The organism is Cutibacterium sp. LaCa_89, assembly GCF_058177555.1.
The window spans coordinates 459335-516133 of sequence record NZ_CP190889.1; the positions used below are offsets into that span (position 1 = coordinate 459335).

The following is a 56799-nucleotide window of genomic DNA, read 5'->3' on the forward strand; positions in this document are numbered from 1 at the left end:
CCGAAGCCACGCTCGGTGAAGTTGAGCCCGGTGTGCACCGTGCGACCGACTCCGTCGGAAGGCACCCAAGTGATGAACTGGTCGTCGACTCCGCCGGCGGTGATGCGGTCGCCAACGAGGTGGCCGACCGGGTCGTCGACGAGACCGGTGATGACGGCGGCACGCTTGCCGAAGACCCGGGACAGGCCACGGCCGACGTTGTACTCGCCGCCGCCCTCCCAGACATCGAAGGACGTGGCGGTGCGGATGCGACGCTCACCCGGATCGAGGCGGAGCATCACCTCGCCGAGAGAGACGATGTCGTAACGGCACTGGTCTGCGGAACGAAGTGTGATGCTCATGACTGCTCCTCGAGGATGCTGTGGGCACTGCGGGCGGCCTCGCGTGCCAAGTTGGCGATGGTTTGACTGTCCCTGGCGGCGACGGCGTCGGCCGGGGTGAGCCAGGTGCCACCGACCGCAGGGATGTTGGGGCGGGAGAGGAAGTCCGCCAGGTTGTGCGGCTTGACTCCGCCAGTGGGGACAAAACGTAGGTTCGGGAAGGGGCCGCCCAGGGAAGAAATCGTGGCGGCACCGCCGTAGTTTCCGGCCGGGAAGAACTTGAAGGTGTCCAGCCCCATGTCGACACCGGCCATGATCTCAGTGGGGGGTGATGACTCCCGGCAGGATCGGGATGTCATGGTGTCGGCAGCGGTCGACGACCTCACGGGACAGGCCGGGAGAGACGGCGAAGGTCGCTCCCGCGCTCACCGCCTCGTCGACCTGACGGGCATTGATAACGGTTCCGGCTCCGACCATGACGCGCCCGTCCTCGGCCATCGACTCGATGGAGGCGGGTGCGGCGTCGGTGCGGAAGGTCACCTCGGCGACGGGGAGCCCGCCGTCGACGAGACCGTCGGTGACGGCCGGGGTGGTGGCGGCGTCATGGATGACGACCACCGGGATGACGAGATTCGCCAGGACTTTGTCGAGTGCTTCGTTGCTCACTTGTGATCTCCGACGTTGGGGGTTTGTCAGTTAGCTATCCCTGAAGCATCGATGTCTCGAGGACTTGCCACGGTTTCCCGTGGAATGGCGTCTGGCTCCTTCAGCTCTCTGACGCACTCCCGCGTACCCTTGACGCCTCGTACAGCGCGATCGATGCTGCCACCGAGGCGTTGAGGGACTCGACGTCACTACTGATCGGGATCGACGCCAGCACGTCACAGGACTGCCGGGTGAGACGGGCCAAGCCCTCACCTTCGGAACCGACAACGAGCACCAGTGGACCATCCAGACCGGGAGCGGCAGCGATGTCGGAGTCGGCCTCGCCAGCCAGCCCGACGATCATCCAGCCGGCCTCGGCGAACTTGCCGAGGGCCTGGTTGAGGTTCGACGCCATCGCCACCGGGATGCGTGCGGCAGCCCCGGCGGAGGTCTTCCACGCCGCAGCGGTCATCGAGGCCGAGCGGCGAGACGGGATGAGCACGCCCTGGGCGCCGAAAGCGGCAGCCGAGCGGATGATCGCTCCCAGGTTGCGTGGATCGGTGATCTTGTCCAGTGCCACGACGAGACCGCCGCGATAGGCCTGGGCGCCGGCATCGATGATGTCGTCGACCGTGGCGTACTCGTACTCGGGAAGGCGCAGGGCCACACCCTGGTGATTGGACCCACCCGTCATGCGGTCGAGCTCACCACGAGTGGCCTGCATCAACACGATGCCGTTGTCAGCGGCGAAGGAGAGGATCTCTCGCAGCCGGGAGTCGTGCTCGGCTCCTTCCGCGACGTAGGCGGTGCGCACCGGAAGACCGGCGTGCAGGGCCTCCAGCACCGGGTTACGACCGATCACCCACTCCGGGCCGGCACCCTTGGCCTGCTTCTCTGCTGGCTTGCGGTTGCCGCCGCGAGCCAGCTTCTCCTGCTTGGCCTTGTACGCCTTGTGGTAAGTGCGATCCTCGGCCTTGGGGGTGGGTCCGCGGCCCTTGAGGCCCCTGCGACCCCGGCCACCGGATCCGGAAGCGGAACTTTTGCCCTTGTGTCCTGCGCCGCGGCGCTTGGAATTTCCTGCCATGTCGGTCTCCTCGTCAGCTCAGCGACCAGTGGGCGCCGGTGGGGGTGTCCTCGATCGTCAGTCCGAGGTTGGTCAAGGTGTCACGAATCGCGTCGGCAGTCGCCCAGTCCTTGCGGGAACGGGCCTCGGCACGCTGATCAAGCATGGCCTGGACCAAGCCGTCGACGACTGGTTCGAGACGGGCCTCGTTTCCGGCGGTATCCGCCCATTCCGGGGCCTGCGGATCGAGCCCGAAGACCGCGAGCATGGCACGTACCCGAGCCATGTGCTCGCGGGTGGCGTCGACGTCGTGGGCAGAGACGGACTTGTTGCCCTCGGTGATCTCGCTGAACAGGGCCGCAACCGCTTGCGGGGTTCCCAAGTCATCGTCCATCGCCGTGACGAAGGCCGCCGGCAGATCCTTCGACGGCGCGGCCTCCTCGCCGACGAGGTCGCGGGCGCGATCCAGGAAGGAATCAATGCGCTCGATGGCCTTGGTGGCCTCGTCGAGGGATCCCTTAGTGTCCTCGTCGGATGGGCTGAACTCGATCATGGAGCGGTAGTGGGGGGCGAGCAGGAAGTACCTGACGGCTCGTGGGCTGTAGGCCTTGGTGACCTCGGTTACCTGGGCGGTATTGCCCAGGGACTTGCTCATCTTCTCCCCGGACATCGTCACCCAGGCGTTGTGCATCCAGTAATGGGCAAACGCACGTCCGGCGGCCGCCGACTGCGCCAACTCGTTCTCGTGGTGGGGGAATCGCAGATCGATGCCGCCGCCATGGATGTCGAAGGCATCACCCAGGTACTTCCCGGACATGGCCGAGCACTCCAGGTGCCAACCGGGGCGACCACGTCCCCAGGGGGAGGCCCAGGATGCCGTCTCCGGTTCATCATCCTTGTGCCCCTTCCACAGCGCGAAGTCGCGTGGGTCACGCTTGCCACGCGGGTCGGAGTCCTCGGCCGGGGCCATCTCGTCGACGCGCATCCCGGACAGCTCCCCGTATCGCGGCCAGGACCGGACGTCGAAGTAGACGTCACCGGAGCCGTCCGGGGCGGGGTAGGCGTGGCCCTTCTCGATGAGGTTTCTGATGAGCTCGATCATCTCCGGGATGTGGCCGGTGGCGCGCGGCTCGTAGGATGGTGGACGACATCCCAGAGCCTTGTAGGCCGCGTGCAGCTCGTTCTCGTAGTGGTAGGCGTGGGCCCACCAGGGCACGCCGGCAGCAGCGGACTTGGCGAGGATCTTGTCGTCAATATCGGTGACGTTGGCGACGACTGTCACCTGGTAGCCAGAACACTCCAACCAGCGCCGCAGGACGTCGAAGACGACCTCCTTGCGGATGTGGCCCAGGTGCGGACTGGACTGCACCGTCATGCCACAGTGGTAGATCGACACCTGACCCTCGTGCAGGGGTTCGAAGGTCTCGATGCCATGGGTAGCGGTGTTGTAGAGCTTGAACGTCACGCCTCAAGGCTACCGGGGGACCCCGACACATCGCCTACCATGGCCGCATGGCCGAGATTCGCAAGCACAAGCCGTCGTCCAGCCCCATCTCCCGGGCCCTGGAGGCCGCGATGGGTGAATCCATCAAGCCGGTCGTCCCCGGATCGCGTCCTAACAAGGACGCTGAGGAGCCCAGGACCCAGCCTGAGGCCGGCCCTTCGGTGGCAGCAGCTCCCACACAGTGGGGATCGTTCAGCGGTGGATCTTCCAAGGGTGGGTCGTTCACGGTGCCGATACCGCCGAAGTCCTCGGAGTGACGAGGTTTTCCTAGCCCTTCCCGCGGGCGCGCAAGGCGTCGATGTCGAGACGAGATGCCGATTCCACGTCTACGGATTCGGCATCGGCCTCCCACGGGTCATAGGGGGCGTCATCCTCCTCGTCCTCGACATATCCCAGGGACGGGTCGTACACATTGATCAGCTCGTGACCGCCGCGTGGTTGCGATTCGTCGACGGAGACAACCGATTCCGCACTTATGGCCTCGTCAGGAAGCTGGGCCAGGATGTCGCGAACATATCCCTGGGCCGCCTCGATGTGCGGAACCTCGCGCTGCTGGCGCTGGGACTCGTACCAGCGGTAGTCGAGCACCTCGTGGTAGAACTGCGCGAGCTCGCGCTTGCGGGACAGTTCCGGGGGAATCTGCTGGACGACGGGCTCGAAGCACTCGGTGAGCCAGCGATGGGCAGCCACCGCCTCGTCAACTCCCTGCAGGCCATTGCGGGCCCGGAAGGTGTCGAGGTCGTTGAGGAGACGTCGCGCCTGGAACTCCTCGGTGTCCAGACCAGTCAGACGCAGCAGACGACGCTGGTGGTGCCCGGCGTCGACGACCTTGGGCTGGATGCGCAGCCGCTGACCGTCCGACGAGGTCTGGATGTCTAGCTCGGCGACGTCGAAACCCAGGGCATTGAGACGACGCACCCGCGACTCCACCTGGGAGTAGTCACTGCCGGCGTACTCCTCGGCAGCGGTGAGCTCGTTCCACAGCTCGTGGTACCGGTCCTCAATCGTCGTCACCAGGCCCAGCGGATCGAGGGCGGCGTCGAGCATGTCGCCCTCCTCCAGGTCGAGGAACTCGCCGTAGAGGTTGGTGCGGGCGATCTGCAGATCGTGTTCCCGCTGTCCGGTGGTGAGGCGGTCATGGAGCTCGCCGGTCTCGGCGTCGACCAGATAGGCCGCGAAGGCCTCGGCGTCGCGTCGGAACAACACGTTCGACAGCGAGATGTCTCCCCAGAGGAACCCCACCAGGTGCAGCCGTACCAACAGGACGACGAGGGCGTCGAGCAGCCGCATGACGGTCTCCTGACGCACACCGGAATGGAACAGGGACCGGTACGGCAGTGAGAACCGCAGGTGGCGGGTGAGGATGATCGGTTCGAGTGGTTCCCCATCGGTGGAGTAACGGTCGGTGATGACTCCGATGGGCTCGACGGACGGGGTGTCCAGACGCATGAGGTCGTGCAGCAGCCGGTACTCGTGGATCGCCAGGTGCTCGACGACCTCCTTTGCGGCGTAGACGTCGTCGCCAACGGTGATGAATCGCACCACGTGGCGGGAGATGCCTCGGGGAAGCGCGACCAGGAGCTCCTGCGGCCACTGTGCCAGCGGTGTGCTCCACGGCAACGGAAGCAGGCGGGAGTCGGGCTTCGCGCTGAGGAAACGGGTCACGGGGGACAGTCTGCCACCCCAATGACCTGTTCATGGGCGTGGGTCCTAGTCAGCAGGTCATTGGGTACGCGAGGACTCAGACGGCAGCGGCTCGGTCGAGAGCCTCGTTCAGGCAGGTGGCGAGGTCATCGACGGGGTCGATTCCTGGACTCATCCGGATCATGGAGTCATTGACCCCAGCGGCGTCCCGGGCCTCCTGGCTCATGGCTGCATGGGTCATCGTCGCAGGATGGCAGACCAGGGATTCCACACCTCCCAGGGACTCGGCGAGGATGAACCCTTCCACTCCGGTCATGAATGCCTCGACAGCGGGTAGCCCGCCGGCCAGTTCAAAGCTGAGCAGGGATCCGAAGTCCTTCTGCTGACGAGCGGCCAGGTCGTGACCGGGGTGATCGGGCAGTCCAGGCCAGTGCACCGTCGCGACGGCAGCGTGGGAGGAGAGGATTTCGACCATCCGGGCAGCGTTGGTGCAGTGGGCCTTCATCCTCACCCTGAGGGTGCGCAGGCCACGCAGCGTCAGCCAGGAATCCAGCGGAGATGCCGTCACCCCTAGCATGTTGGCGTGGAAGGCCATCAGGTCGACATCCTCCGGGACAGCGGCGACGACGGAGCCGCCGATGACATCGGAGTGGCCGTTGAGGAACTTGGTATCGGAAGCGATGACGAGGTCTGCGCCGAGATTCAGCGGCTGTTGCAGGATCGGCGAGCAGAAGGTGTTGTCGACGGCCACGACAGTGCGCTCACCCTTCGAGGAATGAGCCAGCTCAGCCGCGGCAGCGATGTCGGTGATGCGGAGCAGTGGGTTGGACGGGGTCTCCACCAGGAGTAGGTCGGTGGGGGATTCCAGGGCGGTGCGCAGGGCGTCAAGGTCGGTCTCGTCGACCCAGTCGACCGTCAGACGTCCGGCGGTGGCCCAGGTGTCGAGGATGCGCCAGGTACCGCCGTAACAATCGTGCGGCGCGATGACGTGGCCGCCAATCGGCACGAAGGCTTGCAGCACGACCATGATGGCCGACATTCCCGACGAGGTGACGACCGCCCCCGTGCCAGCCTCGAGGGTCGTGAGGGCGTCGGCAAGCAGGGCTCGGGTGGGGTTGCCTCCGCGGCCGTAGTCGAAGGTTGGGCGCTCCCCGAAGGTGTCGTAGAAGTAGTTCGAGGAGAGGAAGGCGGGAGGAGTGACGCTGGAGTGGGCGTGATCCGAACACAGCCCGGTCGTCAATCCCTGCATGGTGGTGGACGTCGGCATGGTCCCTCCTGTCATCGGGTGGTTTCGAGGGTAGCCGAGGACGCGCAGGATATTTTTTTCGCCCAATTCTCGGATTCGGCGTGACGATTCGGTTCGCTGAACATCTGAACATGTGAAAGTCGCCACAGATCGAATGGAGATGAGCCGACATGGCTGACAACAAGACTGCTTCCGCCAAGACTGACGAGACCAAGGCCGAGAATCTTCCGGACACCACCAAGGAGGCCGTGGCCCCGTCGCCGCTTCACACCGACCACGGCTCGACCCTTATTGCCGAGCAGGTCGTCCAGAAGATCGCCGGTATTGCGTGCCGCGAGGTTCCTGGCGTTCACGCCATGGGCTCCACCGGACGTCGCATGCTGAGCTCCATCACTGACCGCATCCCGGGCTCCACCACCAACGTCTCTAATGGCGTTCAGGTTGAGAAGGGTGAGCGTCAGTGCGCCATCGATCTCTCCGTCGTCATCGATTACGGCTACTCGGTCGTCGAGGTCGCCAACAAGCTTCGCGAGACCATCATTGACGCTGTTGAGTATGGCACCGGCCTCGAGGTCGTCGAGGTCAACGTCCAGGTCACCGATGTGTACATCCAGGGTGAGGACGAGGGCGAGGACGACGACCAGCCGACCCAGGGTGCCCCTCAGCGTAAGAACACCGAGCTCTCCTGAAAGGCCGCAGTATGAATGCATCGCGCATCGGAGCACTCGTCGGTCTGTTGCTGGGCGTCATCGCGGTCTGCGTTGGCGTGTGGCAGGCCATCGTCGTGCTGGTACTGGGCCTGCTCGGCCTGATCGTGGGGCGGATCATTGACGGTCAGCTCGACGTGCACGACATCTTCGGCAAGCCAAGTCAGCGGAACCGTTGATGTCTGTCGGCACCACCCGCGTACGTTCTGTGCCGTCGCTGGCGGTCCACAACCGTGAGAAGGCCAGCCGTGGAGCCTTGACGGTGTCCACGGCGGTTGTCGAGAAGGTGGCTGCCCGCGTGGCGGCCCAGAGTGAGGGTTTTGGGGCTCCCACCTCGTCGTTGTTCGGATCGGGGTCGCGTGCCGACTTCGACCGAGGCCCGAAGGTGGGTGCGGTTCTCACCGGTCGTACTGCTGATCTCGAGGTGGAAGTTGCCATCAGCTATCCCGCCCCCATCCAGGCTCAGTGCGACGACCTGAGAGCCCGTTTGACCGAACAGGTTCCGAAACTGTCCGGGGTTGAGATCGGCACCATCGACATTCTGGTGAGCCGAGTTGTCAACAAGGCATCGACGACGAAGGAGCTGAACTGAGATGAGTCATCAATACATGTCTCCGCCACTCGTTCGTCGTCCCTCTCGGACGACCCCAGTGACGATCCTCGGTCTCCTGCTGGTGGCAGCCGGAGTGGTGGCCATCATCGCTGCCATTCACCGTCTCCAGCACGGATCCTTGCCACAGTGGTTGGGCTGGGGCCGTGGTCACATGACCACCGCCTCATGGCTCAACGACACCGCGCTGACGGTTGCCATCGTCATCGGCGTCATCGCCCTGATGCTGGTGATCTGGGCTTTCAAGCCGGGACGCACTTCTGGTGTTTTCCTCAAGCCGGCTGAAGGTGCCCCGGACGACCGCGAGATCGTCATGGACAACTCCGACCTGACGGGCTGGCTTTCTCGTTGGCTTGACGAGGAGGACGGTGTCGCATCTTCGTCAGTGAAGCGTCGCGGCAACGCGCTCAAGATCGACGTCGAGACCGACGTCAATGATCCTGAGGTGATGCGGGAACAACTCACCAGGAGGATTGCTGATCGCGTCGACTCGCTTGGCCTGGAACAGTCCCCGAACGTGAAAGTGAGGTTGCGATGAGGGGCCGCGCAAACAGAACACGACTTGCCGTCGTCGGGATCATCTTGTTGCTGGTGGTCGCGTGGTTCATGCTGGTGCGGTTCAACGTCGCCTCGTCGTGGGGATGGTGGCAACCGCAACCTGACGCGCCCATTGCCGACGTGCCGAAGGCATGGCGCACGGACCACGCCTCCTGGGCCCTGCTCATCGTGGGCGTCCTGGCTGCCGTGATTGGGCTGATCTGGCTGCTTCGGCAGTTCTCGTCGAGCAATCGCGCTCACAGCTACAGCATCAGCCACGAGACGAACCATGGATCCACGGTTCTGTCCACCGATGCTCTGGGACGAGCCATCGAGGAGCAGATCGAGGAATTCCCCGGGGTGAGCAGTGCCAATGTCAGATTCTTCGGAGCCCGTGTTGCTCCCGAGATGATGGTTCAGATCGACCTTGACGACCGTGCTGACGTGCGAAAGCTCGTCAATTGGCTGGAGTCCGAGGTGGCTCGTGACGTCGAGACCGCTCTGGATGCCAAGCTGGTGCGGTTCGCAACGAAATTGCGGACGGGGGCACACGTCACCGGAATGGGTGTGAGTCACGTCGGCGTGACCGAAGTGTCCAATGTCGACGAGTCCGGAGACAACCTCCCCGCCAATCCGATGCCCAAGCCCACCTTCCTCAACGAGAAGTCCGAACGGGCCAAGCCGCGTACACGTGACGGAAAGGTGCTCGCCTGAGCTGCGCGCTAGCGGTCGAGGACTCAGTAGTTGTCCTCGACCGCTGCTAGCGTCGAATCCATGGTCAGCGGGGTCGAAGGTGACGACGGCGACGAGATCGTTTTTGCGGACATAAGTGCTGCTCAGGACGGAGATGCTGCGGCATACGCTCGCGTTGTTGAGTCATGGGGCGGGCCGCTCCTGAGGTTCTGTCACAACCACTTGCCGGCCACGATTGACGCGGAGGACGTCGTCCAGGACGTTTTGCTGACCGCCTGGCAGAAGCTGCCCGATCTCGACGATGGGTCCCGGTTCAGGGCGTGGATGTACACCATTGCTCGGAATCGTTGCCGGGAAGTCATCCGGACCGCCGGGCGACGCGCAACCGATCCGGTGGCACCGGAAGAAGTTCCGGTGAGGATCGACACCCTTCAGGACCCAGCAAGGGCACACACCAGGGATGCCGCGATGAAGGCGTTGAGGAAGAGTGTTGTCCGGCTGCCGGACAACCAGAGGCGTATCTGGGCCATGGCTCAGATCGACGGTCTCGGATACGCCGAGATTGCTGAGATTGAAGAATTACCGGTGTCCACCGTCCGTGGCCGTTTGGCCCGGGCGAGGGCCACCATTGCGGAGGAGATGGAACCATGGAGGTGAATCTCGCGTGTGGCGCGGACATGAACCACGTCTGGGACAACGCGACACAGCCTCCCACCGAGCACGAGGTCGAGTGCCCAGCCTGCCAGGCGGTGCGCACCGTGGCCGTTCGTGCCGGTCAACTGCGTGACGACACGGTTGCCCAGGACGCCCAGACCAGGGTTGTCGTCGATTCACCGAAACTGTCGTCGGTGTGGAGGTCCTACAGCGCTGATCTCTCGCCGCGTCATTGCATCGTCAGTGACGACGATGGCGACATCGAGGTCAGAGAGACCGTGCTGACCACCATCGTGCGCGAGACCCTGGCTGATTGCGAGGATGGCAGGTTGAGCCGAGTTCGTTTCTCGGTGCCTCATGCCCCGTTGAGATTGCGCATTGATCTGTCGGTTGCGCACGGTGTTCGTATCCCAGAGTGTGCCGACCGGGTGCGTCAGAGGGTGTCGTCGGAAATGTATCGGCAGCTGGGCGGACGTCCGGAAGCCATTGACATCAGTGTGGGGGATATCCATGCCTGATCTTGAAAATGACGTTGTCGTCTCCGGGACTGTCCTGACGGGCGACGACACCAGTGATGATCTGGAAGGGGTCATCGTCACCACTGTTCTCAACACCCCCGGCGTGACTCGACTCGTCCGGCCGTGGTGGCGTCGGGTCGGCACATCCGACGATCGCTGCGCAATCCGAGTGAGTGAGGAGGATGGGCATACCGACGTGGGAATTGAGGTCACTGTCGATCTGACGGTGCCTATCGTGCGGCTCACCCAAGATCTTCGTCACCGGGTTGCCACGGCCATAACCGCTTCCGGACGCATCCCGGGGAAGATCGACGTCACCGTCTCCAAGGTTGAGCGCAAGGACGGGTGACGGCGGGCTGAACCGGCCCTACGCCCTGGATTATGAAGCGTCGCTTTGGCTCCTAAGAGAGACGCGGTAGCCATGGTTTCAAACTGGTGGCGAAGAGCAAATACCCATGAGCCAGGACTACCACCTGCTCACGGACCCGCTGCGCCTGGCGCTGCCGACCAGACACGACGTTGCGTGACTACGGCGACCAGCTGGTGAGGGGGCGCGTGAAACTTCCGCTGAAGCGCATCCTGGCCGTCGAACTGCAGTGAATTCGTTGCGATTATCCGAGCGGATGATGAGAGACTCGGCCGGTAAGGTTCACTGGTACGAAAACAAGCAGGAAGCTTTCATTTACTGTGTGTGATGCGATGAAGGTAAGATATCTCTTAGTTCGGGTGGGATGTACTGGATTGACTCCCTGAGGCGGGGCAAGTAGTCGCGCAAATGACTCGAATATAAGATTTCCGACACGGAAAGTTTGCGCTTGACTTTTGCGTCCTCGCGTCGGGACTGCAGACTACAGTTCATGCAGTAGAAGAGTGGAAATGGTTTGGCTTCGCTGCGGTTGGGCTCGGGGGAATCCTTGCCGCAACGAGGACACCGATAAAAAGCTATCCAGTATTCCACCCCTTCGTTCTCTCTGATGTTGGGAATGTTTGACCGGGAAGTTTCGCGAACTACGATCCCTATCGCCTCGAAGAGGCGTTTCTGGGCTTGGCGCAGTTTCTTGAGGGTCTCCGGGATCTCCTCGGCAGCTGGTTTTGAGAAGGTGATCCCGTTGACGGGGAGGGCCTCTCCCAAGCCTGTTCGGTAGGAGCTGCCAAGGGGCCGGTGGTGGATAATCTGATCCCGGATCTTCGTGACTTCGCGGACAGGGTAGTCGCGAACGAGGCGCTTGACGTCATCCAACCATGTTCCTCGCGCAAACTTCTTGTCGGTCTTGCTGAAGAACCTGTCTGCTCGAGCTCCAACCTGTACGTAGTCGAGCTCCTGGCGACGGCGTCGAATATCACGGACTGCCTGTTGTATCTCGCGTGGTGTGTATTGGACCTTGGTCCCGGTGGGGCCTGGAATGAATTCCACGTCGTAGGAAGAGAGGCCGAGTATGGCGTTGTAGTCCGCCTTGGTTGCTGCGACTTCTTCCTGGAGCGACAGGATATAGGTGAGCATCTGGAAGAGATATTCCCACGCACAACAATGGCGCGTGATGGCAGATTCAAGGAGGTAATACTGTTGATCTATAGGGGCATTTTTTGAGCGGCACCACTCCAGCTCTGCCATGCTGATGGCAAGCTGATGATTCGCATATTTGCAGACGAGGTCGTGCAGTGAATGATATGTGACGGCGAGCGCGAAATCCAGCTGCATGCCATCGTCGGTGCAGTCATAACGTTTCATGTTCTTTCCGAGAAACTTCTGGAATCTCCCGTCGCGCTCCACGGTAAGCCATTCCATGGATTCAGTATCGGTTCGCGGCTGTGTCGGGCTGAGATATTTTCCGAGTCTCATGCTTGGAAATCCGGTGCGATTGCCTCCATCTGTTCGAGCACCAGTTTTACCGCTTCGGGCTGTTTGCTGGGCGGATACTTGTGCCGGCGCAAAAGGCGTTTCACCGAGCTGCGGAGCTTGGCCTGTACGTCGTCGCGCCTGGTCCAGTCGGTGCGGGAGTCCTTGCGCACGATGGCGAGCAGATCGCGGGCCATGGCTGCCAGCACATCGTCGCCCATGGTCTCCAACGCTCCTGGGTCATTGGCGAGCGCGTCGTAGAAGGCGATCTCCTCGTGGTTGAGCGGCGGGTCGAACTTCGCGCCGCGAGCGTTCTCCTCGCTGATGCTCTTGGCTAGCTCGGCAAGTTCGCTGATCACCTGGGCCGAGGTGAGTTGCTGGTTGGTGTAGCGCAGCATCAGTTCGTTGATGCGCTCGCTGAAGTCGCGGTTGCGCACTAGGTTCTTGCGGGTGGCCTTGTCGGCTTCCTCGACGAGCAGATCGCGCAGGGCCTCGATAGCCAGGTGCGGGTTGGTGGCATCCTTGAACTGCTGCACCATTGCCGGCGTGAGGTTCTGCAGGCTGGGCTTGGGGATGCCTGCGGCCTCATAGATGTCGGTGATGCCGCTGCTGACAGTGGCGTCGGCGACCAGACCGCGCAGCAGTCGCAGGACTTCGTCGGGGACGGGCTGGCCGTTGGCCTCGCGTTCCTTGGCGTCATACTTGGCCATCCAGACCCGCACCTCCTCGTAGAAATTGACGTCGATGCGCTTGTCGTCGAGGGTCTGGCTGCCCGTGGACAGCGCCCACATGCGGGCGAGCCTGGCCGACAGTTTGCGGTAACGATCGGCCAGGGTCTCCTCGCCGTCGTCGACGCGGTTACCCGGTGTGCTGGGCGAGCGGAGGTACTCCACTGCGCCGGCTACGGCGTCGCGTCGGGCGCTTTTGGTTCCGGAGCGGAGCACGCCCATCCAGTCGTAGCCGGACAGTAGCCGGTCAAGGGCATTGAGGAGGTCGCGGGTGGCCCCGGCGGCCTCGTCGACGTCACGACCGACGGGGCGGGTGGTCTTGTCGGTCTCGGTGTACTCGTCGAGTGCCTCGCGCAGGTTCTCGGCCAGGGGTGCGTAACCGACGAGCAGGCCGTCTTGTTTGCCGCGGAAGGTGCGGTTGACCCGGGCGAGGGTCTGCATGAGCAGGGCACCCTTGAGCGGCCGGTCGAGGTAAAGGGTGTGCAGGGGCGGGGCGTCGAAGCCGGTAAGCATCATGTCCTTGACGATCACCAGCTCGATCTCATCATTGACGTCGGTGAGGCGTTTCTTAATTACCTGGTTTTCGGAGTCGCGGCGCACGTGGTTGCGGATCGGCTCCGTGTCGGTGGCATTGCCGGAATAGACGACCTTGATGCGCCCCTTGGTGATGTCGTCGTTGTGCCACTCGGGTCGCAGCCGAGTGATCTCGGTGTAGAGGTTTGCGCAAATCTCGCGGGTTGCGCCGACGATCATCGCCTTGCCGTGCGGGGTGGTCGCGGAGTCGCCGTCGCGTAGGGCGGGCTCGACGGTGGCGCGTCGGGCCTCCCAGTGTGCGACGATGTCGGCGGCCAAGGCGTGCAGGCGCTCGGGGGCGCCGTAGATGGCGTTGATGACCAGCACGGATTTCTCGATGCGGCTGCGTTCGGCGTCGTCGAGGCCTTCGGTGGTCTCGTCAGCGATGCGGTCGAGGTCCTCGGAGGTCATGTCGGGGGTGAGTCCGACGTTGATTAACCGTTGCTCGAAGTAGACGGGCACGGTGGCACCGTCGTCGACGGCTCGGCTGAGGTCGTAGACGTCAATGTATTCGCCGAAGACCGCGCGGGTGTCATGGTCGGCGGTGCTGATGGGGGTGCCGGTGAAGGCAATCAGGGTGGCGTTGGGTAGGGCGTCCTTGAGGTGTCGGGCGTAGCCGTCGAGGTCGTCGTAGTGGCTACGGTGGGCCTCGTCGACCATGACGATGACATTGCGCCGGTCGGTGAGCATGGGGTGGTCGAGGCCGGAGTCACGTTCGGCTGCGGAGCGGCCGAACTTTTGCAGGGTGGTGAAGTAGATGCCGCCAGAAGCGGTGTTGGCGAGCCGTTCGCGCAGCTCGGACCGGCGGGTGACCTGCACGGGCGTCTCGGGTAACAGGGTGGAGCGACGGAAGCCGGCGAACAGCTGTCCGTCGAGCTCAGTGCGATCGGTGATGACGACGATCGTGGGGTTGAGTAGCTCGGGGTGGGTCATCACCAGGTTGGCGTAGAGCTCCATTTCCATGCTCTTGCCGGACCCCTGGGTGTGCCAGACGACGCCGGCCTTGCCGGTGGAGTCGATGGCCTTGAGGGTGGAGTCGACGGCCTTGCGCACGGCGAAGTACTGGTGGGGTTTGGCAATGCGCTTCGTGATGTGGCCGGAGTCCTCGTCGAATGCGGTGAAGTTGAGGACCATGTCGAGGAATCGGCGCAGGTCGAACAAGCCGTAGGTGAGGGTCTCCAGCTCGGGGGTGTTAGGGCCGGTCTCAACGGGGGTGCCGAAGTCGTCCACCTTCCACGGCGAGTAGTGGTTCAGCGGGGTGAACGGCGTGCCGTACTGAGCGCTGATCCCGTCGCTGATGACGGTGGTGACCACGCTGCGGAAGGCGGTGCCGAATTCTGCCAGGTAGGTTCCGATCTGGGCGTGGGCCTTGGCGATGGTGGCATTGGCTGCGCCGGCCTGCTTGAGCTCGACGACGGCCAGCGGCAGACCGTTGACGTAGAGGACGACGTCGAAGCGACGGCTGTTTTGGCCGTGCACGATGCGGACTTGTTGTACCGCATGGAAGGTGTTCTCGTCGGGGTTGGGGCTGACCAGGCGCAGGGTGGGGGTCTGCTCGGCACCTGAGGAGTCGACATAGGCGAGCCCGTGGAAGCCGTGCGCGAGCAGGGCGTGGAAGGCCTTGTTCTCGGCCAGTGCATCCTGGCTCTTCGGGGTGAGCATCTCGGCCTGCGCCTGGGCGAGGAAGGTGTCAGGTACCCTCGGGTTGAGGCGGCGCAGGGCGTGCAGGAAGACGTCGCCCAGCACCAGGTCGTCGAGGCCCTTACGCTGGGACTCGACGGCGGAACCGGTGGTCGGCTCCCAGCCGAGCTCACCGAGCCAGTCAAGCATGGTGGTCTCCCACTCGGATTCCAGGATCATGGGTTGTGCCTTTCATGTGCGGGGGTGGTGCGGGAATGACGCCGGCGTGTAGCCAGATCGATGATGTCGGCTCCGGAATCGGCGGGATTGGTGGGCGGGTCCAAACGGGCCCAGTGACGGACTAGGTGTGGAGGCAGGCCTGTGTAGGTGCCCAGTGCCGGGCCGCCGGTGAGGGTGGCGCGTTTCAGGGCCTGTTTGAGTAGTAGGGGGCGTTCGTCGGCTACGGGGACGGGTTCGATGTCTGGATCCCGCCATCCCAGGGAGGAGAGCTGGATCTGGAGGCTTCGCGCGCGGTTACTGCTGATGATCCCGAGGTTTCGGCAGCGCATGATGATTGCACCGACGCTGACTCCGTAATCGGCCTTGACCGGGAGGTATCCGCGCAGCGTGGTCTGCTCTGTGATGCGGGCAATAACCTGCTGTTTGGGGAGTAGGAACGCTCCGGCGAAGTGGTGGGCGCGTAGTTCGCGGTGGTCTTTGGTACTGGTGATCGGACTGGGCAGGTCCTGGTCCCAGATGTGGTGGGCAGCCTCGTGGGCGAGCGTGAAGCGGGCGACGGCGCCGGGCAGGTTGCTGACCAGGGCGACGAGCGGCCGCTGGTCGTGGCGGGTTGGCAGGCTGATGCCGGACAGGTCGAGGGTTCGTTCGGTGTTTGGGTCGAGGCCGTTGATGACGGCGATGCCCTGGCGTTCGAGGGCTCGTGTGACATTGGGAACAGGGGCGTCGTCGGCAATACCAGCGGCACGTCGTACTTCGAGGGCGACTTGTTCGACGTCGTCGAGGAGATCTTTGTCGTCGGTGAAGACAAAGGGCTTGTAGCCGGTCTGTGTTGAAGCCTGGGTGAAGACCCGGGCTGCTTCGCGGGCAAGGCGGGTGATGCGCTTCTGGTCGAGTGCGGAGGCGCGGGCTTTTTTGCGGAAAGTGGGCACGGCCGCCTCGTGTGCGGGGTCGTTCTGGGTGAAGAAGGCGAGTGGGACGCCGTGCTTCTCGGCCATGGCGGCAGCGAGGTCGAGCGGGAAGCGTTGAATGCCGCTCTCGATCTTGGACAGCTGTGCCGGGGTGGCGCCGACGCTCTCGGCGAGCCGCGTGCGCGACATGCCGAGTAGCTCGGCGAGCGCCCGGATGCGCTGGCCGACGAGATCTTGGTCGGTCACTGTCCTGCGAGCCCTTCGGTGTCGTTTTCGTCGGGGATGTCGAAAATGAAAAGGTCGCTGTCCTCGTCCGAGCCAACGAAGCGAAGACCGTCCTCATTGACGAGGCCACCGCGGGGGATGACAAGGTCGAGGTCACACGGGGTGGCCTTGCCGAATGCGCCGGGGGCGCGGGTGTGGACGATTCGCAGGTCGTATCCGCTCTCCCGGTCTGACGGGTCCTTCCAGGCCCAGATCAGCAGGAAGGTCTCGCCGTGCAGGCCGTCGGTGCGCTTGGCGAGCGTGCCGGCATCGCCGAGCGAGGGTAGGGCGGTTTGCAGGCTGGTGTCGAGCGGTTCATTGCTCCACGCCTCGCGACGGGCAGGGTTGTATCCGGCATGAGGTACGTGGTCAGGCTGGGTGTAGGGCGCCTTGAGGAAGCGCACGGTCATGCCGGTCTCGCTGTCAACGAGCAGCAGCTGGCCCATCTTTCGTGGGTTGCCCTCGACCCGCCAGCCGCCGGGAAGAGGCTCTGCTTCGAGAGAGAGGCGGACGTCTTGGCGGATGTTGAGCGGCCGGATGTGCGGAAAGCGATCCTGGTCGAAACCCTGGGCGCGGGTCTCGGCCTGGATGATGGCACTGGCCATGGCCTCGTCGATCCGCGGGGCGATGAGTTGGACGCGGTTCAGTACGAGGTTGGCTACGGGGCTCATGGGCAACTCCAATCAGAGGATACGAAGAAATTTTTGCATACAAATGAAAGGAGGGCTAGAGAGCCTCGCTGACTGTCTTCTCAGCATCCTTAACGCGCAGCGTTCCGTCCATGAGAGCGGGTAGCAGGGTGTCGCGTAGAGCGGCGAGGGTGGCGGACTCCGACAACGCGCTCGCGACCTGCGCTTCCAGTGGTGCGGTCTTCGCCTCAAGCTCGGTTAGTCCCGCCGATGGAATTCTGACGGGCAGTGCGTGAAGCTGTCGCTTATTGATGGATCCGAAGATGGTTCCGTCACCATTGAAGGGCGCGAAGAGAGTCTGCTGCCCCAACAGCAAGTGAAACAGGGCATTGGGTTGATGCGCTGTGAGGCTGGCCAGCCCACGGCCAATGCAGCATTCCTCTGTTGCCCGATTCAAGGTACCAACGGGTGCGCGAACGCTCATCAGGATGTCGCCCGCGTGCGCCAATCGGCCAGGCTCGGTGGTCCAGACACGCGGTAGTGGGGAACGGATCCCAAAATCCTTCATTCCTTGGTAAAGAACGACGCCTTCGCCGGATTCGTTGTAACTCGTTCCCTTGGGTGAAGACCCCATCGTGATCGTGGCCAGGTCACACAGCTGGGTGGTGGTCGAGTCCGCGAGACACTCATTTGTGAATGCTCGTGCCAAGGCATCGGCTGTGGCGACAAGGGCGCGGTTGGCGGCGATCTTGTCGTCCAGGGCGCCCAGGACCTCCGCGATTGCCTGTTGCTTTGGAAGCGGCGGAAGAACCAGTGGAACTTCACGAAGAATCTGGGTATTCAGGTTCAGCATCGTCGCGCCCACAGCATGACCGCGGACCCACTTGCGAACTTCGTCGGTCTGCAAAAGATAAGCGAGGAACGTGGAGTCTGCGAAGTGTGACTTTGGCACGCGAACTAGCAGGGAACCAGTTCCGCACATGGCTGGTAGATCGGTTTCCAAGACCAAGGCGCACTTCTCCACGTCGCCGCGCCGCGAATACACGATGTCTCCAGCTTGGAGCGTGTGGCGACTGAGGCCTGATGCTCTGCCCGTAGTCACATGGGCGATTGAGGAGTGATCGAGTCTGCCGTTGCGGATATTTTGAGGCATAACGACGGCGACACCGGAATTTGAATAATCGTGCGCGTGAAGTTGGCTACCAAACGGGCCCGTTTGAACAATTCCGCCCGCTTCATCGACCAATTCGCCTAGCGTGGTGGTTCGCATCACAGCCTCCCCAGTTGCTCACGCACAACCGCTTGCAAGCGGTCGGACTCGGCGAACTGTTCCCGGAGTTGCGTAGTGAGGCGGGCGATCTTCTCGTCGAGCGGCTCGTCGTCAGCCTCGGCCTCGGCCATGCCGACATAACGACCCGGGGTCAGCGCGTAGCCGGCCTCCTTGATCTCGGCGAGGCTCACCGAGCGGCAGAAGCCCGGGATGTCGCGGTAGGCTCCGTCCGGGAAAGTGGTCTCGACAGGCTCAGTACCTGTTCCCGTCCCCTCGGCGGACTCAGGAGCCGGGGAGGAAGACTCGGTCGCCGTGGCGTCCTTGGTGCCCAGATCGAGGATCTCCATGCCGCGCCACAGGTGGTAGGCGTCGGCGATCTGCTTGATGTCGGCGTCGCTGAAGGCGCGCTCGGCACGGCTCACCATGTGGCCCAGGCTGCGGGCATCGATAAACAGCACCTCGCCACGGCGGTCCACGGAACCTCCCCGACCGGCCGACTTGTCCTTGGCAAAGAACCAGATGCACACCGGAATCCCGGTGGAGCGAAACAGCTTCTCGGGCAACGCCACCATGCAGCTCACCAGGTCGTTTTCCACCAGCTGGGCGCGGATCTCACCCTCACCGCCCGACTTCGATGTCATCGACCCATTGGCCATCACCACGCCCGCCGTGCCAGTGGGCTTCAACTTCGAGATGATGTGCTGAAGCCAGGCGTAGTTCGCGTTCTTAGCCGGTGGTACGCCGTAGGTCCAGCGGCTGTCCGACTCCACCCGGTTCCAGTCCTTGATGTTGAACGGCGGGTTGGCCATGACGTAGTCCATCTGTACGCCCTGGTGCAGGTCCAGCGAGAAGGTATCGCCCCAGCGCGGCCCCAAGTTGCCGTTCAGGCCGTGAATGGCGAGGTTCATCTTCGCCATCCGCCAGGTGCTCTCCACGTTCTCCTGCCCGTAGACCGACAGCTTCATCGGGTCGTCATCGTGCGCGGCCAGGAACTTCTCCGCCTGCACGAACATGCCGCCCGAACCACAGCACGGGTCGTAGACCCGGCCTTCGCGGGGCTGCAACACCTCGACGATGGTGCGCACAACGCTGGCCGGTGTGTAGAACTCGCCACCCCGGCGTCCCTCCGACAAGGCGAACTTCGCCAGAAAATACTCGTACACCTCCCCCAGCAGATCCCGCGCCCGGCTAGCACCCTGCCCGCTGAACCGCAGCGAGTTCAGCAGGTCCAGCAGTTCTGCCAGCCGACGCTGGTCGACGCTGGAGTTGTTGAAGACCCGCGGCAGCGTGCCCGCCAACGACGGATTGTCTGACATCAACAGGTCCATCGCCTCGTTGAGACGCTGGCCGATCGTCTTGACATCGTTCACCTTCGCCATCTGCACCAGATGGGGCCAGCGGGCATCCTCGTCCACCCAGAAGACGTTCGAGGCGGTGTACTCGTCACGGTCTTCCAGAGTCTCGGCGATTGCCTCGGCGTCATAGCCTTCCTCGGTCAGCTCGGCGGTCAGCGCGCTAGCCCGCGCCGTGAACGCATCCGAGACGTACTTGAGGAAGACCAGCCCCAGCACCACGTCCTTGTACTGAGAAGCATCCATCGAGCCGCGCAGCTTGTCGGCAGCCTTCCACAGGGTGTCCTTCAGCTCCTTGTCGGTGCTGGGTAACAGTGCGTCCTGTTTCTTCCTGGGTGCCATCACTGGCCCTCCTTCTTCTCGGTCGTGGTGAGCGTCACTGCACCACAGGGCACGCAACGCATCACCACGCGGCGGAGCTCGTCCACCACATTCTGTCGGTCCTGCAACTGGCGCTCGCACCGCTCCAGCAAAGCCAGCGTGTCGTCGGTAGCCCTGCGGTCCCGGGCTATGGGGACCTGCCAAGTACGCCACGCACCGCACCCGGCAGGAAGCTCATTGATGACGGCCGCGACGGACCGCGGTGAGATGGGCGCACGGGAATCGAGACGGAGTACCCGCGCTGGATAAGCGACGACTGCGCTACCTTCGTCGTCCACCTGGGCGACCGGCTTCCCGGTCGAGCAGAAGACCACGTCGCCAGGCTGGGTCACCTTCGCCTCGGGGGCCTGCCGGGTCAGCTGCAGCATGTCGACGGGTTGCGGTGCGCGGCGGGCTAACCCGGCAGCGGTCCACAGCCTGGACGACCCTACGGGGAGCGCCTCGACGTTGAGGCGCGTACCGGACACCACCTTCGCCAGCCGCTGCTGGGCCAGCTCACCCAGCACCACCAACGATGGTGTGCGGCCGGTGGCCACCCGCGCCGTGATGCCCTCCATCGGACTCGGCTCGGAAACCGTGAGCCTGGTGAGCAGTTGCTGGATTTTGGCCGCGTCATCACCGGGGGCACTGGGCAGCCCCACCGGCACGGTCTGGCCCAGCGTTACCAGCGACCTGGAGCGCGTTAGGAGGGAGGGGAGTGCCACCGGGTGCAGCAACTCGATGCAGCGGCGACTGTCTTGCTGGGCCACAGCCACCAAATCATCCAATAGCCGCTGGCGTAAGGCGCTGTTCAACGGGGTGCCACTGAGGTCACCGACGAAGGGGCGGGCATCCGCCGTCCCATCCATCAGCCACAACGCCAGATGCCCCCGCGCCCCATCGGCCAAGAGACCCTGGGGGAGTCGCACCACAGCGCGCACCAAGTGGTCACGCAGGACAGCGTCGCGACGGCTCGTGGAGCTGCCCAGCGGGTCGACGAGGATCTGGGCTGGACCAATCACGAGGGCCCGTGTGCCCGGCGCGAGTTGGAGCGAGAGCTGGTCGAGGTCATCTAGTGCTGCGTGCACGTCGGACTCCAAGCGGGCGAGGATGACGCTGCCTTCGGCTAGCTGCCAGTCGTCGTCGAACGAGGGTGTGCGCGCGACGAGGTGGCGCACCGCCAGACGCTGTCGCGCCATCCGATGACCGGCACCCTCGCCGGGCAGGACTAGCCCGACATCCTGGAGGTCCTCGTCGCGCATCAGGTTCACCAGCACGTCGTTGGCGGTCCCGTTAACGTCCACGAGCTCCCCGCCCGGGGACAGCAAGGCCTTGGCGGCTGTGCTAACCAGGGCGACGAAGTCTTCGGCGAGGCGGGGTGTGTTCGCGGTCCGACGCGTCACCTCCTGCACCAGCCGGTCGTGGGCGTCGGAGGTTGTCCAGGCTGCCTCGACTAGCGCGTCAGCCTCATGAGAGAGCCTCTCGACGTCGAGCGCCTCGACCTCCGACCAGAGCCAGTCATCGTCGGGGTCGGCCTCCTCGACGGCATCGAGGAGATCCTCGGTGTCCATGCTCGCCAGCGGGCAGTCGACGATGCTCCGGGCAGCCACCATCGCGGTCAGGGCTTGCATTTCCTTCGTGCCACGGCCCGCGTTGAAGGTGGTTTCGAGGGCGAGGTCGAGTCGGGGCTGGGGATTGTTGCCCCGGCCGGTCCGCTCCAGCCAGTCGAGCACCTCGTCGGCTGCATAGCGGCCCGTGGGGGACGGGGAGGGAAACGGGGCGCCGGCGACAGGGCGCTTGAGCCACATCGTCGCCACGGCGCGCTTGACGTGGCACAGCCGGGCGATCTGCCCCAGAGACAGCGTCTGCTGAGTTGTCATGGTTCCTCCTTCCGCTGCAAGCAGCTTACTGGAGTAGACGCCTTTGATATATGAAGTAGCTGATAAGGAGACTTATCAAAGTGATGTAAATTGAAATAAGCACAGGCTGCATCGACGTTCGGACATAGCCGCAGCAGCTCGCTGAGGGGCCGTGTCACACAAGCAGAGATGAAAGAGTTCGCTGCGTTCGACGGCGAGAATCAGGGCACGCCCCCCATGGCCACACAGAACACGACGAGGCCCTCGGAAGAACCGGGGGCCTCGTCGTGTCTGCGGAAACCGAGGATCAGGAGATGCGCTCAGTGGTCTCCTGGCTGAAGACGTGCACGGCGGCCGGGTCGACACCCAGGCGCACCTGCTCGCCACGCTGCGGAGGACGACGAGACGAGATACGAGCGACGACCTGGTGGGCCTCACCATCCTCGATCGAGGCTTCCTTGCCGGAACCGACGAGGGAGCCGTAGAGGTAGGCGTCAGCGCCGAGTTCCTCGACGACGGCAACGTCGAGTCCGACGCCTTCGCTGGCGAGGGTGAAGGACTCCGGGCGGATACCGAGGGTGAGCTTGGTCTCGTTCGGGGCCTTGGCTAGGACCTCGCGGGAAACCGGAACGACGTAGTCACCGAGCTTGACGCCACCATCAACGACGTCGCCCTCCATGAGGTTCATGGCAGGGGAGCCGATGAAGCCGGCGACGAAGAGGTTCTTAGGAGTGTCGTAGAGGGCCAGCGGGGAGTCGACCTGCTGCAGGATGCCGTCCTTCATGACGGCAACGCGGTCGCCCATCGTCATGGCCTCGACCTGGTCGTGGGTCACGTAGACGGTGGTGACACCGAGGCGCTGCTGCAGGGCAGCGATCTGGGTGCGGGTCTGGACACGGAGCTTGGCGTCGAGGTTCGACAGCGGCTCGTCCATGAGGAAGACCTGAGGGTTACGAACGATGGCGCGACCCATGGCGACACGCTGACGCTGACCACCGGAGAGAGCCTTCGGCTTGCGGTTGAGGAAGTCCTCGAGACCGAGGAGCTTGGCAGCCTCGAGAACGCGCTGCTGACGCTCAGCCTTCGGCACGTTCTGCATCTTGAGGGCGAAGCCCATGTTGTCGGCCACGGTCATGTGGGGGTACAGGGCGTAGTTCTGGAAGACCATGGCGATGTCACGGTCCTTCGGGGGCAGATCGGTGACGTCGCGGTCTCCGATCCAGATGGAACCGGCGTTGACCTCTTCAAGGCCGGCCAGCATTCGCAGGGAGGTGGACTTACCACAGCCAGACGGCCCGACGAGGACCATGAACTCACCATCGCCGATCTCCAGGTTGAGCTTGCTGACGGCTGCGCGATCGGTGCCCGGGTAAACCCGAGTCGCCTCCTTGTACTGCACGGTTGCCATAACCGTTAGTCCTTTCCACGGGCAGGTACGTGCCCGACGATCCGTTGTGGAAAACCGACGACCAAGGGTGCCGCCGGGATCCCCGCGGGTATTGCGAGGACCTGGTGTCGATCATAAGGGACATTGCCCGCGATGGTGGCAAGAGGCTGGCTGAAAGGAGTGTTTTGCCTTGTCGGCTGGTGCGCCTTGTGGCTGAGCCGTGAGCCGCCCTTCGTGTGGGTGCGGCCCACGGACCGGTGGGCGTCATCGCACCGGCCTACAAGCTGGGGTTCAGGGCTGCTCCCACGGGGGACCCTGTAATTGAGTCCCGTAATGATCGTGGCTTTGTATCATCAGCACATCACCACTAGAACGATGACTTCGACGATCAAAACGATAATACGAACAAGATCATGATGGCATTTTCGATATTCATGCGAGGATGGGCAAAGTTTACGTTTTTCTTCATCCGAGCATAAACGTGGCTTGACATAATGATCTTATGGAACGCCAGTCCATTGCAAACGGTCATATGGCCATACAATGTGTTGTCTTTGCGGCCGTGAATGATTCCCTTCATCTTGAAGGTGTTACTGAAATTTGAAAATACCGTTCCGTCAGAGTCTCTGAGAGTGAGGTGCGTTCTCTGGTGAGGGCGATGACGTTTCTGGCGCATGTGCCGCCCCGTGATGCCTCAATCACGGGTATGGGCACTGTGTGCATGGATCTGGTTCCCATGTTTCTCATCGCTGGTGATATCGACAAAGCAGATACGGTTGCCTATGTCAGCAGGTGAAAATACTCTCTCGCGCCGGCTTGATTTTGTTGAATTATTTCCTCGTTCTTTGGATAGTCAAGCCATCCTTCTTAGAGGGGGGATCCTCGGGGGATGATCCGTCGAGCTGCTAGCACTCGACGATGTTCACCGCGAGTCCGCCCCGTGCCGTCTCCTTGTATTTCACCTTCATGTCGCGTCCGGTTTCCATCATGGTTTTCATGACCTGATCAAGGCTGACGATTTGGGAGCCGTCGCCTGCCATGGCCAGACGGGCAGCCGTCACGGCCTTAATGGCACCCAGGGCATTGCGCTCGATGCACGGAATCTGAACCAGACCACCGACGGGATCGCAGGTGAGCCCGAGGTGGTGCTCGAGGCCGATCTCGGCCGCGTTGCAGACCTGGGCAGGTGTCCCGCCCATGACCTGGGCCAGGCCGGCTGCGGCCATCGAACATGCCACGCCGACCTCGCCCTGGCAGCCGACCTCAGCCCCAGAGATGGACGCTGACTGCTGGTAGATCTCGCCGACGGCGCCGGCGGCCAGCAGGAAGTCGACGATGAGGTCGTCGTCACCGGTGTTGACTCCGGGAGTACCCGAGTCGATGTCGGAGCCAGGGGAGAGGAACTTCACCGCGAAGTGCAGGCAGGACGGGATGATGCCGGCCGCACCGTTGGTGGGGGCGGTGACGATACGTCCACCTGCTGCGTTCTCCTCATTGACCGCCAGGGCCCACACCGTCAGCCAGTCGACCGATCCGAAGGGTTCTGGCTTGCCTGGGGTGATGCGCTCCCGGGTGGCGAGATCGCGGTGCATCTTCATGGCACGGCGACGCACGTGCAGTCCACCTGGGAGAACGCCGGAGCGGGAACAACCACGCTCGACGCAGGCGTGCATGACGGCCCAGATGTCCAGGAGTTCGCCGCGCACATGTTCCTCGTCGCGGACGGTCATCTCATTGGCCATGGTGACCTCGGGGATGTTCATCCGGTAATCAGAGCACTGTTCCAGCAGTTCCTTGCCTGTCTTGAAGGGGTAGGGGACCGGAGCCGAGTCACGGACGATGGCGGGATGCTCGTCCTCACCGTGTTCGACGACGAAGCCACCGCCGATGGAGTAGAAGGTGCGCTCGGCGACGACCTCCTGACCCGACCAGGCCGTGAATGTCATGCCGTTGGGATGGAAGGGCAAGGACCGGTTGCGATGCAGGATGAGGTCCGTCGTGACGTCGAAGGAAATCTCCCGACCACCATGGACGGCATCGAGGGTGATGCGTCCTCTGTTGGCGATGGTGGCGGCTCGAGCTGGGGTCTGGTCGGTGTCGACGGTGGCGGGATCCTCTCCCTCCAGGCCCAACAGGACGGCGGCTTCAGAGCCATGTCCGTGTCCGGTCGCCCCCAGTGAGCCGAAGAGTTCGGCGCGCACCCGGGTGACGTCGGGCCACGCCGGTGATTGAGCCAGATCAGTCACGAAGATCTGTGCGGCTCGCATGGGGCCGACGGTATGGGAACTGGATGGGCCGATGCCTACCTTGAAGATATCGAAAACACTGACTGCCACGGCATCGATTTTGCCAAAGATCGAGGCGCAATGTCAGTGAAGCGCAATGACGGCCGGCACTGGGTTGTCCGCCGCTGAAGGGGCCACCGCAAGGCATCGTGATGACGAGTTCCGACAAACCCCTTGACCAACTCGCCGTGGTGGTCCATTCTCTTTCCAACAAGAATCGAAACCGCGTTTTGAAATATGCCTTTACAAGGATCGTGAGGGCATGGACCCACGGTGACCTTGGTCGCGGAGAAGGAGTGGTGACGGTGGCGAAGCGTGATCGACGCAGTGAGAGAGCCGACGACATCCTGCTCGAACTGCGTGCCGGAGAGGCCATGAGCGCGGCCGATCTCGTCGAGGGCACCGGGTTGTCACGTCCGACCGTCATCTCAATCCTCAATGACCTCGAGTCGTCCGGATGGGTGGTCCGTGGCACCTCCGATGGTGGCGGTCTGGGGCGCCCTGCCTCGGTGTGGTCGTTGGGTGAGGACGTCGGAATCGTCATCGGGGCCGACATCCTCGTCGACTCGATGCTCCTGGTGGCGGCCACTTTCGGCGGGACGATCCTCGACGCCCGTAGTTCTCGGCTCGACCAGCACCGACCCGAAGCCCGTCTCGACACCGTCGTGAGCGCGATCGAGTCATTGCGAGATGCGTGCGGGGACAAGGGGCCGTTGCTGCACCTGGCGGTCTCGACGACGGGCGTCATCGACGGCGATGGTCGCATCGTGCGAAGCGACCTCGTGCCGCAGTGGACCGGGTTGGACTTGGGCCGAACGCTCTCCCGGCGCCTTGATGTCCCGGTCACCGTCGACAACGACATCAACATGGCTGCTTATGGCGAGTTCTGCCAGCGTCGTCAGCGCGGTCGCCTCGACACCGATGCTGACATGCTCCTGGTGCGGATGACCCGCGGACTGCACACCGGACTGGTCCTCGACGGACAACTGCATCGCGGACGTACCTGGAACGCCGGTGAGATCAGCGACGTGCTCGATCTTCGCCTGGACGGCGACGAGATGCCCGACGACGACTGGATCGATCGAGCAGCCCTGACGACCGGTTCGGTCGCGGCCGTCATCGACCCGGACGTCATCGTCATGTCTGGACCCACGAATGCGTCGGTCACGGTGATTCGCCGCATCATCGCTCGGCTCATGGCTCGGCGTCCTCTCGACTCGGAGGCGATGACCGCCGAGGTCGAGGAATTGGGGCAGGCTGCATCGGTCGTCGGGGCCCTCAACACCGCACTGGAACTGGTGACGAGGAAGGCCCTCGGTACCGGACACCCGCATCCCGTGGCCTTGCGTGGCATGGCCAAAGTCGTTTCCGAAGTCGAGAAAGGACAGCACAGCGTCATGACGACAACCCATCGAGAAGGACACACTGGCGATCGCATGAGGGTGGGCGTCGTCGGCGTCGGCGCGCGCTCGCGCCTGGCCCTCAACGCCGAGCTGGAGGGCAACGACGGCCTCGTGACCGCTGTCTGCGAGCCCCATCACCTGGCCCGCGAGCGGGTGGCCGACCGGCTCGGGAAGGACCCCGACTCCATCACGATCACCTCTGACGTTGCCGGGCTCATCGCATCGGGAATCGACGTCGCTTTCGTCACCTCCCCTGACGACACCCACGCCGAGGTCACCTGTCAGCTGTTGGAGGCGGGGATCCCGGTGTACCTGGAGAAGCCCCTGGCCATCACGATGGATTCGGCGACCAAGGTTCTCACCACCGCCTACGAGACCGGGACGAGGCTCTACGTCGGTCACAACATGCGCCACATGAACGTCGTGCGGTCGATGCGCGATCTCATCCGCTCTGGCCGGATCGGCGAGGTCAAGGCCATCTGGTGTCGTCACTTCGTCGGGTCGGGCGGTGACTTCTACTTCAAGGACTGGCATGCCACTCGCGAGCATGGCACGGGTTTGCTGCTGCAGAAGGCTGCCCACGACATCGACGTCATGCACTGGTTCGCCGATTCCCACACCACTGACGTCGTCGGGATGGGCGGGCTCACCCTCTACGACCGGATCACTGATCGTCGCGACAATTCTGACCAGCTCATGGGCGACTGGTACTCCCTCGACAACTGGCCTCCGCTGACCCAGAAGGGACTCAACCCGGTCATCGACGTCGAGGACATCTCGATGATGCTCATGCGGATGGAGTCCGGCGTCTTCGCGTCCTACCAGCAGTGCCACTACACCCCGGACTACTGGCGCAACTACACCGTCATCGGCACGGAGGGGCGCATCGAGAACTTCGGTGACGGTGAGGGAGGTGTCATTCGACTGTGGAACAAGCGAACCCACTACAACGCCGACGGTGATGAGACCGTCCCGATCATCGGGGACGCCAATGGACACGGTGACGCCGACGTGTTGACCGTCACCGAGTTCCTCAACTTCGTGAGGAACGGAACCCGTACGGATACCTCGCCGTTGGGCGCCTGGTATGCGGTCGCAGCGGGGATCGAGGCCACTGAGTCGTTGCGTCAAGGGTCGACGCCGCGCCAGGTGCCGACGCTGGACGAGGGGATCGTCCAATACTTCAACAACAACCAGGTCAAGTGATCACAACGAGACAGAGAGGTCAATCATGGATCGCAGAGGTTTCATCATGGGAGGGGCGGCCCTCGCCACCCTGACCATCGCCGGATGCTCGTCGTCGAGCAAGAACGACAAGACGGACGTCTCGCCAAGCGTCGACTCGAACACGTCCGCTGAGCTGACCCTGGCCTACTGGGACAAGAACCAGACGAAGACGATCGAGGAGAACCTCAAGTCCTTCGCCAGAAAGTACCCGAACATCAAGGTCAAGACGAACCTGGCCGGGTTCAAGGATTACTGGAACAAGCTGCGCACCCAGGCCCAGGGCAACGAGCTTCCCGACGTGTTCTGGATGAACGGTCCCAACATCCAGCTGTACGCCGCCAACGGTATGCTCGCCCCGATCGACAAGATCACGGATGCCGGCGTGAAGTGGTCGGACTACCCGAAAGCCCTTGTCGACCTCTACACCTACGAGGGCAAGCATTACGGAGTGCCGAAGGACTTCGACACCATTGGCGTCTTCTACAACAAGAAGATCTTCAAGGAGGCCGGAGTCGACTTCCCGACCGCTGACTGGACCTGGGACGACTTCCACAACAAGGCCAAGAAGATCTCCGACTGGGGCAAACCCAGGGGCATCTACGGATGTGCGACCACCATCAACGGCGACGGACAGGGCACTTATTACAACACGATCGCCCAGGCCGGTGGTTACGTCATCAAGGACAACAAGTCCGGATTCGACGACCCCAAGAGCATCGAAGGACTGCAGTGCTGGGCTGACTGGGTCAAGGATGGATCGGTCGCTTCCCCGAAGGTCGTCACTGACACCAAGCCGTCCCAGATGTTCAAGAGCGGCAAGTCCGCCATGTTCTGGACTGGTGACTGGACGGCCTCCGAGCTAGCCGAGGAGTTCAAGGGCAAGGAGGACGACTACGACGTCATCGACCTGCCTAAGAAGGAAAAGAAAGGCACCATCATCCACGGTCTCGGATGGGTTGCCTCCGCCAAGAGCGAGAACAAGGCAGCAGCCCTAGCCCTCATTGCTCACATGTCGGGCAAAGAGAGCCAGGAGGTCGAGGCGAAGAACGGCACCGCCATCCCAGCCTTTAACGGAACTCAGGACGCGTGGATCAAGAGCTACCCGAAGTGGAACTGCAAGATGTTTGTCGCCGCCGCGACGAGCTACGCCGTGACTTACCCGGTTAGCCGTAACACCGACGCCTGGGCCAACCGTGAGGCTGATTTCCTCAACCCGGCCTTTGCCGGCGAGACCCCGGTGCCTCAGGCTGCCAAGAAGCTGGCAGCCTTCATGAACGACGCTCTGAGCAAGGAGAAGTGATGCCACGGCCCGGTGTGCGAGGCAGTCAGGCGGCTGCCTCGCCCTCCGAGTCGGGATCCCACCGGCCCGGACGACCAAATCCGACGAGCGTCGGAGCATGGCCCATCCTCTTCATCGGTCCGCTCATGCTCGGCATCGCGGTGTTCTACTACTGGCCCATCGTCAAGAACATCGTCGCCTCGGTGCAGCAGACCAATGCGTTCGGAGGAAATCCCGAGTTCGTCGGACTGCAGAACTACAACGACCTGTTCTCGAGTCCTGATCTGGGCTCGGCGATGCTCAACACTTTGCTGTATACGCTCATCGTCCTGCTGGGGATCCCACTGTCGGTCATCATCGCGTCGATGATTGAACTGCCAGGCCTGAAGTTCAAGGGGTTGTATCGAGCGCTGTACTTCATGCCTTACCTGGCCATGCCGATGGCTGTCGCCCAGGTCTGGAAGATCGTGTACAACGGCCAGTTCGGTCTCCTCAACCAGATACTTTGTGGACTTGGTGCAAGCAATCCTCCCTTTTGGCTCGTCACCCCGGGATGGGCGCTGTTCGCGGTTGCCCTGTTCGGGCTGTGGGCATCCATTGGTTTCAACGTCATCATCTTGTCGGCAGGTCTGAAATCGATTCCTCGAGAGTTGTACGAGGCCGCATCCATTGACGGTGCCTCGAGATGGCGCCAGTTCCGGTCGATCACGGTTCCGCTGTTGTCACCGTCGATCTTCTTCCTGGTGATCATGACGACGATCAGCGGATTCCAGCTCTTCGATGCCTTATACGCCATGATCGGTACCGGCAATCCGGCTGAGCCCAGAACGAGGTCCTTGGTGTCCCTGTTCTACCGGGAGGCCTTTGTCAACAACGACCAAGGGGTAGGCGCTGCGATCGCCATTGTCATCTTCCTCTTGGTCGCCATCGTCACCTTCATTCAGTTCCTGGGTCAGAAGAAGTGGGTCAACTATGTCTGAGATCACGCAGGCTGGCGAGGGCTTGAGTGGGCAGGAGATCGACCAGCTCGTCAAGAAGGGCGACCGAAACTCCCAGAAAGGCCTGGTTGGCGTCCACATATTACTGATCATTGGCGGCATCTTCATGGTGTTCCCGTTCGTCTACCAGGTGCTCATGTCCTTGTCGACGAACGCTGAGATTCAGGCCGTTCCGCCCAAGTTCATCCCGGACGAGTGGCAGTTCAAGAACTATGCCGACGTTTTCACGAGGTTGCCATTCCTCAAGCAGTTCGGTGTCTCGGTGACGATCACCGTCCTGCGAACCGTCGCGCAGTTGATCCTGTGCGCCATGGGTGGATACGCCTTCGCCCGGATGAAATTCGGAGGCAAGTCCATCCTTTTCGGGTTCGTGCTGGCCATCCTTATGGTGCCCGGACAGTCCTATCTCATTGGCCAGTACCAGATCATTCGTGACCTTGGCCTGCTGGAGACCCCGTGGGGCATCGTGTTGCCAGGTTTCTTCTCGGCCTTCGGCGTCTTCCTGATGCGGCAGTCGTTCATGAGCCTGCCCGTCGAGTTGGAGGAAGCAGCCCGCCTTGACGGGTGCAATCCGTGGCAGACCTTCTGGCGAGTCATGGTCCCCGTCGTCAAGCCAGGCTTGTTCGCCGTCATGATCACGACCGTGTTGTGGTCCTGGAATGACCTGTTGTGGCCACTCATCGTGACCACGCGGGAGGAATCCATGCCGTTGAGCGTGGGTATAGCCACCTTGGCCGGACAGCACTCCAGCGAGTTCGCCCTCATGATGGCCGCCTCCGTGATGGCCATGGCACCGATCTTCCTGCTGTTCTTCTCGATGCAGAAGAGGGTCATCGAAGGGCTGGCCAGCTCGGGTTTGAAGGGCTGAGCCCCGGAGTTCACCACCCGACGTGCAGCACTGTTCGGGTAGTGGCACAGTTGTGTCGTCACAAAGATGTGGTTGAGGGGGTCACGCCCCGGAAAGGTGAGGGGCCATGAAGGCTTTGGCGAAGACCCGGCCGGAACCGGGGCTTGAACTCATTGACATTCCCGACCCGACCCCGGGCCCGAACGATGTCGTCGTCAAGGTGCTGCGCAGTGGGATCTGCGGCACCGACGTCCACATCGACACGTGGGACGGATGGGCTTCCAAGACGGTGCACACCCCGCTGGTCCTCGGACACGAGTTCTGCGGTGAGATCATCGAGCTCGGCTCCGAGGTCAATGATCTGGAGGTCGGCCAGCTCGTCTCTGGTGAGGGCCACTACGTCTGCGGCCGCTGCCGGGCCTGCCTGGCCGGTAAGCGACACCTGTGCCGCAATACCCAAGGCATCGGATATGCGGTCGACGGGGCCTACTGCCAGTACTTCGTCATGCCGGCCAGCAACATCTGGGTCCACCACATCCCGAACCTCGACCCCGACGTCGCGGCGATCTTCGACCCGTTCGGCAATGCCGTTCACACGGCGCTGCAGTTCCCCTGCCTGGCCGAGGACGTCCTCGTGTCGGGAGCCGGACCCATCGGGATCATGGCGGCCCTCGTCGCCCAGTTCCAGGGGGCGCGCAACGTCGTCGTCACCGACCTGTCCGACGAGAGGCTCGAACTGGCCCAGAGGCTCGGCCTGGACAACACCGTCAATGTCTCCCGGGAGGGCCTGGAGACGGTGTGGAACCGCTTCGACATGAAGGAGGGCTTCGACATCGGCCTGGAGATGTCCGGGTCGGGTGCCGCCCTGACCTCCATGATCGACAACATGACCCATGGCGGTCGTATCGCCCTGCTGGGAACCCCGAGCAAGGCCATCACCCTCGACATGTCCAAGATCATCTTCAACATGATCACGATCCAGGGAGTCACTGGCCGTCAGATCTTCGAGACTTGGTACACCATGGCCTCCCTCATCCGCTCCGGTCTGGACATCTCCGGGATCATCACCGACAGGTTCCCCATCACGGAATTCCGTGAGGCATTCGACGTCGCCGGCTCGGGCCATGGCGGCAAGGTCGTCATGGACTGGGAATGCCTCGACTGACCGACGAAGGAAGGACAATCACCATGTACGGATCCATGAAGGACGAACTCAGCGCCAAGATCGCAGCCCTCAAGGAGGAAGGGCTGTACAAGGCTGAGGCCCCGTTGACCAGCCCCCAGTCAGGCGAGATCACCGTCGACGACGGACGCGAGGTCATCAACCTGTGCGCCAACAACTACCTTGGTCTGGCTGACTCACCGGTGCTCGTTGACGCCGCCAAGAAGGCTCTCGACGAGTGGGGCTTCGGCATGGCCTCGGTGCGATTCATCTGCGGCACCCAGACCCTGCACCAGAAGCTGGAGCGGGCCATCACCGAGTTCCTGCACCCCGACGACCCCGACAACTGGGACACCATCCTGTACTCGTCCTGCTTCGACGCCAACGGTGGTCTCTTCGAGGTGCTGTTGGGGCCCGACGATGCCATCATCTCCGACGAGCTCAACCATGCCTCGATCATCGACGGCGTCCGGCTGTGCAAGGCACAGCGTTTCCGCTACCACAACCAGGACATGGCCGACCTGGAGGCCCAGCTCAAGGACGCCCAGGGCAAGGGGTGCAAGCACATCATGGTCGCCACCGATGGCGTCTTCTCCATGGACGGTTTCGTCGCACCGCTGCCGCAGATCTGTGATCTTGCCGAAAGGTACGGTGCGATGGTCATGGTCGACGACTCCCATGCCGTCGGATTCGTGGGCAAGACTGGTGCCGGCACGCCCGAGCACTGGGGAGTACGTGGCCGTGTCGACGTCCTGACCGGCACCCTCGGCAAGGCCCTGGGCGGAGCCTCTGGCGGCTACACCTGCTCCCACCGCGAAGTCGTCGAGATGTTGCGTCAGAACTCACGCCCCTACCTGTTCTCGAACTCGCTCGCCCCGTCCATCGCCGGTGCTGCCCTGGCGACCCTAGAACTGCTCAAGTCGAGCTCGGATCTGCTGGATCGTCTGCGCGACAACACCGCGTACTTCCGTGCCGAGATGACCGCACGCGGATTCGACATCCCGGAGTCGGATCATCCGATCTGCCCCGTCATGATCGGCGACGCCGTCAAGGCTGCGAAGATGGCCGACGCCATGCTCGCCAAGGGCATCTACGTGCGCGCCTTCAGCTACCCAGTTGTGCCCCGAGGCAAGGCCCGCATCCGTACCCAAATGTCTGCCGGACTGACCCGTGAACAGCTCGACAAGGCCATCAAGGCCTTCGAGGAGGCTCGCGAGGAGATCGGCTGAGATTTCTGGTGAGGGGGCTGGTGATCAGGCCAGCCCCTTCCTTCCCAACCACTCCTTGGCAATGGTTGACGCCGAAGCCTTCTCGTCCCCCTGGGCTCGTTGGTTCATGGCGATGAGGTCGTCGGTGGTCATGGCTCTCGAGACCTTGGCCAGTTGGTCGCGGGTCTTGTCGTCAACCTTTGTGTTCATCAGCGGGACGACGTTCTGAGGCACGATGAGGTGCTTGGGGTCCTCCAGGACGACGAGATTCTGCTCCTTGATCGCGGGAGTCGTCGTGTAGAGATCGACGAGGTCGACCGTCCCTGATGTTAACGCCTTGACGGTGAGCGGGCCGGAGGAGTCCGACAGTGCGGTGAACTTGATCTTGGATGCCGGGACCCCGTACACCTTCGTCAATCCCCTGGGCCCGTAGGGACGTTCCTTGAGCTCAGGATTTCCGCCCACCTTGACGGCGTCCAGCTTGGCCAGATCTGCCAGGGAAGTGACCTTGTGGGCCTTGGAGAACTCGGAGGTGACGCACCAGGAGTCGGCGTCCTGGGCTCCTGACGGTTCACCCACGGACATGCCGGACGGCACCGCCTTGCGCAGAGCGTCCATGACCGATTTCTCGTCAGAGGCCGTCGAGGATCCCTGGAAGAACTGCAGCAGGTTCCCGGAATATTCCGGGACGAGGTCGATCGAGCCGTCCTTGAGCGCCTTGACGTAGACATCGCGGGCGCCGATCTGCATCCGACGCTTGACGCTGACGCCAGCCTTCTCGAGAGCCTGGGCGTAGACCTCGGCGATGATCTCGGACTCAGTGAAATTCGCCGATCCGACGGTCACACCTGCGCCACCGGAGCCGGAGTCGTTCGAGTCGAGGGGATTATGGGAGGAACACGCCGCCAGGCCGGTCAGCAATGCGGCTCCGAGCAGTGTTCGGCGAGTCGTCGTGGTCATTCTTGCTCCATTCGATGGGTGATCACTGTGGGGTGAGGGCCAGGGCGTGTCGCACACCCGGACCGGTGAGTAGGCGCGTTGCCAGGGCGAGTAGGCCATCGGTGGCGAGGGCCAACACGATGATGACGATGGACCCGGCGAGCATCTGCGGGTAATCGGAGACCGCCAGACCGTCAAGGATGAAACGTCCCAGGCCACCCATGCCCAGGTAGGAGCAGATGGTCGTCGTCGCGATGACCTGCAGGGTGGCTGACCTCAACCCGCCCAGCAGCAGGGGAGCAGCCAGCGGCAACTCGACGCGGCGCAGGACCTGCATCCCGGTCATGCCGCAGGCTCGAGCTCCGTCAGTCACCTCGTCGTCGACGGCTTCAATCCCGGAGTAGCTGCCGGCCAGCAGGGGCGGGATCGCCAAGATCGCCAGCACGATGGTGGCCGGGACGATGGGACGCTCGATTCCCATCGTCGTCGAGATGGCCAGCAAGGTGAGCAGCCCGAGGGACGGCAGTGCGCGCAGAGCCCCTGAACAGGTCACCGCGACGGTCCTTCCGCGGCCGGTGTGGCCAATCGCCAGACCAGCGGGGATCGCGATGACCGAGGCGAGGAGGATGGCCAACAGGGTGTACCAGAGATGCTCGCCGATGCGCACCCCGATGGCTCCGGGACCGCTCCAGTGCGATGAGGTCGCCAACCAGGTGAAAGCAGATGCAATCTGGGTCATGCCGACTCCCCCTTGCGACGCTGCCAGGGCGTGAGGAGACGGCCGACCGCGACGATGACGAGGTCGAAGACGATTGCCAGGACGAGAGTCCCGATGATCCCGACCCAGATCTCGGTCGGGAAGGAACGCTGGTAACCGTCCGTGAAGAAGTAGCCCAGGGAGGGGACGCCAATGAGGGCACCGACGCTGACTAATGACAACGTGGATGCCGAGACCACCCGCATTCCCGCAGTGAGTGCAGGGACAGCCAGCGGCAGGGCCACTCGCCAGAACACCTGGGAATTGGAGTAACCCATGGCGACGGCGTCACGACGTACCGATCGTCCCACCGAGTCGAAGGCGTCGGTGGCCGTCCTCACCAACAGGGCGATGCCGTAGAGGGTGAGGGCGGCGATGACATTGATCGGATCGAGGATCTTCGTGCCGAGGATGAGCGGTAACAGGACGAACAGTGGCAAGGAGGGAAGGGCGTACAGGATGGAGGCGCCGGGTACCAGGAGGCGGCGTGCGGTCCGAGAGCGGTGCGCCCACCACCCCAGCGGGACTGACAGCACGAGGCTCACGACCACCGGAATGATGCCGAGCACGGCATGGTGGCTCGTCAATTGCCAGATTTGGTCCCGGTTCTCGTCGATCCACCGGGTGTTCATGAGTTCTCCTCGGGAGTTCCCGTGAGACGACCGACGAGTCGGCCACCGGCGTCGACGACGGTGGGAGGCTCGTCGCGCAGTTCGACGTGGAGACTGCGACGATCTCCACCGATGAAGGAGGAGACGAAGTCGTCGACGGGGTGGAGCAGGATCTCATCGGGGCGGCTCCGCTGGGCGACCTGGGCACCGCGTCTCAGCACGAGGACCTCGTCGCCGAGCAAGAAGGCCTCGTCGACGTCATGGGTGACGAATACGATCGTCTTGGCGAGATCCTCCTGGATACGTAGAAGACCCTGCTGCAACTCGGCACGCACCACCGGATCGACGGCGCCGAAGGGCTCGTCCATGAGGAGGATGTCAGGGTTGGCGGCAAGGGCCCGGGCCACTCCGACCCGCTGGCGCTGACCGCCGGACAGCTGGGTGGGGTAGCGGCGGGCCAACGAGGAGTCCAAGCCGACCCTCTCCAACAGATCCATGGCTCGGGAGCGGGCAGCGCTCCGGGAAGTCCCGGAGAGAAGCGGCACTGTGGCGATGTTGTCGACCACGGTTCGGTGGGGGAGCAACCCACCCGATTGCATGACGTATCCGATCTGACGACGCAGCTTGACCGGATCAACCATGGCGACGTCGGTGTCGTCGATGAGTATTCGGCCCTCGGACGGATCGACCATTCGGTTGACCATCCTCAGCAGGGTGGTCTTTCCGCATCCGGAGGACCCTAGCAAGACGACCAGGTGGTGGGATTCCACCTCCAGGTCAAAATTCTCGACGGCGACAGTGCCCTCGTCGAAACGCTTGCTGACGTGGTCGAAACGGATCATGCGGTCCTTCCCCGCCCGGCCAGTTCGCGTGTGCTGTGGGTGACGCCGGTTGAGGGATCACGCTACCGTCCGTACGAGGTCAGGAGAAGTGTGTTCCCCTCTCGGCAGACATCGCAGCTGCAGGACTGTCACCTGCACTGGGTATCCTCGACGGCGTGCAGGACGAGATGAGTACTGCGGCTGCGGGGGAGAAGGATTCCTTCGCCGTGGCCGCCACCGCCCTTGCCGCGGCCGAGAATGAACTGGAGAGGTCCGCCGCCGGTAACGACTCCGCCGAGGACGAGGAGTGGTGGAAGGCCGAGGGCATGCCCTGGAACCACAAGCCAGGCCGTTCCGATTACTGGTGCATGGGGTGGATCGGCTTCCTTGGCATCTTCTCGTTGGCCATGCTCCCGCTGCGTGGTTGGCTGCTCGGCCTTGATCCGCCGATCCTCGTGGGGCTCACGGGATCCCGTACCGGTGCAGCGGCGACCGGAGCTCTGGCATCGGTCAATCAGGCCCCGCACTGGCTGTGGTGGTTGCTGTTGGGCTCGATCATGTCGATCAAACTTGACTGGGTCTACTGGTGGGCCGGAAAGCTGTGGGGCCGAGGGATGATCGAGGTCTGGGCCGGACGATCTGAGCGGTCCCGACGCCGTTACGACCAGGCGGAGAGGTGGGCTCGCAAGCTCGGCTGGCTGGGTGTTCTCGTCGCCTATGTGCCGATTCCGTTGCCGATCATGCCGGTGGTCTTCGTCCTGACGGGTGCCTCCGGGATGAAGGTGAAGTGGTTCGTCGCGCTGGACTTCGTCGCCGCCACAGTCTGGAACCTGGGCTACCTCACTCTGGGGTGGGGAGTCGGTGATCCCATCGTTGACGCACTGAAATACTATGCGAAGATTGCGAACTGGGTGGCCATCATCCTGCTCGTCGTCATCCTCGCCCCCCTCTTCTTCAAGTCCAAGAAGAAGGCTTGATCCCGGCGTGACACAGTGGAAGGCATGACAACCTTCCGCGCAGTGAATATCCGTGACGACCTCAAGGCGGGCCCGGCCAAGGGATATCGGGTCCTCGTTGATCGCATGTGGCCGCGAGGGGTCAAGAAGGACGATGCTGAGCTCGATGAGCGTCGCACCGATCTGGCCCCTTCCTCGGAACTGCGCACCTGGTGGAACCACGACGCTGACCGGTTCGACGAGTTTGCAGGCCGTTACGAGGCTGATCTCGACGAGTCGGGAGCAGCGAAGAAGTTCGTTGACGAGTGCGCCGACCACGACGAGGTGATCCTGCTCTTCGGTGCCGGCGACCGCGAGGTCAACCACGCCGTCGTGTTGGAGCGAATCCTCAACGATCTGGCTGGATGAGAATTCCGATCATCCGTTTCCAAGGGCGCAGCGGTATCCCGCTTCGGCCTCGGCGTTGAAGGCGACGAGGTAGATCGTCTCCACCGAGGTGTCGGTCTCCTTGCATGTTTCGACGGCGATGCGGGTGGCCTCGTCCATGGGATAGCCGTACACCCCTGCCGAAATCGTCGGGAAGGCGACGGTTTTCGCACCGATCTTGTCAGCCACCTGCAGGGACGTGCGGTAGCAGGAGGCGAGCTGGTCAGACTTGTCGATGGTCTTCGCCCAGACCGGACCGACGGTGTGGATGATCCACTTGGCAGTCATCTTTCCCGCGGTGGTGGCCACCGACTGCCCCGTGGGTAGGCCGTCGGGCAGGGTGGTCTCGCGGAGCTTGCGACAAGCCGCCGACAACTCAGACCCTGCAGCCCGGTGGATGGCGCCATCGACCCCTCCGCCGCCAGCCAGCCGACGGTTCGCCGCATTGACGACGGCGTCGACATCGAGAGTGGTGATGTCAGTGCGAAGGATCCTGATCTCGGCCATGACCCCATTGTGCATGACCGGCGATCACCCTCCGCGGAATCTGCTGGTCTGGTGGCATGAGGCGTGCGATGGTCGAGATGTTGACCGGCGTCGAGAGAGGAACACTCCCATGAGCACCACCCATCTGACTTCCACCCGCGCTGTCCATCTCGCATCCCGACCACACGGTGCACCGACCGAGGACAATTTTCGCATCGAGGAGATCCCCCTTCCCGAACTGGCCGACGGGCAGATCCTCGTCGCCAATGAGGTGATGTCGGTCGACCCGTACATGCGCGGCCGGATGAACGACGTCAAGTCCTACGTGCCACCATTCCAAGTCGACCAGCCCCTCGACGGCGGAGCGGTCGGCACCGTCATCGCGTCGCGCAGCGAAGGCATTCTGGAAGGCATGCGCGTCGTCCACCAGCTCGGATGGCGTGAACACGCGGTTCTTGACGCCTCCGATGCGAGGGCCATCGACGTCGACATCGCACCCGCCTCGGCCTACCTTGGTGTTCTGGGCATGACCGGGCTCACCGCTTACGCGGGTCTGACCCGCGCCGCGGAGATGAAGGCCGGAGATGCCGTCTTCGTCTCCGGCGCCGCCGGGGCCGTCGGCTCGATGGTCGGCCAGTTGGCAGGCCTGCTCGGGGCGACTCGGGTCATCGGCTCTGCCGGCACCGATGCCAAGGTTGCCCGACTGCGTGACCTTGGTTTCGACGCTGCTTTCAACTACCACGACGGCCCGGTGACCGACCTGCTCGGGCAGGCCGCTCCCGACGGCATCGACGTCTACTACGACAACGTCGGGGGAGACCACCTGGAGGCCGCCATCAACCACCTCAACACCGATGGTCGCGTGGCCATGTGTGGGGCGATCTCCCAGTACAACTCCGTCGAGCCGCCGTGTGCCCCGCGCAATCTGGGGCTGGCCATCGGCAAGCGGCTGACGCTGCGGGGTTTCGTCATCGCCAAGTACGCCGAGGAAGTCCGTCCGGAGTTCCAGCAGAAGATGGCCCAGTGGTTGGCGAACGACGAGATCCACTGGGACGAGACCTACCGGGATGGCCTCGACGCGGCACCCAAGGCCTTCATCGACATGCTCGAGGGTGCCAACACCGGGAAGATGCTCGTGAGACTGTGAGATTCCCCGGCACGGAATCTCACAGGTCCGGAAGGCTCTCCACCAGCTCGTGCAGGTCGATATCCCGGTACATGACGATCCCATTCGTCAGCGCGAGGGAGTAGTCGCAGTCATGGTGGGTGCCTCCGGACAGGGCCGACAGCATGACGCGCAGGGTGTCCCCGTGACTGACCATGACGACGGCCTCGGGGGGATTCTGGGCAAGCTCGTCCAACAGATCGCGACAGCGTCGCCAGACGTCGAGAAGTGACTCCCCGCCACCCCAGCCGACCTCGGCAATGTCGGCATCCTCGGGGATCGGCATCTCGTGCAGTTCACTGGACAGCTTGCCCTCCATGTCACCCAAGTACTGCTCCCGCAGCCGGGCGTCAGCCTGAGGTGTCGACCCGATCGCGCAACCCACACGTTGAGCGGTCTGCAGGGCACGTTTCTGGTCCGAACTCAGCAGTGCGGTGTGACGAGGCACCAATACGGCGACCTTCCGTCCGGCCTCACCGGCCTGACGATGGCCTCTCCTGGTCAGGGGGACCTCCATCGTCTGTCCCTGGACGCGGTGCTCCAGGTTCCAGGTGGACTGGCCGTGGCGTACCAGGACGATTCGAGTCATTGCCGTAGCCTAACCCCCCCATGACGAATGTCATGGCGAAGTCGTGACGCCGGACCATGGGCGGAACCACGCCTGGTGGGGTGTCATGGAGGCATGAACGAAACAGCGGTGGTCGTCGAGGATCTCGTCAAGGCCTTCCCTGCCAAGGGAGGACACCTGACGGCCGTCGACCACATCAATTTCACCATCAAGCAAGGGGAGGTTGTCGCCTTCCTCGGCCCCAACGGCGCCGGCAAGACGACAACCATCGACATGTTGTTGGGGATCACCGACCCGACCTCCGGCCGAGTCGAGTTGATGGGCCGGAACGCCGAGGAGGGGGCTCGATCCGGCCGGGTCTCGGCGGTACAACAGACCCGTGGCCTGCTCGACAACTTCACTGTCCACGAGACCCTGCGAGTCATCGGATCGACCTTCAAGCTCCCGCGCTCCCGGATCGATGAGCAGATGCGGGTCTGGGAGCTGGAGGATTTCGCCTCCCGGAAGGTCGGAAAGTGTTCAGGCGGTCAGCAACAGCGGTTGCGCTTCGCCCTGGCGATGCTGCCCGATCCGGATCTCCTGGTTCTGGACGAGCCGACGATGGGTCTCGACGTCGATGGACGGCGTCACTTCTGGGCCCAGATGCACAAGGCCGCTGACGACGGCCGCACCATCATCTTCGCCACCCACTACATTGCCGAGGCGGACGAGTTCGCCGACCGGGTCATCCTCATCAACCACGGCCGCATCATCGCAGACGGACCGATCGCCGAGATCCGTGCGTCGGTCTCCGGTTCGACGGTGACCGTCGTCTGGCCCGACGTGGATCCCGCGACCCTCGATCGCCTGCCCTACGTCAACCACTACGACATCAAGTCCGACACCGTCACCTTCACCACCGACGACTCCGACGAGTTGGTGCGCCATTTGCTCAACCACACCGAGGCCCACGACGTGCTGGTCGCCCGCACCACTCTGGAGGACGCATTCCTCTCACTCACCAGCGAGAGCATCGACCGGGCGGAGAGTGCCTCATGAACATCACCTACTCCCTTCTCGACATCCGGCGGATGGTTCGCACCCCGTCGATCATCATCTTCGCCTTCGTCATGCCGGTCGCGATGTACGTGCTCTTCGGTGCAATCCAGGACTACGGCACCATCCTGGTGGCACATGGAAACGTCAATGCCGCGGTGATGGCGTCGATGGCCCTCTATGGCACTGCCACCGCCGCCTCAGGTCTGGGGTCGTCGTCGGCTCTGGAGCAACAGGCGGGATGGGGACGGCAGCTGGCGACCACCCCGATGACCCAGTGGAACTACCTCGTCACCAAGATCGTCTCGATCCAGGTCGTCGCGGCCGTGCCGGTGGCCCTCGTGCTGCTCGCCGGCGCCCTCTCGGGTGCGCGTATCGACGGCATCGGATGGCTGTGGACCTTCCTCCTGGCATGGGTGTGCTGCGTTCCCTACACCATCTTCGGTCTTGGAATGGCGATACTCATCCGCAACGAGAACGCTGCCTCCCTGGTGTCCTTCTTCGTGCTGGCCTTCGCTTTTCTCGGCAATGTCTTCATGCCCTTGGGCGGGTTCATGCTCAAGCTCTCCCGCTTCACCCCGCTGTGGGGTGTCAACCTGCTGCCGCGGTGGCCGATCATGGGAGGATACGAGATGACGACCCAGGGGCCGGTCGAGGTCGACCTCTTCCGTGCCATCATCAGCGCAGTGGCGTGGGCTGTTGTCTTCGTCGTGTTGGCATGGCTGGTCTCCCGCCGTCACAGGGACTGCTGAGAGGCCAGTTGGGAGGAGAACAGGCCGATGCGCAAACGCTCCAGACGCTCGCTGTCGATATGGGGCGCGCGCGGGACGCAGACCTTGTACGCCGGGATTTGGACGATCTTCCTTGCTTACCCCATCGAGCACATAGCTGCCAACCCCGAGCTCGTGAGGTCCCAGCGGGTCACCGGGTTCGTCCTCATCGGCCTCTTCGTGCTGGTCTACCTGTTGGGATTCTGGCTGGGGGTCGACACGCTGGAGACCTGGCTCTCGCGACGTTGGATGCCTCGCTGGCCCTGGGCATTTCTGGCCGTGATATGCCTGCTCAACGGCGGGGTGGCCCTCGTCGATCCGCCGGCGGCCGTCGAGATGTTCGCCTTTCCGCTGGCCTTCACCCTCTTCCTAATGTCGACATCCGCAGTCCTGATGATCCTCGTGCTCGAGGTCGCCGCGCTGTTGGTGGCCCGGATCATCGACGACCAGCGACAGTGGTGGCTCATCGGACTGCCGTCAATGGCCATGATTCTGCTGGCCGGATGCATCAGTCGGGTGTGGAGCAACAACCGACTCGAGCAGAACAAGCAGCACAAGATCGAGGCCACCTATGCCGAGCGGGAGAGGATCGCCTCCGACGTCCATGACCTTCTCGGCCAGAGCCTGACGGTGATCTCCATGAAAGCCGAACTCATCGGCAAACTCATCGACATCAACCCGGAGGCTGCCAAGGAACAGGCAGCGGACACGCACAACCTGACTCGCGAGGCCCTGGCGCAGGTTCGAGGCCTGGTCAGTGACCTCAACGAGGCTGACCTGGACTCCCAACTCGCCACCGCGGCGACAGCCCTGACGACAGCTGGCATCTCCCTTCGGGTCCGCGACGAGCGGACCGGTGAGTCCGACCATGACGCCGTGTGGGGATGGGTGGTGCGTGAGGCCGTCACCAACATCATCCGCCACTCTCAGGCCAGGTGCTGTTGGATCGATCTGTCCGACGACCGGATGTGCATCATCGATGACGGCATCGGTGTCGGCGACGCCGAGGAAGGTTCCGGTCGGGCGGGGATGAGGCGTCGGGTCGAGGGCGTCGGTGGGCAGCTGGACATCGGTTCGGGGGACAATGGTCGGGGAACCAAGGTGGTGGTGTTATGACCGACGAGTCGATCAAACTCGTTCTCGCCGATGATCAGGCCTTGGTACGCGGTGCCCTTGTCGCTCTGCTCTCCCTGGAACCCGACATCGAGGTGGTCGGCCAGTGCAGTCGTGGCGACGAGGTCGTCCTGACGGTTGAGAAGACCCGTCCCGATGTGCTGCTGCTCGACATCGAGATGCCCGGAATGGACGGCATCGAGGTGGCGGACCGCTTGGCTGGGGCTGACGTCAAGATTCTCATCGTTACCACCTTCGGACGCCCCGGGTACCTGCGCCGGGCGATGGATGCCGGGGCGGCGGGATTCGTCGTCAAGGACACCCCGGCCTCCGAACTGGCCCAGGCAGTGCGCAAGGTTCATCAGGGAGGCCGCGTCATCGACCCATCCTTGGCCGCAGAGTCCCTGCTGGAGGGGTACAACCCGTTGACGGAGAGGGAGCGAGGTGTGTTGCGGGAGGCGGAGTCGGGGGAGCCGATCGCCGTCATCGCGAGGAAGCTCTCCCTGTCGACCGGAACGGTCCGTAACCACGTGTCCTCAGCGATCGCGAAGACCAACAGCGTCAATCGGGCCCAGGCAGTTGCCGAGGCCAGGAGACGCGGCTGGTTGTGAAGGCGGAAGTGCTCCCAGCTTTTGGAACCACCGATTGTCCAGGTTTGTGTCAGGCAGTTCAAGGAGGCACCGTGAAAGCGCCCGACACCCACTCCCCGCGTCGAACCAACACCAAACCTCTGACTCGTGGCTGCTCGTGTGGTGCGGTCCCGGTGCCCGTCACCACATGCCGTCAACCCAGAGCCCGCATGAGGTGTCGGTCGGCTCCTGCTGGATTAGGCCGCACTGGTCAGTCCTTTCGTGGGGCGGGGTACCAATCCCTCTGGACCCTTCATCAGCGACTCCTCTCCTCATCAGTCCGGGCCGCTGCTCTAGGGTGTGGGCATGCTGTGTCATCGTGACCGTCGTCGTGGGCTCGGGTTGGCCGCCCGGGCAGTGGGGCTGGGAGTAGGTGTCGTCGCCGATCGGTTGTTCGGTGATCCGCAGGAACACCACCCGGTGGCGGTCTTTGGCAATGCCGCCGCTGCCCTCGAGAAGCGTGACTGGGCCGACTCCGTCGCGCGTGGCGGTGCTCATGTGGCTGCATGTCTCGTCCCTCTGGCCCTGTTGGGGGCAGGGGTCGAGAAGGTCACCGCGAAACACCCGATGCTGCGCGTGATCACGACGGCTGCGACGACCTGGGCGGTCATCGGGGCGACCTCGCTGGCCGACGAAGGTCAGCGAATGTACGTCCGGCTCGACGAGGACGACCTGGCCGGGGCCCGCGAGCAGCTGTCCCACCTGTGCTCCCGTGACGCCGACCAGCTCGACGAGCCGGAACTGGCTCGGGCGACCGTGGAGTCCATGGCCGAGAACACCGCCGACGCCGCCGTGGCATCCCTGTGGTGGGGAGCCGTGGCCGGAGTACCGGGAATGCTGGTACATCGAGGGGCGAACACCCTCGATGCCATGATCGGACACCACAACGAGCGTTACGAGAACTTCGGGAAGGTTGCCGCCCACCTTGACGATCTGCTGGATCTCCCTGCCGCCCGGCTGACCGGACTGTTCGCCTGCCTGCTGGCGCCCACCGTCGGGGGAGACCGGCGTCGGGCAGTGCAGATCATGATGCGTGATCATGGCCATCACCCCAGTCCGAACGGGGGATGGTGCGAGTCGGCCTGGGCGGGCGCCCTCGGGGTGCAACTGGGCGGACGCAATGTCTACTACGGCAATCGTCACGAGGATCGTCCCCTGCTGGGAGACGGCGCACGCCCGGACGGTCGGAAGGTCGCGGACGCTGCCGACCTCGTCACCGGGGTCACCGGGATGGCGACGGCTGCCGCCTGCCTCGGCGTAGCGGCCATCGCCCACCTCAGGTTCTACGGCGGCATCCTGCCTCGTCGTTACGACTCGAGCGCGAAGGAGAAGTGAGATGAGTGGAATCCTCGTCGCCGGAACGTCTTCTGACGCCGGGAAGTCGCTGGTCGTCACTGCCCTCTGCCGGGCCGCGTGGCGTCGCGGGATCGACGTCGTTCCTTACAAGGCCCAGAACATGTCGAACAATTCGATGGTCTGCCCCGACGGGTCCGAGATCGGCCGGGCGCAGTACCTGCAGGCCAGCGCCGCCAGGGTGACTCCGGAATCAGCCATGAATCCGGTGCTGCTCAAACCTGGCACCGATCGTCGCTCCTTCATCGTGCTGCGTGGCACGCCGGGAGGCGTGCTGGAAGCGGGACAGTACGCCACCGGACGACGTCACCTCGCGGAAGCCGCATGGGCCGCCTACGACGAGCTCTCCGCCGCCCACGACATGGTCATCTGCGAGGGTGCGGGCTCCCCGGCCGAGATCAACCTGCGTGCCGGTGACTACACGAACATGGGACTGGCAAGGGAGAAGAGCCTGCCGGTGGTGCTCGTCGGGGACATTGACCGCGGCGGGGTGCTCGCCAGCCTCTTCGGCACCTGGGCGCTGCTCGACGACGCGGACCGTTCCCTGCTGGCCGGGTACGTCATCAACAAATTCCGCGGTGATGAGTCCGTTCTCGCTCCTGGTCTGGAAGAGATCACTCGTCGCACCGGAATGCCGAGTTTTGGGGTGCTGCCCTGGGTCCCCGAGGTGTGGCTCGACGGTGAGGATGCGTTGGAGGTGGGACGCTGGCGTCACGACGGGAACTCCGTTTCCACCGACGATCTGCGGGTTGCCGTCGTCCGGCTGCCGAGAATCTCCAACGCCACCGATGTCGACGCCATGGCCGCCGAGGCCGGGGTCGACGTCCAGGTGACGACCAACCCCAACACCTGCGAACTGGCCGACGTGCTCGTCCTGCCCGGATCGCGGTCCACCGTGCGTGATCTGGAGTGGCTGAGGTCCACCGGAATCGCTGAGGTCGTGGCCCGCCGTGCCCGTCAAGGTCGCACTGTGCTGGGCATTTGTGGCGGCTACCAGATGCTCACCCGCCTCATCCTCGACCCCGAGGGTCAGGAATCGCCGACCGAGCGAACCGAGGGACTCGGGCTACTGCCGGTCGAGGTGACCTTCGGTGCCGACAAGACCCTGGCCATCCCGAGCGGATCCTGGCGGGGGATCGAGGTCGGCGGCTACGAGATCCATCACGGCCGAATGGATGTCGACCTGTCGGCGGGGGAGCCCTTCCTCGACGGAGTCCGCGTCGGAAGTGTCTGGGGGACGATGTGGCATGGTGCCTTCGAATGTGACGATTTCCGGCGCGCCTGGCTGGCCGAGGCTGCCGAGCATGCCGGATCGGCGTGGCACCCGGTGGAGGGTGCCATCGGGTATGGGCAGCGCCGCGAGCAGATGATCGACGTGCTGGCCGACGCCGTTGAGGAGCATCTCGGTCTTGACCGTCTGTTCTCCCTGGCAGGCGGGAGCTGACCCCGGCCGTGTCGTGGTGTGGTGCCACGATGTGGGAGGATCGATACAACGACCGATCTCGAGGAAGCCGGTGTGAGTCCGGCGCGGTCCCGCCACTGTGACCATCGCCGCGGTGATGGCAGCCAGACACTCGAACGGTTCGTTGCGCACGTCATCGGGCGAGGACACCTGAGGAGGCCGTCATGAGCTATGCCCCTGTACATCCTGACCACAAGTCGGGACGAACCCTCATCGGGGTCGGAGTGGGGCCGGGTGACCCAGAGCTGGTCACCCTGAGAACCGTGCGCATCCTGCGCGAGGCTGATGTCATCCTCGTGCCCTACACCGAGGCCACCACCGACGGTCCCGGACGTGCCGAGACCATCATCACTGCCGTCGCCCCGGAGATCGTCGAGCGCATCAAGCGCATCCCCTTCTCCATGCGGGAGAGGTCTGGTGTCGGCGAGAAGCGCAGGGCCTCCTGGCAGGTATCCGCCGATGCGGCGATCACGGCCTTCGACGAAGGGGCTCGCACTGTCGCCCTGGCCACCGTCGGCGATCCGACGGTCTTCTCCACCTTCACCTACCTGCGCGCCAATGTCGAGGAGAGACTCCCCGACGTCAGCGTCGAGCTGAGCCCAGGTGTCACCGCCATGCAGGCCCTGTCGGCGGCGTCCGGGCGCCCGCTGGTGGAGGGCAAGGAGGTCCTGGCCCTCGTCCCGGCCACCGTCGGGATGGAAAAACTTTGCCAGGTCCTCGACCTCGTCGACTCAGTGGCGATTTACAAGGGGGGACGCAAACTCCCAGACGTTGTCGAGCAGCTGCGGCAGCGGGATCGTCAGGCTGTCATCGGCACCGACGTCACGCTGGAGTCCGAGCAGATCGTCACCCTCGGTGAGGTCGCTGATACTCAGGCTCTGCCGTACTTCTCGACCGTCCTCACCACTCCAGAGCGCACCATCACGGGAGGAAAACTGTGAACGAACCTCAAGCTGCACGACCCACTCAGCACGCCTCTGAGAGGGTCTTGGAGGATCTGGACCACAACGCCATCGAGCCGCCTCCGGTACCGTGGCGGGAGATCCCCGAGGGAGCAGGCAGGGTCGTTTTCGTCGGTGCCGGACCGGGCGCTCCGGACCTGGTGAGCCTGCGCGGAGCCCGTGTCATCGAGACCGCTGACATCATCATCTGGGCCTCCAGCCTCGTTCACCCCGACATGGTGGCCCGTCACAAGGCGGGAGCCGAGCTCATTGACTCCGCCTCCATCCCGCTGGAGGACCTCGAGCCTCTCTACACCCGCGCCCGTGACGAGGGGCTGGTGGTGGCGAGGGTCCACACCGGTGACCCGTCCATCTATGGCGCCACCGCCGAGCAGCGCGACCTGTGTCGTCGCATCGGTATCGACTTCGAGACCATCCCGGGCATCTCGGCCTTCTCGGCCGCTGCCGCCCGGATGGACGTCGAGATCACCGTCCCAGAGGTATCCCAGTCACTCGTCCTCACCCGACTGGAGGGCGGGCGGACCCCCATGCCCGACGGGGAGACCGTCGCCTCCTTCGCCCGTCACGGTGCGACAATGGCGATCTACCTTTCCGCGGCCCGTAACAAGGCTCTTCAGGATGCCCTGCTGGAGGGAGGCTACCTGCCCGAGACTCCCTGCATCATCGGGTACGCGGTCAGCTGGCCCGAGGAAATCATGTTCCGCTGCGACCTGGCCCACCTCTCGGAGACGATGCGCAACCACAAGCTGTGGAAGCACGCCGTCGTCCTCGTCGGACCGGCCCTGGCAGAGGGCCCGATCAAGACTCGCAGCCACCTCTACCACCCCGGTTTCCGTCACGAATACCGCGGAGCTGACGCCCAGGCCCGCGCTGACCTCAAGGCCCACGGCACTCGCGGCGTCTACGACCAGAACCCCACGAACTCCGACACGAAGGACAATTCATGATTCGCGTCCACGGATATCTCGGTACCATTTCCGACTCCTTGCGCCAGGAGGTCGCCGATGCTGACCTCGTCGTCGGAGGTCAGCGTCACCTTGACGCCCTCAACGTTCCCGACGAGAAGCGTCAGAAGCTCGGCCTCATCGGCCCTGCCGTCGAGCGAGTTCAGTCCCTGCCCGACGACGCCAACGTCGTTGTCATCGCCTCCGGTGACCCGCTCTTCTTCGGTGTGGTGCGACGTATCCGCCAGGCCGGTCTCAAGGTCGAGGTCGTGACGGCCCCGACCTCCTTGCAGGCTGCTTTCGCCGCCGTGGCCTTGCCCTGGGACGACGCCCAGTTCGTCTCCTCACACTCCAAGGACATCGAGACCGCCATCCGGCTTGCCAAGATCCATCCCAAGGTGGGCGTGCTGACAGCCCCCAACCGAGGCCTGGCGGAATTGGTCGACGGGCTCGCGGGTCGCGGCAAGACCTTCGTCCTCGCTGAGAAGATCGGTGAGGAGGGCCAGCGGGTGCGTGTCCTCGACGAGGAAGCAGCCAGGGCCGTCATTGCTGACGCGGACATCCTCAGCCCCAACGTCGTGCTGGTCCTCGAGCATCATCCGGACTCCCCGGCGGCCCTGGGCATCAACCCGGAGCTGGCCGGTGACGTCAACGTCAATGCTCCCGAGGCCCCCCAGCCCGGCGTCGACACCAACCCGGACGGCTCGGACCGTGACCCGATCATCGGACAGATCATCAATTCCGACGCCGCGGCGGCCCACGCCGAGGCCATCGACCACGTGCTCAAGCGCGAGACCAAGAAGTACGTCGGACCGTCCCGCACCGGGCTGGCGGCGGCCTGGGGCGAGTGCGACCTCATCGTCTCCCACCTGGCCCTGGGTGCCACGACGCGCATCATCGCCCCGCTGCTGGAGTCCAAGAAGACCGACCCGGGTGTGGTCGTCGTCGACGAGGCCGGCCGTTTCGCCATCCCATTGGTGGGTGGCCACGTCGGTGGGGCCAACGAGCTCTCCCGCACCATCGCCGAGGCTCTCGGCGGCACCGCCGTCGTGTCCACCGCCACCGACTCCCTCGGTGTCCCGGCCCTCGATCAGCTCGGTTGGGCCTACGAGGGTGACGTCGCCGGGGTGACCGGATCGATCATCGCCGGACGCCCGGTGCTGGTCATCCGCGAACAGCCCTGGCCGCTGCCCCCACTGCCCAAGAACGTCACCGAGGATGCTGAATCCCCGGTCGCCCGAATCATCGTCTCCGAGCGGGTCGCAGAGCGAATTCGGACTGACCATGGTGACGACCTGCCCACCGTCGTCCTGCACCCGAACTGCCTGGTCGTCGGGATGGGATGTAACAAGGGCACCGAGGTCGAACCGCTGCGAGAGCTTCTCGAGAAGACCCTCGCTGACAACGGTCTGGCTCTTGGATCGGTCACTCGTCTGGTCTCCCACGAGGTCAAGGCCGGTGAGCTCGGTCTCGTGAAGCTGGCGAATCAGCTCGGCGTCGATTACCGCACCGAGTCCGCGGAGGAGCTGGCCGCCCAGGATGTCCCGACTCCCTCCGACGTCGTCGCACGCGAGGTCGGCACACCGAGTGTCAGCGAGGCTGCCGTGCTGTGCCAGGGAGCCGAGCTGCTGGTCCACAAGACCAAGACTCCCGAGGCCACCTGCGCCGTCGGTCGCATCCCGGCTCGTGGTCACCTCTCGGTCGTCGGCCTCGGGCCCGGCTCGCGAGATCTTCTCACCCCGCGCGCCGTCGATGCCATCCGCAATGCCACCTTCATAGCGGGTTATGCCCCCTACGTCCGTCAGATCCGCGACCTGGTGCGTCCGGGTGCCACAATCCTGGCCACCAAGATGGGCACCGAGGAGGAGCGCACCCAGGCGGCCATTGACGCGACCCGCGACGGTCGCAACGTGGCTTTCGTGTGCGGCGGCGACCCGGCCATCTATGCCATGGCCTCCCCGACCCTGGAGATGGGCACCGATGGCATCGACGTCGAGATCGTTCCCGGTGTCACCGCCGAGCTCGCCATCTCGGCGATCCTCGGTGCTCCGCTGGGCCATGATCACGCCACGATCAGTCTCTCGGACCTGCACACCGACTGGGATCTCATCCTCAAGAGGGTGAGAGCGGCTGCCGAGGGGGATCTCGTCACCACCTTCTACAACCCGCGTTCACGTACCCGAACCCATCAGCTCCCCGACGCCCTGGCGATCATGGCTGAGCACCGTCCGCCGTCCACCCCGGTGGCGATCGTCTCCCATGCCGAGCGTCGTCAGCAGGAGGTGATCATGTCCACCCTCGAGGAGTTCAAGCCCGAATGGGTCGGCATGACGACCCTTGTCGTCGTGGGTTCGACGACGACCAAGTACGTGAGCTCCGGAGACGGACGACGCCTCATGGTCACCCCACGTGACTACCACTGGATGGACGGCCACGTCACCGGTGAGGCTCGCAAGAACTACACGCACAAGGACCTGCCCAAGGCTGACGAGAAGACCTACCTGTCCAAGCCGCCGGTCCACTCGACCCGCATGTCCGGGTCCGAGAAGAACGCCGAGACGAAGGAGTCGAAATGACCGATCCACTCGCCAGTGGGACCCCGCTGGTCATCGCAGCACATGGCACCCGTGACGAGTCCGGCGTGGCCGAGTGTCGCGCCCTGGCCGAGCGCATCGCCGGCAAACTGCCCGGCATCCCGGTCGAGCTGGGGTTCGTCGAGCTCGCCGAGCCCAGCATCCCGGACGCCGTCCGTGCCGCCGTCGCCCAGACACCGGAGGTTCCCGAGGGCGCTGACGGTGACGAGGACCCGGCAGCCGCCGTCGTCGTTCCGTTGATGTTCAACACCGGCGGTCACGTCCGGGAGGACATTCCAGAGGCCATCGACGAGGGCCGTGGGGACGCACGCGTCATGTATTCCGCCCCATTGCTGCCGGACGTGCGGATGCGCAAGGCCCTCAACCGTCGTCTCGCCGAGACCCTCGCTGCCGGTGAGGGACGCGAGGAGTGGCGTTCCCGCGACACGGCCGTGGTGTTGGTGGGACGCGGAGCTCTCGTGCCCGATGCCAACGCTTCCCACTACACCCTGACGAGGATGTTCTGGGAGGAGAACGACCTTGACCGGGTTGAACCGGCCTTCATCCAGGTGACCCGTCCGTCGGTTCCCGAGGCCCTCTCCGCCCTGGCTGCCCAGGGTGCCGATCAGATCGTCGTGCAGGGCAATTTCCTCTTCCCGGGGCTGCTGCACGTGTGGATGACCGAGCAGGTGGAGGCCTGGCAGGCCAGCCATCCCGGCGTCGAGATCCGCATCGCCCCGGTCATCGGTGACTGTGACGAGGTCGCTGACGTCGTCGTCGATCGCTACCGAGAACCCCTTGACGAGGTGGGCCTGGGGGAGGGAGCCCCGGTTTACATGACGGGTCTGCGTCTGCAGGGCCGCAAGGTTCTGGTCGTCGGTGCCGGGCACGTTGCCGAACGCCGCGTCGTGAGGCTGCTCGAGGCCGGGGCCGAGGTCCACGTCGTCGCCCCGAACTCCGGTATCCAGCTCACGCGGATGTCCCGCAAGGGATTGGTGGACCTGGAGCGTCGCGCCTTCCAGGTCGAGGATCTTGACGGCGTCTGGTTCGTCCAGGCCCTCACCAACGATCCCGAGGTGAACGCCTTGGTGGCCGAGGAGGCCGATAAGCGCGGCGTCTTCTGTGTGCGTGGTGACAAGGGACGCAAGGGCAGTGCCTTCACCCCGGCCACCGAGAGGGCTGGTGGCATGACGGTCAGCGTCGTCGGCGACCGTACCCCGCGTCGCTCCGCCAAGCTGCGTGACGAGGTGCTGCGAGCCTTGCAGGGCTGAATCTGTCGAGGAGGGATTCCCCGACGATGACGGTTCAGGGCTTTCCTGCCTATCATCGTCGGGTGATCTCCCATGACCTACATGCCCTGGGCTTCGACGCCTCCGATCTCGACGTCCTCGTCAATTCCGCGGCTGAGGCTGGTGCTGTCGGGGTGGAGGACGTCGGAGGGTTCGACCTGCTGGCTGCTTACACCGATCCGTCCGGGGCGCGGCTGGCGCTCATGAAGCAGAAGGATCGCGACGAGATCGAGACGATGGCCTCCCTCGTCGCCCCGACGACTCACCCCGCCGATCTGGTGCGGTTCAGCTCGACGGTGGCACTGGTCGACATCTACTCCCACGCCAACTTGGCATCCATGCTCACCGGGGAGTCGGTGCTCAAGCTGCCCGCCGCCAACCGCAAGCACCTGGCGCGCTTCCTGGCCAATGTTGACGACCCGGTTGAGATACCGCTGTGCCCCGAACCCGGTGACGACACCCCACGCTTCATCGAGCATCTGAGGGTGGGCGCCGTCGCCAATCAGATGCTGCGGGTTTTCGAGTCCGAGGAGGAGTACGGACGCTCTCACGAGGGGTCTCTGGGCGGTACCGGTGATCTGCAGTTCGCCGCCGGAACCCTGATCAGCCCGTGGCTGATGGAGATTAATGCCGGTCGCGCCACTCGCGGGGAGGCCAGCGCCGTCGCCGAGATGACGATGGTCTGCAAGCGGGTCGAGAAGCGCACCAATGAACTCACCGACGTCGATTGGTACCGGATCGTCGGTGACACTTCGATCCCGATGACGTTGGCCGCCCCGGCGAACCTCCCACGGGTTCCCCACGAGGGGTCGATCATCTCCGGTCAGGTCGTACCGGTGGTATCGCTGGGAACCTGGGAGGGTGAATCCTTCTGGGGCTGAGGCCGTGTGCCGGTCCCCCATGTGGCTGGCCCGTACGGTCAGCGATACTCCGTCCCCCGTGGCACCCCCCAATCGTTGGGGGTGAGCCAGCTGCAGGCGCCCCCGTTTCCCGACTGTGTCTGTTCTGGTGCCCAGCTCCACGCCGTTCACATGTGTTCCAGGCCTGGCGGGTGGGTCGCCAGACTGCAACTCACACTGCAAGCGTTGCAGTGTGAGTGAAGGTGTGGATGGTTCAGCATACGGTATGGATTCGGTAGCAGGTCGTCCGGGCACCTTGGCGGCCATCCATGACGACGAGTCTTTCCTTGAGCGGCAACGCCAGAGCGTAACGCACCTGACCAGTTGTCAGTCCCGCGTAGTCTGCAAGTTCGTGGATCGTCAGTGCTCTCCCCTGCGACGAGTGTAGCGAGTACGTGCTCCTCGTTGCGGGTTGGGACCGAAGATCTTTGGGGCCCGGTGAGGGCCTCGCTGTCTTCGCTTCGTAGTCGTCATGTTGACGCCACATGAGCGCCGGGTAGTGCCCCTGCGGATAGTCACCCAGGGCATACAGTCCTGCCAACGCTGGTTCTCCCTGATGCTGTCAGCATGTTCGGCATCCGCAGGATCCGCTCGTCAGTATGGTCGCGCAATCGTCGGTCACTGGTGCGTACTGTCGTCAGATACGACTCCACCAGCTCAGGTTCCAGGTCGTCAACGACACGTCCCCTGGCAGCGGCCAAGTCGTAGTCGATCTGTTCGTCCACATGGAGAACCTCCACCTGTCTGCCGTCAATGGTGAATGTCTGAAAATCCAGATGCGGTGATGCTTGGACGGCATCCCTGGCCTGTGTTGCGATACCCGCCTCCGTTGTTGCGATGTCCTTGACGCCCACCACGTCGAACCGACCGTTTGCTTCGTCCACCCCGAGGATGACTGTGCCGCCATTGGGCATGTTCGCGAATAGCGTCTCCGCCATCTTTGGCACGTTGCCCGATGTTCGTTACTTGCACTGTTGTTTGCAGTGTAAGTGAGAGTGTGCGCGGGCCCGGGTGAGGTGGTGGTCCGGTCTGCCGAGCGGGTCGTGGTCCAGCGACCCCGTGGCAGATGTGCCAGGGATCGTGGGGTTCGCCACCTGGCGTGGCACGAGGTGCCCTGCCGAACCGAAATACCGCACTGAATCATCCGCCGCCCCGCTGTGTTGGCCCATGTTGTCTCAACATGCCAGCCAGTTGTCTCCCCAATCGTGAGGGGACTTCAGATCCATCGAAAATGTGTGCGCACTCCTCGTCGCTGAGCTTGATCATAACTTTTCAGTCATAAAGTTATACTCAATGTCTGGACTGGATGCCTGGTTAAAAGTTTCTGGGCACAAACTTGTAGCTGGAAGTGGACTGCTCACATGGGAACAACTTTCGGGCCAGACCCGATTGCAGTTGAGATCGACGCTGCGCTGGAGCACTTGGACGCAGGGCACCGGGTCCCGGAATGCAAGTATCTTGACTTCAAGGAGGATTCCAGTCGACGAGGCAAGCACGGTGAGTTGCTACTGGGTCGACGTGAGGATGAACGAGCCGCTGAGCAGCTTGCCGGTGAAGCCGCGTGCATGGCCAACACCCCTGAGGGTGGTGCTCTGATCGTCGGAGTCAATGACAAGGATGATGGACCATTGCTCATCGGTACATCCTTGGATACCGAGTGGTTGCGGAGGAAGATCTATGAGCACACCTCTCGCGCGTTGACTGTTGACGTCCGAGAAGTCCACGTTCACGATGCCAGGTTGTTGATCGTCAGATCACCCACCGCGCTGGAACCGATCAAGGTCAAGGGAAAGATCCGCTGGCGGATTGGTGATCATTGCGAGGAGATCGACGCAACGTCATGGCACCACCGCCATCAGTACTCTATCCGCTACGACTGGTCGGCGCAGTTCTCAAACGTGAGCCTGGAGGAAGTGCGACCTGCTGCCCTTGACGCAGCACGCGCCTTCCTCCAAGCCAGCACCGACGAGGCGGCGGTGGAATTGGCCAACTGTACGAGTCGTGAGTTGCTGTCCCGGTTGAACGCCATTGATGGTGAGGGCAAGCTCACCAATGCTGCTGCTCTGGTCTTTGTGGGGCGTCCCGAGCCATGCCTTGACTACATACGTCGTGACATGCCCGGTCAGGACAGCGGTGACCGAGTACGTATTGGTGGGGTATCACTGCTTGAGCAGCTCCAACGGGCGTTCGCCGTCGCGCGGGCGTACAACCCTTTATCGCATGTGTCTTCGGGACTTGTCGAGGGGCAGGTCCGCCAGCTGTCGGAACGTGCCATTCGTGAGGCCATCGTCAATGGGTTGGCTCATCGTGAATGGGGGCTGCCCGATGCAACGCTCATCGAGCACGAAGGAGCCGTCTTGCGAGTTACCAGCCCCGGAGGATTCTTCGGAGGTGTGACGGCTGAGAACATCATCACCCACCCATCGACGTCCAGAAACGTTGCTCTCACTGAGCTCTTGGCATCACTTCGAATTGCAGAACGTGAAGGTATCGGAGTTGACCGTATGGTTGGTGATTTGCTTCGCCGGGGGCTTCGCATGCCGACCATTCGGGAAATTGACGGTCCCTATGTGGTGACGACGCTTTCCGGTGTCGATCCTGACGTGGCATGGACATCGTGGCTCACTGGTATGAATGTTCCCGAGCTCATGCAAAATCTCCGCACTTTGATGGTTATGCGTTTCCTCACTGATCATCTCTGGATCGACGAGGACATTCTTGCTCCCTACCTGCAAGTCCCCGTCGAGGAAGTTCACGAAACTCTTGAGCTTCTACGGCAGACGGAGTGTGATGGCGAACCCTTGCTGAAGCTCATCCGCGGCGTTCCCGACGAAGCCCTCCCCGCGTTTACCCTCTCCAAGAGAGCAAACAAGCAGCTGGACATGGAATATGCGAATCGCGGTTTGAAGCGTTCAGTGCCTAGTAGAGCAGTGACGGCTCGTCAATATGCCCGGCATCGAGGGCGTATCAGTACGACAGAATTGGGCGTCATCCTGGATGTGTGGGCTTCCAACGTCGGACAGGTCCTCAAGGATCTCATGGCTGACGGAGTACTGCAGCCTTCGTCAGAGGCAATGGCAGGTCGCGGATTTCACTACCTGTGGACAGGTGACGAGGCATCCTGACTTTTTCAGTCCTTATGATCCATCTCGCCAAGTTCCTGGTCAGGCAGAGCGTGTTCCGATACACCGGAAAGCTAAGTGCACTTCCCCTTTCGGGGCGGTGGAGCACAACTTTTTGACCGAAAGATTGTACTTGCACCCTCGGATTGGGTGTCTGGGTGCAGTCTTCGAGGCTGCTCCCTGTGGTTCTGGCTGCTGAACCAGTCGAGAAAATTGTGCTTACCCTCGCGCTTGTGCTGTTGAGCAGAATTTTTCAGCCACAAAGTTGTACTCCAGGCATGAAGCGGCGGCGGGAGCACAACTTTTCGCAGTGTGGGGAGCTCTGCGCGGTATGGAGATCCT

51 protein-coding genes, 1 pseudogene and 1 riboswitch (1 of these 53 running past the window's edge) are annotated in these 56799 nt (G+C 63.5%); of the genes and pseudogenes, 30 read left to right on the top strand and 22 right to left on the bottom strand.

The window, feature by feature from the left end; all coding sequences use genetic code 11:
* From ACP8LP_RS02040 to cysS, 4 genes and pseudogenes are all read right to left on the bottom strand, one after another.
* Positions 1–341, bottom strand: partial view of a sugar kinase gene (locus ACP8LP_RS02040; protein WP_016666991.1) — the beginning only. The gene continues 760 nt to the left of window position 1, outside the view; 341 of the gene's 1101 nt are visible here — the first part of the coding sequence; its start codon is at positions 339–341; its stop codon lies beyond the left edge, outside the window.
* Positions 338–986: pseudogene (locus ACP8LP_RS02045) on the bottom strand (bifunctional 4-hydroxy-2-oxoglutarate aldolase/2-dehydro-3-deoxy-phosphogluconate aldolase). The gene ACP8LP_RS02040 and the pseudogene ACP8LP_RS02045 overlap by 4 nt, the downstream one beginning before the upstream one ends.
* Before the next feature lie 100 nt (positions 987–1086).
* The gene (gene rlmB / locus ACP8LP_RS02050) at positions 1087–2049 is read right to left on the bottom strand and encodes a 23S rRNA (guanosine(2251)-2'-O)-methyltransferase RlmB (RefSeq protein WP_016666994.1); all 963 of its coding nucleotides are present in this window, start codon (positions 2047–2049) and stop codon (positions 1087–1089) included.
* Between the two features lie 13 nt (positions 2050–2062).
* Complete coding sequence (gene cysS, locus ACP8LP_RS02055; protein ID WP_484483252.1) at positions 2063–3493, bottom strand: cysteine--tRNA ligase; 1431 nt, start codon at positions 3491–3493, stop codon at positions 2063–2065.
* 47 nt (positions 3494–3540) lie between these two features.
* Here cysS and ACP8LP_RS02060 point away from each other — a divergent pair, with 47 nt between their 5' ends.
* Positions 3541–3789, top strand: coding sequence for a hypothetical protein (locus tag ACP8LP_RS02060; RefSeq protein ID WP_016666996.1), 249 nt, complete (start codon positions 3541–3543; stop codon positions 3787–3789).
* Between the two features lie 10 nt (positions 3790–3799).
* Here ACP8LP_RS02060 and ACP8LP_RS02065 read toward each other — a convergent pair whose 3' ends face one another.
* Positions 3800–5197, bottom strand: coding sequence for a DUF4032 domain-containing protein (locus ACP8LP_RS02065; RefSeq protein ID WP_484483253.1), 1398 nt, complete (start codon positions 5195–5197; stop codon positions 3800–3802).
* Positions 5198–5273: 76 nt separating this feature from the next.
* The gene (locus tag ACP8LP_RS02070) at positions 5274–6443 is read right to left on the bottom strand and encodes a trans-sulfuration enzyme family protein (RefSeq protein ID WP_484483254.1); all 1170 of its coding nucleotides are present in this window, start codon (positions 6441–6443) and stop codon (positions 5274–5276) included.
* Positions 6444–6592: 149 nt separating this feature from the next.
* On the opposite strand from ACP8LP_RS02070, the gene ACP8LP_RS02075 reads away from it, so the two are divergent.
* From ACP8LP_RS02075 to ACP8LP_RS02110, 8 genes are read left to right on the top strand one after another with little or no spacing between them, the layout of a single operon-like run.
* Positions 6593–7111, top strand: a complete 519-nt coding sequence (locus ACP8LP_RS02075) for an Asp23/Gls24 family envelope stress response protein (RefSeq protein WP_138237640.1) — start codon at positions 6593–6595, stop codon at positions 7109–7111.
* A gap of 11 nt (positions 7112–7122) precedes the next feature.
* Entirely contained in the window at positions 7123–7308 is a 186-nt protein-coding gene (locus ACP8LP_RS02080; RefSeq protein WP_004810640.1) for a DUF2273 domain-containing protein, read from the top strand.
* Positions 7308–7721, top strand: a complete 414-nt coding sequence (locus ACP8LP_RS02085) for an Asp23/Gls24 family envelope stress response protein (RefSeq protein ID WP_065674313.1) — start codon at positions 7308–7310, stop codon at positions 7719–7721. Before ACP8LP_RS02080 ends, ACP8LP_RS02085 begins: the two co-directional genes overlap by 1 nt.
* 1 nt (position 7722) lies before the next feature.
* A complete protein-coding gene (locus ACP8LP_RS02090) occupies positions 7723–8277 on the top strand; it encodes a DUF6286 domain-containing protein (RefSeq protein ID WP_065674314.1) in 555 nt (184 codons plus the stop codon).
* On the top strand, positions 8274–8990 hold the full coding sequence (amaP, locus tag ACP8LP_RS02095; protein WP_279186763.1) for an alkaline shock response membrane anchor protein AmaP: 717 nt from the start codon (positions 8274–8276) through the stop codon (positions 8988–8990). The genes ACP8LP_RS02090 and amaP overlap by 4 nt, the downstream gene beginning before the upstream one ends.
* A 60-nt stretch (positions 8991–9050) precedes the next feature.
* Complete coding sequence (locus tag ACP8LP_RS02100) at positions 9051–9626, top strand: RNA polymerase sigma factor (RefSeq protein WP_279186762.1); 576 nt, start codon at positions 9051–9053, stop codon at positions 9624–9626.
* Positions 9617–10141, top strand: a complete 525-nt coding sequence (locus ACP8LP_RS02105) for an Asp23/Gls24 family envelope stress response protein (RefSeq protein ID WP_279186761.1) — start codon at positions 9617–9619, stop codon at positions 10139–10141. Before ACP8LP_RS02100 ends, ACP8LP_RS02105 begins: the two co-directional genes overlap by 10 nt.
* Positions 10134–10490, top strand: coding sequence for a hypothetical protein (locus ACP8LP_RS02110; RefSeq protein ID WP_279186760.1), 357 nt, complete (start codon positions 10134–10136; stop codon positions 10488–10490). The genes ACP8LP_RS02105 and ACP8LP_RS02110 overlap by 8 nt, the downstream gene beginning before the upstream one ends.
* A gap of 333 nt (positions 10491–10823) precedes the next feature.
* On the opposite strand, the gene ACP8LP_RS02115 is transcribed toward ACP8LP_RS02110, so the two are convergent.
* The 9 genes from ACP8LP_RS02115 to ACP8LP_RS02155 all read right to left on the bottom strand — a co-directional run bounded on the left by ACP8LP_RS02115 (position 10824) and on the right by ACP8LP_RS02155 (position 25504).
* Entirely contained in the window at positions 10824–11927 is a 1104-nt protein-coding gene (locus ACP8LP_RS02115) for a hypothetical protein (protein WP_484483255.1), read from the bottom strand.
* Positions 11928–11977: 50 nt separating this feature from the next.
* On the bottom strand, positions 11978–15139 hold the full coding sequence (locus ACP8LP_RS02120; protein ID WP_484483256.1) for a type I restriction endonuclease subunit R: 3162 nt from the start codon (positions 15137–15139) through the stop codon (positions 11978–11980).
* A complete protein-coding gene (locus ACP8LP_RS02125; RefSeq protein ID WP_016667008.1) occupies positions 15136–16293 on the bottom strand; it encodes a helix-turn-helix domain-containing protein in 1158 nt (385 codons plus the stop codon). Before ACP8LP_RS02125 ends, ACP8LP_RS02120 begins: the two co-directional genes overlap by 4 nt.
* On the bottom strand, positions 16290–16982 hold the full coding sequence (locus tag ACP8LP_RS02130; protein WP_484483257.1) for a hypothetical protein: 693 nt from the start codon (positions 16980–16982) through the stop codon (positions 16290–16292). The genes ACP8LP_RS02125 and ACP8LP_RS02130 overlap by 4 nt, the downstream gene beginning before the upstream one ends.
* Positions 16983–17037: 55 nt before the next feature.
* Entirely contained in the window at positions 17038–18210 is a 1173-nt protein-coding gene (locus tag ACP8LP_RS02135) for a restriction endonuclease subunit S (RefSeq protein WP_484483258.1), read from the bottom strand.
* Positions 18210–19904: a class I SAM-dependent DNA methyltransferase gene (locus ACP8LP_RS02140; RefSeq protein WP_063279373.1), complete on the bottom strand. Its 1695-nt coding sequence runs from the start codon at positions 19902–19904 to the stop codon at positions 18210–18212. Before ACP8LP_RS02140 ends, ACP8LP_RS02135 begins: the two co-directional genes overlap by 1 nt.
* On the bottom strand, positions 19904–21802 hold the full coding sequence (locus ACP8LP_RS02145) for a hypothetical protein (RefSeq protein ID WP_221268775.1): 1899 nt from the start codon (positions 21800–21802) through the stop codon (positions 19904–19906). The genes ACP8LP_RS02140 and ACP8LP_RS02145 overlap by 1 nt, the downstream gene beginning before the upstream one ends.
* A 286-nt stretch (positions 21803–22088) precedes the next feature.
* Entirely contained in the window at positions 22089–23189 is a 1101-nt protein-coding gene (locus ACP8LP_RS02150) for an ABC transporter ATP-binding protein (protein WP_016667013.1), read from the bottom strand.
* An 884-nt stretch (positions 23190–24073) separates the two neighbouring features.
* On the bottom strand, positions 24074–25504 hold the full coding sequence (locus ACP8LP_RS02155) for an L-serine ammonia-lyase (protein ID WP_252906061.1): 1431 nt from the start codon (positions 25502–25504) through the stop codon (positions 24074–24076).
* Between the two features lie 254 nt (positions 25505–25758).
* Here ACP8LP_RS02155 and ACP8LP_RS02160 point away from each other — a divergent pair, with 254 nt between their 5' ends.
* The 6 genes from ACP8LP_RS02160 to ACP8LP_RS02185 all read left to right on the top strand — a co-directional run bounded on the left by ACP8LP_RS02160 (position 25759) and on the right by ACP8LP_RS02185 (position 33598).
* Positions 25759–28062: an ROK family protein gene (locus ACP8LP_RS02160; RefSeq protein ID WP_016667016.1), complete on the top strand. Its 2304-nt coding sequence runs from the start codon at positions 25759–25761 to the stop codon at positions 28060–28062.
* Between the two features lie 25 nt (positions 28063–28087).
* Positions 28088–29383: an ABC transporter substrate-binding protein gene (locus tag ACP8LP_RS02165; RefSeq protein ID WP_016667017.1), complete on the top strand. Its 1296-nt coding sequence runs from the start codon at positions 28088–28090 to the stop codon at positions 29381–29383.
* Positions 29383–30342 (top strand): carbohydrate ABC transporter permease, encoded by a 960-nt coding sequence (locus ACP8LP_RS02170; RefSeq protein ID WP_016667018.1) that lies wholly within the window; start codon positions 29383–29385, stop codon positions 30340–30342. The genes ACP8LP_RS02165 and ACP8LP_RS02170 overlap by 1 nt, the downstream gene beginning before the upstream one ends.
* A complete protein-coding gene (locus tag ACP8LP_RS02175; RefSeq protein WP_016667019.1) occupies positions 30335–31228 on the top strand; it encodes a carbohydrate ABC transporter permease in 894 nt (297 codons plus the stop codon). The genes ACP8LP_RS02170 and ACP8LP_RS02175 overlap by 8 nt, the downstream gene beginning before the upstream one ends.
* A gap of 106 nt (positions 31229–31334) precedes the next feature.
* On the top strand, positions 31335–32372 hold the full coding sequence (tdh, locus tag ACP8LP_RS02180) for an L-threonine 3-dehydrogenase (protein WP_016667020.1): 1038 nt from the start codon (positions 31335–31337) through the stop codon (positions 32370–32372).
* Positions 32373–32407: 35 nt separating this feature from the next.
* The gene (locus tag ACP8LP_RS02185) at positions 32408–33598 is read left to right on the top strand and encodes a glycine C-acetyltransferase (protein WP_036976462.1); all 1191 of its coding nucleotides are present in this window, start codon (positions 32408–32410) and stop codon (positions 33596–33598) included.
* 24 nt (positions 33599–33622) lie between these two features.
* Here ACP8LP_RS02185 and ACP8LP_RS02190 read toward each other — a convergent pair whose 3' ends face one another.
* Genes ACP8LP_RS02190 through ACP8LP_RS02205 form a run of 4 tightly spaced genes read right to left on the bottom strand, consistent with a single transcriptional unit; the run spans position 33623 to position 36726 of the window.
* Positions 33623–34537 (bottom strand): ABC transporter substrate-binding protein, encoded by a 915-nt coding sequence (locus ACP8LP_RS02190; protein ID WP_334354771.1) that lies wholly within the window; start codon positions 34535–34537, stop codon positions 33623–33625.
* A gap of 22 nt (positions 34538–34559) precedes the next feature.
* The gene (locus ACP8LP_RS02195; protein ID WP_004810680.1) at positions 34560–35255 is read right to left on the bottom strand and encodes an ABC transporter permease; all 696 of its coding nucleotides are present in this window, start codon (positions 35253–35255) and stop codon (positions 34560–34562) included.
* Complete coding sequence (locus ACP8LP_RS02200) at positions 35252–35905, bottom strand: ABC transporter permease (RefSeq protein ID WP_004810681.1); 654 nt, start codon at positions 35903–35905, stop codon at positions 35252–35254. Before ACP8LP_RS02200 ends, ACP8LP_RS02195 begins: the two co-directional genes overlap by 4 nt.
* A complete protein-coding gene (locus ACP8LP_RS02205) occupies positions 35902–36726 on the bottom strand; it encodes an ABC transporter ATP-binding protein (RefSeq protein ID WP_334354772.1) in 825 nt (274 codons plus the stop codon). The genes ACP8LP_RS02200 and ACP8LP_RS02205 overlap by 4 nt, the downstream gene beginning before the upstream one ends.
* Positions 36727–36851: 125 nt before the next feature.
* Here ACP8LP_RS02205 and ACP8LP_RS02210 point away from each other — a divergent pair, with 125 nt between their 5' ends.
* A complete protein-coding gene (locus ACP8LP_RS02210; protein WP_036975756.1) occupies positions 36852–37682 on the top strand; it encodes a DedA family protein in 831 nt (276 codons plus the stop codon).
* A 24-nt stretch (positions 37683–37706) separates the two neighbouring features.
* Positions 37707–38069 carry a DUF488 domain-containing protein gene (locus tag ACP8LP_RS02215; protein WP_016667025.1) on the top strand — a complete coding sequence of 121 codons (363 nt, stop codon included), beginning with the start codon at positions 37707–37709 and terminating at the stop codon, positions 38067–38069.
* Between the two features lie 9 nt (positions 38070–38078).
* Here the strand turns inward: ACP8LP_RS02215 and ACP8LP_RS02220 are convergent, their stop codons facing one another.
* Positions 38079–38594: an O-acetyl-ADP-ribose deacetylase gene (locus ACP8LP_RS02220; protein ID WP_002549491.1), complete on the bottom strand. Its 516-nt coding sequence runs from the start codon at positions 38592–38594 to the stop codon at positions 38079–38081.
* Positions 38595–38703: 109 nt separating this feature from the next.
* On the opposite strand from ACP8LP_RS02220, the gene ACP8LP_RS02225 reads away from it, so the two are divergent.
* Positions 38704–39720, top strand: coding sequence for an NADP-dependent oxidoreductase (locus ACP8LP_RS02225; RefSeq protein WP_016667027.1), 1017 nt, complete (start codon positions 38704–38706; stop codon positions 39718–39720).
* Positions 39721–39739: 19 nt separating this feature from the next.
* On the opposite strand, the gene ACP8LP_RS02230 is transcribed toward ACP8LP_RS02225, so the two are convergent.
* Positions 39740–40327, bottom strand: a complete 588-nt coding sequence (locus tag ACP8LP_RS02230) for a histidine phosphatase family protein (protein WP_065674325.1) — start codon at positions 40325–40327, stop codon at positions 39740–39742.
* Between the two features lie 93 nt (positions 40328–40420).
* On the opposite strand from ACP8LP_RS02230, the gene ACP8LP_RS02235 reads away from it, so the two are divergent.
* From ACP8LP_RS02235 to ACP8LP_RS02285, 11 genes are all read left to right on the top strand, one after another.
* On the top strand, positions 40421–41344 hold the full coding sequence (locus ACP8LP_RS02235; protein WP_042842943.1) for an ABC transporter ATP-binding protein: 924 nt from the start codon (positions 40421–40423) through the stop codon (positions 41342–41344).
* The gene (locus ACP8LP_RS02240) at positions 41341–42093 is read left to right on the top strand and encodes an ABC transporter permease (protein ID WP_063279366.1); all 753 of its coding nucleotides are present in this window, start codon (positions 41341–41343) and stop codon (positions 42091–42093) included. The genes ACP8LP_RS02235 and ACP8LP_RS02240 overlap by 4 nt, the downstream gene beginning before the upstream one ends.
* 27 nt (positions 42094–42120) lie before the next feature.
* Entirely contained in the window at positions 42121–43227 is a 1107-nt protein-coding gene (locus ACP8LP_RS02245) for a sensor histidine kinase (RefSeq protein ID WP_063279365.1), read from the top strand.
* Entirely contained in the window at positions 43224–43835 is a 612-nt protein-coding gene (locus ACP8LP_RS02250; protein ID WP_002549688.1) for a response regulator transcription factor, read from the top strand. The genes ACP8LP_RS02245 and ACP8LP_RS02250 overlap by 4 nt, the downstream gene beginning before the upstream one ends.
* Before the next feature lie 324 nt (positions 43836–44159).
* The gene (gene cbiB, locus ACP8LP_RS02255; RefSeq protein ID WP_016667029.1) at positions 44160–45188 is read left to right on the top strand and encodes an adenosylcobinamide-phosphate synthase CbiB; all 1029 of its coding nucleotides are present in this window, start codon (positions 44160–44162) and stop codon (positions 45186–45188) included.
* A 1-nt stretch (position 45189) separates the two neighbouring features.
* Complete coding sequence (locus ACP8LP_RS02260; RefSeq protein WP_462575182.1) at positions 45190–46650, top strand: cobyric acid synthase; 1461 nt, start codon at positions 45190–45192, stop codon at positions 46648–46650.
* A 16-nt stretch (positions 46651–46666) separates the two neighbouring features.
* Positions 46667–46894, top strand: a riboswitch (cobalamin riboswitch).
* Positions 46881–47609 carry a precorrin-2 C(20)-methyltransferase gene (gene cobI, locus ACP8LP_RS02265; protein WP_435379312.1) on the top strand — a complete coding sequence of 243 codons (729 nt, stop codon included), beginning with the start codon at positions 46881–46883 and terminating at the stop codon, positions 47607–47609. Its footprint overlaps the riboswitch before it by 14 nt.
* A complete protein-coding gene (cobM, locus tag ACP8LP_RS02270; RefSeq protein WP_063810876.1) occupies positions 47606–48577 on the top strand; it encodes a precorrin-4 C(11)-methyltransferase in 972 nt (323 codons plus the stop codon). The genes cobI and cobM overlap by 4 nt, the downstream gene beginning before the upstream one ends.
* Positions 48574–51150: a precorrin-3B C(17)-methyltransferase gene (gene cobJ / locus ACP8LP_RS02275; RefSeq protein WP_063279361.1), complete on the top strand. Its 2577-nt coding sequence runs from the start codon at positions 48574–48576 to the stop codon at positions 51148–51150. Before cobM ends, cobJ begins: the two co-directional genes overlap by 4 nt.
* On the top strand, positions 51147–52418 hold the full coding sequence (locus tag ACP8LP_RS02280) for a CbiX/SirB N-terminal domain-containing protein (protein WP_063279360.1): 1272 nt from the start codon (positions 51147–51149) through the stop codon (positions 52416–52418). Before cobJ ends, ACP8LP_RS02280 begins: the two co-directional genes overlap by 4 nt.
* 62 nt (positions 52419–52480) lie before the next feature.
* Positions 52481–53317, top strand: coding sequence for a hypothetical protein (locus ACP8LP_RS02285; protein ID WP_484483259.1), 837 nt, complete (start codon positions 52481–52483; stop codon positions 53315–53317).
* A 533-nt stretch (positions 53318–53850) separates the two neighbouring features.
* Here ACP8LP_RS02285 and ACP8LP_RS02290 read toward each other — a convergent pair.
* Positions 53851–54273, bottom strand: a complete 423-nt coding sequence (locus ACP8LP_RS02290) for an AlbA family DNA-binding domain-containing protein (RefSeq protein ID WP_484483260.1) — start codon at positions 54271–54273, stop codon at positions 53851–53853.
* Positions 54274–54696: 423 nt separating this feature from the next.
* Between ACP8LP_RS02290 and ACP8LP_RS02295 the strand changes: the two genes are divergently transcribed.
* A complete protein-coding gene (locus ACP8LP_RS02295; RefSeq protein WP_484483261.1) occupies positions 54697–56460 on the top strand; it encodes an RNA/DNA-binding domain-containing protein in 1764 nt (587 codons plus the stop codon).
* Positions 56461–56799 lie beyond the last annotated feature (339 nt).

Excerpts from the sequence above, each read along its gene's own strand:
- rlmB (WP_016666994.1), bottom strand. The coding sequence starts at position 2,049 with ATGGCAGGAAATTCCAAGCGCCGCGGCGCAGGACACAAGGGCAAAAGT.
- ACP8LP_RS02060 (WP_016666996.1), top strand. The coding sequence starts at position 3,541 with ATGGCCGAGATTCGCAAGCACAAGCCGTCGTCCAGCCCCATCTCCCGG.
- ACP8LP_RS02070 (WP_484483254.1), bottom strand. The coding sequence starts at position 6,443 with ATGCCGACGTCCACCACCATGCAGGGATTGACGACCGGGCTGTGTTCG.
- ACP8LP_RS02075 (WP_138237640.1), top strand. The coding sequence starts at position 6,593 with ATGGCTGACAACAAGACTGCTTCCGCCAAGACTGACGAGACCAAGGCC.
- ACP8LP_RS02080 (WP_004810640.1), top strand. The coding sequence starts at position 7,123 with ATGAATGCATCGCGCATCGGAGCACTCGTCGGTCTGTTGCTGGGCGTC.
- ACP8LP_RS02085 (WP_065674313.1), top strand. The coding sequence starts at position 7,308 with ATGTCTGTCGGCACCACCCGCGTACGTTCTGTGCCGTCGCTGGCGGTC.
- ACP8LP_RS02090 (WP_065674314.1), top strand. The coding sequence starts at position 7,723 with ATGAGTCATCAATACATGTCTCCGCCACTCGTTCGTCGTCCCTCTCGG.
- amaP (WP_279186763.1), top strand. The coding sequence starts at position 8,274 with ATGAGGGGCCGCGCAAACAGAACACGACTTGCCGTCGTCGGGATCATC.
- ACP8LP_RS02100 (WP_279186762.1), top strand. The coding sequence starts at position 9,051 with ATGGTCAGCGGGGTCGAAGGTGACGACGGCGACGAGATCGTTTTTGCG.
- ACP8LP_RS02105 (WP_279186761.1), top strand. The coding sequence starts at position 9,617 with ATGGAGGTGAATCTCGCGTGTGGCGCGGACATGAACCACGTCTGGGAC.
- ACP8LP_RS02110 (WP_279186760.1), top strand. The coding sequence starts at position 10,134 with ATGCCTGATCTTGAAAATGACGTTGTCGTCTCCGGGACTGTCCTGACG.
- ACP8LP_RS02115 (WP_484483255.1), bottom strand. The coding sequence starts at position 11,927 with ATGGAATGGCTTACCGTGGAGCGCGACGGGAGATTCCAGAAGTTTCTC.
- ACP8LP_RS02120 (WP_484483256.1), bottom strand. The coding sequence starts at position 15,139 with ATGATCCTGGAATCCGAGTGGGAGACCACCATGCTTGACTGGCTCGGT.
- ACP8LP_RS02130 (WP_484483257.1), bottom strand. The coding sequence starts at position 16,982 with ATGAGCCCCGTAGCCAACCTCGTACTGAACCGCGTCCAACTCATCGCC.
- ACP8LP_RS02135 (WP_484483258.1), bottom strand. The coding sequence starts at position 18,210 with ATGCGAACCACCACGCTAGGCGAATTGGTCGATGAAGCGGGCGGAATT.
- ACP8LP_RS02140 (WP_063279373.1), bottom strand. The coding sequence starts at position 19,904 with ATGGCACCCAGGAAGAAACAGGACGCACTGTTACCCAGCACCGACAAG.
- ACP8LP_RS02145 (WP_221268775.1), bottom strand. The coding sequence starts at position 21,802 with ATGACAACTCAGCAGACGCTGTCTCTGGGGCAGATCGCCCGGCTGTGC.
- ACP8LP_RS02150 (WP_016667013.1), bottom strand. The coding sequence starts at position 23,189 with ATGGCAACCGTGCAGTACAAGGAGGCGACTCGGGTTTACCCGGGCACC.
- ACP8LP_RS02165 (WP_016667017.1), top strand. The coding sequence starts at position 28,088 with ATGGATCGCAGAGGTTTCATCATGGGAGGGGCGGCCCTCGCCACCCTG.
- ACP8LP_RS02170 (WP_016667018.1), top strand. The coding sequence starts at position 29,383 with ATGCCACGGCCCGGTGTGCGAGGCAGTCAGGCGGCTGCCTCGCCCTCC.
- ACP8LP_RS02175 (WP_016667019.1), top strand. The coding sequence starts at position 30,335 with ATGTCTGAGATCACGCAGGCTGGCGAGGGCTTGAGTGGGCAGGAGATC.
- tdh (WP_016667020.1), top strand. The coding sequence starts at position 31,335 with ATGAAGGCTTTGGCGAAGACCCGGCCGGAACCGGGGCTTGAACTCATT.
- ACP8LP_RS02185 (WP_036976462.1), top strand. The coding sequence starts at position 32,408 with ATGAAGGACGAACTCAGCGCCAAGATCGCAGCCCTCAAGGAGGAAGGG.
- ACP8LP_RS02190 (WP_334354771.1), bottom strand. The coding sequence starts at position 34,537 with ATGACCACGACGACTCGCCGAACACTGCTCGGAGCCGCATTGCTGACC.
- ACP8LP_RS02195 (WP_004810680.1), bottom strand. The coding sequence starts at position 35,255 with ATGACCCAGATTGCATCTGCTTTCACCTGGTTGGCGACCTCATCGCAC.
- ACP8LP_RS02200 (WP_004810681.1), bottom strand. The coding sequence starts at position 35,905 with ATGAACACCCGGTGGATCGACGAGAACCGGGACCAAATCTGGCAATTG.
- ACP8LP_RS02205 (WP_334354772.1), bottom strand. The coding sequence starts at position 36,726 with ATGATCCGTTTCGACCACGTCAGCAAGCGTTTCGACGAGGGCACTGTC.
- ACP8LP_RS02215 (WP_016667025.1), top strand. The coding sequence starts at position 37,707 with ATGACAACCTTCCGCGCAGTGAATATCCGTGACGACCTCAAGGCGGGC.
- ACP8LP_RS02220 (WP_002549491.1), bottom strand. The coding sequence starts at position 38,594 with ATGGCCGAGATCAGGATCCTTCGCACTGACATCACCACTCTCGATGTC.
- ACP8LP_RS02225 (WP_016667027.1), top strand. The coding sequence starts at position 38,704 with ATGAGCACCACCCATCTGACTTCCACCCGCGCTGTCCATCTCGCATCC.
- ACP8LP_RS02230 (WP_065674325.1), bottom strand. The coding sequence starts at position 40,327 with ATGACTCGAATCGTCCTGGTACGCCACGGCCAGTCCACCTGGAACCTG.
- ACP8LP_RS02235 (WP_042842943.1), top strand. The coding sequence starts at position 40,421 with ATGAACGAAACAGCGGTGGTCGTCGAGGATCTCGTCAAGGCCTTCCCT.
- ACP8LP_RS02240 (WP_063279366.1), top strand. The coding sequence starts at position 41,341 with ATGAACATCACCTACTCCCTTCTCGACATCCGGCGGATGGTTCGCACC.
- ACP8LP_RS02245 (WP_063279365.1), top strand. The coding sequence starts at position 42,121 with ATGCGCAAACGCTCCAGACGCTCGCTGTCGATATGGGGCGCGCGCGGG.
- ACP8LP_RS02250 (WP_002549688.1), top strand. The coding sequence starts at position 43,224 with ATGACCGACGAGTCGATCAAACTCGTTCTCGCCGATGATCAGGCCTTG.
- cbiB (WP_016667029.1), top strand. The coding sequence starts at position 44,160 with ATGCTGTGTCATCGTGACCGTCGTCGTGGGCTCGGGTTGGCCGCCCGG.
- ACP8LP_RS02260 (WP_462575182.1), top strand. The coding sequence starts at position 45,190 with ATGAGTGGAATCCTCGTCGCCGGAACGTCTTCTGACGCCGGGAAGTCG.
- cobJ (WP_063279361.1), top strand. The coding sequence starts at position 48,574 with ATGATTCGCGTCCACGGATATCTCGGTACCATTTCCGACTCCTTGCGC.
- ACP8LP_RS02280 (WP_063279360.1), top strand. The coding sequence starts at position 51,147 with ATGACCGATCCACTCGCCAGTGGGACCCCGCTGGTCATCGCAGCACAT.
- ACP8LP_RS02290 (WP_484483260.1), bottom strand. The coding sequence starts at position 54,273 with ATGGCGGAGACGCTATTCGCGAACATGCCCAATGGCGGCACAGTCATC.
- ACP8LP_RS02295 (WP_484483261.1), top strand. The coding sequence starts at position 54,697 with ATGGGAACAACTTTCGGGCCAGACCCGATTGCAGTTGAGATCGACGCT.